This is a genomic window from Geodermatophilus sp. SYSU D01186 (assembly GCF_054050215.1).
Map to the genome: position 1 here is coordinate 1 of NZ_JBJGYW010000017.1, position 56,278 is coordinate 56,278.

Genomic DNA, 56,278 nt, shown 5'->3' on the forward strand with positions numbered 1-56,278 from the left:
GGTGCCGGCAGCAGCAGGCGGACAAGTCCGCTCAAAGGCACGAAGCCAGTCAGACCTGGAGTCACACCCACTGCCACCGGCCGTCAGCCCATCACCGATGGACCGACCCGGCCAGGCTCACAGTCAGCCCTCGGCGCGGGTGAGCAGCCGTGCCGCGGTCGGCCGCAGCTCCCGCTCCAGCTCCCACAGCCCCGCCGCCAGCCGCTGGCCGACCGCCTGCCGGGAGATGCCGAGCGCGGCGGCCGCCCGGGCCTGGGTGCGGCCGCCGGCCACCAGCTCGATCGCCTCCCACGCCTGGGGGCTGCGCCGCTGGACCACGACGGCCAGGGCGGTCAGCACCGCCTGGGCGTCGGCCGCCTCCGGCGGCACCGCACCGCGGACGGCCAGCCGGGTGCCGCGCTGACCGGCGGCGTCGGCCGCGCGACGCCCGGACAGCAGCGCGGGACCGCCGGGCCGCCCGCCGTCGAGGACCGGTCCGGCACCCACCCCGACGGTCCAGCCGGGCGCGCGCACCAGCCCCAGGACGACGTCGACCACCGCGGTCGGATCGGCCAGGACGCCCTGCAGCTCGCCGTCCCCCACCCGCGCGAACGGCCGCACCGCCGGCAGCTGACCCAGGCGGCCCAGCACCGCCTCCACCTGCCCGGACCCGTCACCGCCGGAGGGGACGGCGGTCACCACGAACGGCACCGGGCAAGCCTGTCAGCTTTCTCCGGGCCGGACCAGGACCTACATCCGCGCGGCGACCTCCGGCGGGAACCCGCCGGTCGCGACCGGGCCCCAGCGCTCGATCGTGACGCGGAGCAGCGACTTGCCCTGCCGGGTCATCGCGGCGCGGTACTCGTCCCAGTCGGGGTGCTCGCCGCTGATCGACCGGAAGTAGTCGACCAGCGGGTCCAGCGCCTCGGGCAGGTCCAGCACCTCGGCGCGGCCGTCGAGCTGCACCCAGGGCCCGTCCCAGTCGTCGGAGAGCACGCACAGGGAGACGGCGGGGTCGCGGCGGGCGTTGGCGACCTTGGCCCGCTGCGGATAGGTGGAGACGACGATGCGCCCCTCGCCGTCCAGCCCGCAGGTCACCGGGGAGAGCTGGACTCCCCCGCTGCTCCGGCGGGTCACCAGCAGCGCCTTGTGGCGGGGGCGCAGGAACTCCTCGAGCGCGGCCCGGTCGACCCGGTCGGCTGTGGCGGTCTTCGGCATGGGCCGACGCTACGACCCGTGCCCGGTGATCGTTTCCGCACGTCCCGGAACGGACATCCACCTCCCGTGACCTCGCGCATGAGACTCCCAGGGTCCGGCCGCTCCGCCGCGGCGGAGGAGCCGGCTCGCGTCGAGCGGCGCGAGCACGTCGCCGACCCCGACGCGGCCGCCGTCACCGGCGCCCCGGCCCCGTCCGCGCAGCGCGGTCCCCGCGTGCGCCGGGCGATGCGGTCCCTCGCCGTCGCCTCGGCTCAACTGCTGCTCATCACCGGCGCGGTCGTCGTCATCGGATGGGTGCTCGGCAAGCTGTGGGTGATCCTGCTGCCGATCGTCCTGGGCCTGCTCTTCGCCACGGTGCTGTGGCCGCCGACCCGTTTCCTGCGCAAGCACCGCTGGCCGCCCGCGCTGGCCGCGTCCGTCGCCCTGCTCGGCTTCCTCGCGGTGATCGGCGGCATCGTCGCGGCCATCGCGCCCCAGGTCGGGGACCAGGTGGGCGAGCTGGCCGACCAGACCGCCGCCGGGCTGCAGCAGGTGCAGACCTGGCTGCAGGGCCCGCCGTTCAACATCGGCGAGGACCAGATCGGGCAGGCCGTCGACAACGCCATCAACTCGCTGCAGGACAACGCGCAGAACGTCGCCGGGTACGCGCTCACCGGCGCCTCGGCCGTCGGGAACGGGCTGATCAACCTCGTCCTGGCGCTGGTGCTGGCGTTCTTCTTCATCAAGGACGGCCCGCGCTGGGTGCCGTGGCTGGCGGCGCAGACCGGGCCGAGGGCCGCGCCCCACGTGGCCGCGCTGTCGCAGAAGACCTGGAGCACCCTCTCGGAGTTCATCAAGCAGCAGGCCCTGGTCGGCTTCGTCGACGCCTTCTTCATCGGCCTCGGGCTGTGGATCCTCGACGTCCCGCTGGTGCTGCCGCTGGCCGTGCTGACCTTCTTCGGCGCCTTCATCCCGATCATCGGTGCGTTCGTCGCCGGCGCCTTCGCCGTGCTGATCGCCCTGGTCGACGAGGGCTTCACCGTCGCGCTCATCGTGTTCGGGATCGTGCTGCTGGTGCAGCAGATCGAGGGCAACGTGCTGCAGCCGATCATCCAGGGCCGCGGGTTCAACCTGCACGCGGCGGTGGTGATCCTCGCGGTCACCGCCGGCGGCAGCCTGGCCGGCATCACCGGCGCCTTCCTCGGCGTCCCCGTGGCCGCGCTCATCGCCGTCATCTACCGGTACGTCCGCGACCAGCTCGACGCGCGTTCTCCCGACGTCGCCGACGACGGCACCCGGCCGGAGATCCGGGGCGACGAGACCGGCGCGGAGATGACGCGGGAGCAGGTCGCGCCGCCGGCTCCAGGCGGCAGCAGCCGGCCCTCGCACCAGGGTCTCGGGGACGGCGACTCCCGCGGCTGAACCGGGAATGCCCGCCACGCGCCGTGACTTGATCATGAGCGAGACCCGAGTTCCAGGAGGCATGACCCGTGGCGCACCGACCGGAGGAGCTCGTCGAGCTGCTCCCCGAGGCCCAGCCGTTCCTCACCCGGGAGGCGGCGGTGACCGGGGCGGAGCAGCGGCGTGGCCTGGTCCTCGTCCACGACCTCGCCGGTGAGTTCGACGCCGCCCACGCCGGCGCGCTGGCCGGCTCCCACCTGCTGGCCAGCCTGCCCCACGAGGTGATCGCGCGGTTCGACGTCGACAGCCTCATCGACTACCGCGCCCACCGGCCGCGGATGACCTTCAACGGCGACCGCTACGAGTCCTTCAGCGCTCCCGAGCTGCTGCTCTACGCCGTGGAGGACGACGCCGGCGAGCCGTTCCTGCTGCTGCACGGCGCCGAGCCCGACTTCGCCTGGGAGCGGTTCATCGCCGCGGTGGCCGGGCTGGTGGAGCGGCTGGGCGTGACGTCGGTCGTGGCGCTGCAGGCCATCCCGATGCCGGTGCCGCACACCCGCCCGGTGACGGTCACCGCGCACGCGACGCGCCGTCCGCTCATCGCCGAGTACCCCGTGTACTGGGGCGAGATGCGCATCCCGGGCAGCGTCGCCGCGCTGCTGGAGCTGCGCATGGGCGAGGCCGGCGTCGACGCCTGTGGCGTCGCCGCGCACGTGCCCCACTACCTCGCGCAGACGACGTTCCCGGCGGCCTCGGTCACCCTGCTCGAGCACCTCTCCCGGCTCACCGGTCTGCACCTGCCGACCGAGACGCTGCGCGAGGCCGCCGAGGCGCACCGCACCGAGGTCGACGAGCAGATCGCCCGCAGCAGCGAGAACACCGCCGTGGTCGCGGCGCTGGAGCAGCAGTACGACCAGTTCACCTCCGCCCGGGAGGGCAGCGAGCTGCTCAGCGAGATCGGCGAGGTGCCCAGCGGCGAGGAGATCGGCGCGGAGCTGGAGCGGTTCCTGGCCGAGCAGGAGCGCCGCCGCGGGGAGTGATCGGCGGCGCCCCCCGAGCGTCCGGAGGCGGGGATGCCTCAGGCGAAGACGATGGTCTTCTCGCCGTCGACGATCACGCGGTCCTCCACGTGCCAGGTGACCGCCTGGGCGAGCACCTGCCGCTCGACGTAGCGGCCGATCCGCCGCATGTCCTCCACCGAGGCGCGGTGGTCGACGCGGGCGACCTCCTGCTCGATGATCGGCCCGGCGTCCAGCTCCGGCGTGACGTAGTGCGCGGTCGCCCCGATCAGCTTGACGCCGCGGTCGTGGGCCGCCTGGTACGGGTTCGCCCCGACGAAGGCCGGCAGGAAGCTGTGGTGGATGTTGATCAGCCGCTCCGGGAACCGGCTGCAGAAGTCGGCCGACACGATCTGCATGTAGCGGGCCAGCACCACCAGGTCGACGTCGCCGACCAGCTCCAGCGCGCGGGCCTCGGCGTCCGCCTTGGTGTCCGGCGTCACCGGGACGTGGTGGAACGGGATGCCCGCCGAGCGGGCGACCGGCTCCAGGTCGCGGTGGTTGGAGACGACGGCGGCGATCTCCGCCCGCAGGTCGCCGGAGCCCACCCGGTACAGCAGCTCCTGCAGCACGTGGTCGGTCTTGCTGACGAAGACCGCCAGCCGCGGCCTGGCCGCCGCCTCGGTCAGCCGCCAGGTGAGCTGCCACTCGCGGGCCAGCAGCGCCAGCGCCCCCTCGAGCTGGTGGCGGCGGGCGGCCAGGTCGGCGAGGAAGAACTCCAGCCGCAGCGTGAAGGTGCCCCCGACCGGGTCGGAGGAGTGCTGCTGCGACTCGGTGATGTTCGCGCCGGCGTCGGCCAGCAGGCGGGACAGCACGGCGACGATCCCCGGCCGGTCCGGGCAGCGGACGACCAGGCGTCCGACGTCGGTCAGCCGGTCGTCGCGGGGACCGAGGGAGGGCAGCTCAGCAACGGACACGGGGATCGAGGATGCCAGGCCCGCCGATGGCCTCCTCCATGGCACCGCCCCGAGCGCGCGAGGGGTCGGGAGGAGAGGTCCTCTCAGACGGACGGCAGGACGGCGCGCTCGGCCCCCGCGATGTCGAACAGGTCGCCGTACTCCTCGACCCGGGCCAGCACCTCCTCGGTGCGGAAGCGCAGCGATCCGGGGTCGGCGCCGTCCACGACCGCCTCGACCTCGTCCCAGCCGATCGGGGCCGACACCGTGGCGTCCGGGCGGGCGCGCAGCGAGTACGGGGCCACCGTCGTCTTGGCCGGGTTGTTCTGGCTCCAGTCGATGAGCACCTTGCCGGGGCGCAGGACCTTCTCCATGCGCCAGACGACCTCGTCCGGGGTCTCCGTCGCCAGCTCCTGGGCGAGGTGCCTGGCGTAGCGGCTGGGGTGCTCCCGGTCGGTCACCCGGATCGGCGCGTACACCTGCATGCCCTTGGAGCCCGACGTCTTGACCACCGGGTCCAGCCCGTCCTGGACCAGCCGCTCGCGCAGCCGCTCGGCGACCTCGCAGCACTCGAGGATCCCGGTGTCGGGCCCCGGGTCGAGGTCGAGCACGAGCAGGTCCGGCAGCGCAGGCTGCAGCCTGCTGCCCACCTGCCACTGGGGCACGTGCAGCTCGAGCGCGGCGAGGTTGGCCGCCCAGGCCAGGTCGGCGACGGTCTCGAGGATGACCATGTCGAGGGTCTCCCGGCCACGGGAGCTGCCCGGGCTCGGGACCGTCACGCGCCGCACCCAGTCGGGAGCGTGCCGGGCGCTGTTCTTCTCGAAGAACGCCTGCCCCTCCACCCCGTCGGGCCAGCGGGTGAAGGTGACCGGCCGGCCCGACAGGTGCGGCAGCAGCACCGGGGCGATCCGCACGTAGTAGTCGATCACCTGCGCCTTGGTGAAGGAGACCTCCGGGAAGAGCACCTTCTCCAGGTTGGAGACGGTCAGCTGTCGCCCCTCCACCCGCACCAGCTGACGGCTCACGGACACCTCCGTACCCGCTGCGCGCTCACCACTCCTCCACGACGTCCTCGGGGACGAGGTCGTCGCGCAGGCCCCGCCACGAGGGGTGCCGCAGCCGGCCGTCCGCCGTCCAGACGGCGAAGGCGACCTCACCGACGAGGTCCGGCTCGACCCACCGGGCGTCGCGGGTGACCTCCCGCGGCAGCGCGCCGACGAACGGACTGCCGGCGCGCGGGGTGAACAGCGCCTCGAGGTCGCGCAGCGCCTGGGCGGTGAACCCGGTGCCGACGTGGCCCACGTAGACGAACCGGCCCTCGTCGTCGTGGACGCCGACCAGCAGCGACCCCACTCCCCCGGCCCGCCGGCCCTGCCCCGGCCGCCAGCCGCCGACGACGACGGACTGGGTGCGGACGTTCTTGACCTTGAGCCACTCCGCACCGCGCTGGCCGGGCCGGTACGGGGAGTCCAGCCGCTTGGCGACCACGCCCTCCAGCCCGTTCTCCCGGCTGGCGGCCAGCACCGTCTCCCCACCGCCCCGGAACCACGGCGTGCCCGCCCAGCGGGCGCCGCCGACGCCGAGGGCGTCCAGGCGCTCGCGGCGGCGCACGTACGGCAGCCCGCAGAGGTCCGAGCCGTCGAGGGCGAGCAGGTCGAACACCAGGTAGGTGACCGGTGCGGCGGCGGCCATCCGGGCCACCTCGGGGCCGGTGCGGTGCATCCGGCCCTGCAGCGCCCCGAAGTCCGGCCGGCCCTGCGCGTCGAGTGCGACCACCTCGCCGTCGAGGACGGCGTCGTGCCCGGCCAGCGGCGCGGGCAGGCGGCCCAGCTCGGGGTAGCGCACGGAGATGTCGGTGCCGCTGCGCGCCCACAGGGTCAGCGCGCCGCCCCGCACGACGGCGACCGCCCGGACGCCGTCCCACTTGAACTCGTAGCCCCACTGCGCGTCCTGCTCCGGTGGCGGGAGCGCCGCCGCCGTGGCCAGCATCGGCGGCGGCACCGTGGCCGGCGCGGCCACCTCAGGCGGTGCGGCGGGCGCGCTTGGCCGGCTGGTCCGCCGGGGCCTTCTTCGCCGCCGGGGTCTTCTTGGCGGCCGTCGTCTTCTTCGCGGCGGGGGGCTTCTTCTCGGCCGTCGCCTTGCGCGCCGCCGTCTTCCGGGCCGGGCGCGGCTCGGCGTCGTCGTCCGCGGGGGCGGGGGCGCGCTTGGCCGCGGTCGCCTTCTTCGCCGGCGCGCGCCGCGGGGGCTCCGCGTCCTCGGCCGGGGCGCCGCCCCGGGCCTGCTCGACGCTGCGGCGCAGGGCGCTCATCAGGTCGACGACGGCCGCGCCGGAGTCGGCGGTCTCCGGCAGCGGCTGCACCTCGCCGCCGCTCTGCTTGGCCTCCAGCAGCGAGGCCATGGCCTCGCGGTAGTCGTCGGTGAAGGCGGTGGGGTCGAACTCCCCGGTCATCGAGGTGATCAGCGCCTCGGCCATCTGCAGCTCCTGCGGCCGGACGGCGATGTCCTCGTCGAGGAAGGCGAAGTCCGGACGCCGGATCTCGTCGGGCCAGCGCATCGTGTGCAGCACCATGACGCCCTCGCGCACCCGCAGCGCGGCCAGCGACTCCCGCGAGCGGATCGCGATCTTGGTGATGGCGACCTGCCCGGCGTTCTCCAGCGCGTCGCGCAGCAGCACGTAGGGGCGGGTCGCGGAGGCGTCGGGCTCCAGGAAGTAGGTCTTCTCGAAGTGGATCGGGTCGATCTCGTCCTGGTCGACGAACTCCAGCACCTCGATCTCGCGCCGCGTGGTCAGCGGGAGCTCCTCGAAGTCCTCGTCGGTGAGGACCACCAGCTGGCCGTCGGGCAGCTCGTAGCCCTTGGCGATCTCGGAGTACTCGACCTCCTCGCCGTCGATCGAGCAGACCCGCTTGTACTTGATCCGGCCCCCGTCGGTGGCGTGCACCTGGTTGAACCGGATGTCGTGGTCCTCGGTGGCGGTGTACAGCTTCACGCCGATGCTCACCAGGCCGAAGGACACCGCGCCGCGCCAGATCGACCGCATGCCGCTCTCCTCCGCAAGGCCCGTCCCAGACCGCGGGCGGGGAAGGCCGGAGCGGTCAAGATCGCAGGATAGGTCCGTTCCCCCGGCCGCGGCAGGTCGAACCCCCCGCGTCTCGCCCGTACGGGTGGGCTACTGCACCCCCTCGTCGTCCCCGGGCTCGAGGGCACCGTTCTGGATGGCGTCATAGGCGAACTGCAGGACGTCGGAGCCGGCGACGGCGGTCATCGTCAGCGCGGCCAGCCGGGTGGCGTTCGGGGCGGCCACGTAGGCGAACACGAACGCCGTGCCCACCCACTGGGCCAGGCAGAACGGGCAGGTGAGCAGCTCCCCGACGGCGTGCTTGACCCCGCCGTGCTCGCGCACCTCCTCGGCCACCTCCGCGTGCCCCGACGGCCCCTGGAACGCGGTGAACGGCGCGCGCAGGGGGCTGGTCACCGGGTCCTTGGCGATGCGGCGGGCCAGCCGGAAGGTGCCGACCGTCAGCAGCACGGCGTCCCCCAGCGGTATGCGACGGGGCAGCGGCCGCCCCGAGGCCCGGACGACGGCCGCGCCGGCGGCCACCACGGCGCTGTACACCCCCATCGCCCCGAGGTCCCCGCCCAGCGGGCGCGGCTCTCCCTGTGAGTACTCGCGCTTCTGGATGCGGGCCCAGCGGCGGACCGGGGCCCCGATCCGCTGCACCTCGTCTGCGATCGCCATGGGCGCCCGCTACCCCACGCCTGCCGGACCCATGCCGGAACGGGACCGGCCGCGGGAGGACGAGGGTCACGCATGGCCGGGCACGCGGCGGGTAGGCCGGACCCCAGACGGCGGCCGGCTCCCCGGCCGCATCCGGCGAGCGCGGGCCACCCCGCGCAGAGGAGGCACCGCATGACGCAGCCCGAGGGCCAGACCGCCCGCGACGTGTTCCCCGAGGACGAGGGCATCCCCGAGGTCTCCCAGGACGACTCCCCCACCCAGGAGCGCGCCGAGGACCCGCAGTTCGCGCCGGTCCCGGGCGACGAGCCCGGCGCCAGCGTCGACTTCGGCACCACGTCGTTCGAGCAGGCGGAGGGCGAGTCGCTCACCGGCCGGCTGGAGCGGGAGGTGCCCGACGTCCAGCCCGGCGTCCGCGCCGCCGAGGACCCCCAGCGGGCCTCCCTGCAGCTCGAGCAGGACACCTCGACCACGCCGGACTCCGACTCCGGCACCAACCGCACCGCCGACGACGTCGAGGCGACCGCGGACCTGCCGGTCGGCGGCGAGGGCCCGGAGGAGGCCGCCGTCCACGTCGTCGACTGACGACCGGCGCCGGCTGGGCCCGGCCCCGGGCTCAGCCGGCGGTCTCCAGCGCCATCCGCTCGGCGAAGGACTCCGCCGTGTCGAACGTCAGGCGGTGGACCCGGTCGAAGGTGTGCTCGCTCTTGCGGACGACGGTCCGGCCGTGCAGCCACACCGCGTCGTCGACCAGGTACCCCTCGCCGCGGCGGTAGAGGATGCAGGTGGCCGCGGCGTTGCTCGCGGCGATCAGGCCCGAGTCGTCCGGGTGGTCGTGGTACCCGAAGACCTCCTCGTAGGCCTCCATGTCCCACGGCAGCTCGCGGCGGATGAGGGTGAGCATCCGCGCGGCCCGCTCCTCGCCGAACGCGGCGGCGGCCAGCGTCCCGAACTCGGCCACCGACATCAGCAGCGAGGCACCCTGCCGGTCCGGGGCCGGCTCGTTGAAGACGTTGAGCAGGTAGCGGCCGGGGAAGATGTCGGCGTGCAGCGGGAAGGACCCGTCCTCGCTGCCCGACCCCATGCCGATCGGCGCCTTCATGCTCGTCGTGTGGTGCTCCGACGCCTCGGCGATGGCGCCCTTGAGCGCGGCGAGGAAGGCGTTGAGGTGGCCGCCGAGCGGCTGGGTCATCCGGGTCAGGTGCGCGAAGCCGCCGGCCGGCACCACCGGCACCCGCCACATCGACTCCCCCATGGCCCGGATCCCGGCGCGGACGTCGGCGGGCAGCGCCTCCAGGTGGATCGACTCGTCCGGCGGGGCCCCGTAGGACTCGTTGCGGTACCACTCGAGCGCGACCCGGTGCGGCGTCGGCGGCTCCGCGGCGGCGAAGGCCTCCAGCACCGGCAGCCACGCCGGGTGCCAGGTCAGCCGCGGCCGGCCGAGCCGGGTACCCACCCGGGTGAGCACCGGGGTGGCGACGTCCGGCACGGTCGGCGCCGCCGCGGACGCGACCGGGCGGGCGAGGGCAGGCGCGGACGTGGTGCTGCTCATGGACGCTCCGGGGAGGGACGGGCACCCCACGCCGGGGCGACGCGGGCGGGTCCGGACGCTAACCGGGCGGCGTGCCGGCAGCAGGCGCCACGCCAGTCGGGCCACGCACTTCTCACCTGCGGCTGCGTGCCGGGGGCGCGTTTGGCGCGTCCCGGGGCGGTTGTCTACCTTGGTACGGCGGTTGAGCAGGCAGCCGCGGCCACGCCGGCGTCGCACCGGCGGGGGACACGTTCGACGACGAGCGCGTCCGGGGGCCATGACACCGGGGGGCCGCACAGCGGTAGATTGACCTGGCGGTCGTGCCGTCGGGCACTGCCGTTGAGAGGAGCTCAGCCCGTGACCACATCCGACCTGCCTGCCGAGGGGCAGCCCGACGTGTCCACCGAAGGCACCGAGGCGCCCTTCGACGACGTGATCACGCTCTCCACCTCCACCGGGGACGACGGCGCGGTCACGGTGACGGTCGTCGGCGAAGTGGACACGTTCACCGCCCCGGTCCTCCGCTCGTCGCTGGACACCCAGCTCGAGCAGCAGCCGTCGAGCCTGGTCATCGACCTGTCCGGCGTGCAGTTCCTCGGGTCCGCCGGGCTCGCCGTCCTCGTCGAGACCCAGAAGTCGGCCCGCTCCCGCGAGGTCGACCTGCGCCTGGTCGCCACCACCCGCGCGGTCACCCGGCCGCTGGAGGTCACCGGCCTGATCGACCTGTTCACCATCGTGGACAGCAGCGCTCGCTGACGACGGGCCCCTGCAGGGGCCACACGACGAAGGCCCCGCCACCGGCGGGGCCTTCGTCGTCCCCGGCTCAGCCGGTGAGCATCTGGCAGACGGCCTGCTCGAGCACCTTCTGCGCCGTCCGGTCGTCGGGGGCCGAGGCCGCCTCCCCCAGCGCGGGCGCGATGGTCTCACCGCTCTCGAAGCGGTCGACGACCCGCGGGTCCACGTAGCTGGCCTTGCACACCGCCGGGGTGTTGCCGAGCGTCTCCGACACCCGCTCGTAGGCCTGCTTGACCACCCGCTTGCGGGCGGTCTTCGTCGCCGGCGCCGGGCTCTCGGCCAGGGTCGCGGCCATCAGCACGGTCGCGTTCCAGGTGCGGAAGTCCTTGGCGGTGATCTCCGCGTCGCTGACCTCCTTGAGGTAGGCGTTGACCTCGGTGCTGGTCACGTCGTGCCACACCCGACCGGACCCGGTGGGGTCGTCCACCCAGTAGCCGAGCAGCTCGTCCCCGGTGTCGTCGGGCCGCTTGAGCAGCTCTCGGACGACGTCGGCGGTCGGCCGGTCGGTGAGCTCCAGCTCCCGCTCGATGCCGCCCTTGGCCGTGTAGGAGAAGAACACCCGTTCGCCCCGCACACGCACGTGCTCCCGGCGCAGCGTGGCCAGCCCGTAGGTGCCGTTGTCCTCGGCGTACTGCTCGCTGCCGACCCTGAAGGCCCCGAGGTCCAGCAGCCGGACGGCGGCGGCGAGCACCCGCTCCCGGGTGAGCCCGCTGCCGGTGACCGCCCCCACCACCGCCTCGCGGACGTCGGGCAACTGGTGGGCGATCTCGAGCACCCGCTCGTGCTTCTCGGCGTCGCGCCGGGCCCGCCACTGGTCGTGGTAGCGGTACTGGCGGCGGCCCGCGGCGTCCACCCCGGTGGCCTGGATGTGCCCGTTGGGCCAGGGGCAGATCCACACGTCCTGCCAGGCCGGCGGGATGGCGAGGGCGCGCACGCGGTCCAGGCGCTCGCCCCTGATCAGGGAGCCGTCGGTGTCGTAGTAGGCGAAACCGCGGCCGGCGCGCCGGCGTCGCCACCCGGGGCCGTGCACGTCGCTGCGGCGGAGTCTCACGCCGGGAGGATGCGCACCGGCGGCGTTCCCCAAACCGGAGCGCCGCCGCCGTCACCCGTCAGCGCAGCTCGACCAACCCGGCCAGGCCGCTGATCTCCAGGATGTGCCGGGTCACGCCGCCGTCGGGGGCGTGCACCACCAGCCGCCAACCCTCGTCCCCGGCGATCCGGGCCATGGCGAGCACGACGCGCACCGCGGCACTGCTGAACAGGGTGACCGCGGTGAGGTCGAGCTCGACGCGGCCGGTGCCGCCGTGGCTGGCCTCCAGGAGGCGGATGCGCATCTGCTCGGCGCCGACGAGGTCCACCGCGCCCGAGGCCCGCACCACCGGCCGGTCGGCCGTGCGGTCCACGACGACCTCGGCGGTGCTGGTGCTGGCGTGCCGCTCCTCGATCTCGTCCGGGCTCCGGCGCAGCCGCATGCTGAGCGTGACGGTGGTGCCGTGCTCGCCCTGCAGCACCACGCCGTCGACCAGCTGCCGCATGATCAGCAGCCCCCGGCCGCGGTCGCCGGGGTCGCGGTCCGGCGGCCGCCAGCGGCCCTCGTCGCGGACGGTGACGGTCAGCAGGCCGTCGACGTCCACCGCGGCGGTCACGTACACCCGGCCCGGCTCGGTGCCGCGGTAGGCGTGCTCGACGGCGTTGGCGCAGGCCTCCCCCACCGCGACCATGACGCCGACCCGGTCCTGCTCGCCCATGCCCAGCGCCGTCAGCCAGCCGCCCAGCCGCCGGCGGACCGCGGGCAGGGACGACGGGACGGCGGGCAGGTCGAGGCCGACGGGCTCCGTCGTCTCCGCGCGCCGGTGGGCGACGAGGACGGCGATGTCGTCGGGCCGCTCCCCCGATCTCAGCAACCGCTCGACGACGTCGGCGGCCAGCCCGGCCGCCCCCTCCTCGTCGAGGCCGCCGGACCCGGTCAGCGCGTCGCGGGCGACCTGGGCCAGCCGGTCCAGGCCCTGGGCCGGCGGCGGCCCGGAGGCGGCCACGGCGCCGTCGGAGTAGAGGACGAGCGTGGCCCCCGGCGGCAGCTCGGCGGTCTCCACCACGGTGGGCGCGCCGGGGAGGCTGCCGAGCGGCGGGCGGGCGGTCAGGGGCAGGAACGCGGTCGTCCCGTCGGCCCGCACGACCAGCGGCGCGGGGTGCCCGGCCGCGGCGTAGGCGATCCGGCCGGTCGCCGCCTCCAGGACCGCGTAGAAGACCGAGGCGCCCTCGACGTCGTCCATCTGGGCGGCAAACGCGTCGAGGGCGGCGACCACCGCCGCCGGCGACGGGTCCCGCAGCGCCACCGACCGCATGGCCCCGCGCAGGCGGCTCATCGCCCCGGCAGCCGGGACGCCGTGGCCGACGGCGTCACCGATGACCAGCGCCACCCGGCCGCGCCCGAGCGGGACGGCGTCGTACCAGTCCCCGCCGGCGGCGCGCACCGAGCTGGCCCGGTGGTAGCTCCCCGACAGCCGCAGATCGGGCAGGAGCGGCAGCGCGGGCGGCAACAGCGAGTGCTGCGCCAGCTCCACCACGTCGGCCTCCGAGGCCGGGCGCTCGACCGGCGGCACGGGGGCCGGGGTCGGCTCCAGGACCAGCAGCACGCCGGGCTCACCGGCGACCGTCAGCGGCTGGAGCACGACGCTCGTCGCCTGCCCGTCCGACCCTCGGGCGCCGTGGAGCGTCTCCGGGCGGCCGGTCCGCGCCACGGCGTCGGCCAGGTCGGCGACGGGCTGTCCGGCGACGGACGGGAGGTCGGCCCGGGTCGCCCCCAGCTGCCGCGCCCGGGCGTTGGCCCAGACCGGTTCCAGGGCCGGCCCGGCGAGGCAGTAGATCGCCGCCGGCGCCTCCTCCATCGCCGCGACCAGCACGGCTCCGCCCGCGTCCTCGACGGGACGGGACCCCGGTGGCGGGCTGTGCTGGCTGGCGTTCATCTGCGGCCAGGAAACAACAGGGCCAGGGGGGCGGCAACCGCGATCCCCCAGGTCGGTCCACGGGTTTGACGGCCCCCGGTGGCCGGGTATGGCCCTCCTTCGGGCGCCGTGGCCCTCCGCGACGCGCCGGTGTCGGCGGCCGGTCAGGCAGGATGGGTGCAGAGCCGCACGCGCGGGGTCTCCCGGCGGCGAGTGCGGAACGCAGAGGATGAGGAGCGGACGACGGATGGTGGACTCGAGGGGTGCCCTCGCGCACGACGGGCGGCGCGCCGAGCGACTGGAACTGCGGGTGCCCACCACCCCGACCCAGCTGCCCGCGGTTCGGGCGATGGCCGGTGACCTGGCGATGCGGATGGACTACGACCTCGACGCGGTCGAGGACCTCCGCCTGGCGGTGGACGAGGCGTGCGCGACGCTGGCCTCGGTGGTGTCGGGAGACCGGCGCCTGACCGTCGTGTTCGAGACGACGCGGGCCGGCCTGCACATCGACGCCTGGGTGCCCACGACCGAGGGCACCGACGTCCCCCGCGACGGCTTCGGCTGGGCGGTGCTGCACACCCTGGTCGACAACGTGGAGGCCGGGCCGGCCACGCAGGCGACCGTGCCGGCCGGAGACGGCTCCGGCGCGGCGGTCGCGGTCATCTCGATGGACAAGTTCCTGCCGGGCCAGCGCCCGGACCAGAAGCTCGGTGGCGCGGGCCAGAACGTCTCGGTCTCCCGGTGAGCCGGGGGGCAACCGCGAGGTCCCAGCCGGTCGAGGAGGACACCCTGCGCGACGACGACCGCCCGACCGCACCCGGCGAGGGAGAGGCCGCGTCCGCGGAGCAGCCGGTCGTGGTGCCCGACCCCCGCACCGAGACGGTGCCGGCAGACAGCGTGACGGACCCGGAGGCGGACGCCGAGCCGGAGGCAGACGCCGCGCCGGAGGCCGCGGCCGAGCCCGACGCCGCCCCGGTGTCGGACAACCGCCGCCGCGCCGAGCGCACCGCCCCCCTGTTCGCGGAGCTGGCGACGCTGGAGAAGGGCGACCCCCGGCGGGAGCGGCTGCGGGAGATCCTCGTCGAGGAGCACCTGCCGCTCGTCCGGCACTTCGCCCGCCGGTTCAGCAACCGCGGGGAGCCGTTCGACGACCTGCTGCAGGTCGGCACGCTCGGCCTCATCGCGGCGATCGACCGGTTCGACCCGACCCGCGGCGTGGAGTTCCTCTCCTTCGCGGTGCCGACGATCACCGGGGAGATCAAGCGCCACTTCCGCGACCAGGGCTGGTCGGTGCGGGTGCCGCGCCGGCTGCAGGAGCTGCACCTGTCGCTCAACGCGGCGGTCGGTGAGCTGGCCCAGAAGAACGGCCGCGCCCCGACCCCGTCGGAGCTGGCCGAGCACCTGGGCATCCCGCGCGCGGAGGTCCTGGAGGGGCTCGCCGTCGCCAACGCCTACCGCAGCAGCTCCCTGGACGAGCGGCTCTCCGGCGAGGACGACTCCCCCACCCTGGCGGCCACCCTCGGCGAGGAGGACGCCGCCCTCGAGGGCGTGGAGTACCGCGAGTCGCTGCAGCCACTGCTGGCCACGATCCCGGCCCGCGAGCGCCGCATCCTGATCCTGCGGTTCTTCGGCAACATGACCCAGTCCCAGATCGCCGCGGACATCGGCATCTCGCAGATGCACGTCTCGCGGCTGCTCAGCCAGACCCTGGCCAAGCTCCGCGAGGGCCTGCTCAAGGACTGAGTCACTGTCGACCTACCGGTCGGCACCGCTCGCGAGCTCGCAGCGGGCCCTGCAGGGCCGCGGGCTGCGGCACGGGCACGCGGTGCCCGTGCCGCAGCGCCATCAGGCCCGGGGCTCGCCGGCCTCGGGGTGCTCGAACTGCGCGCGCACCGTGGGGTCCGCAGCCGGGCCGCTGTCACGCACGTCCTCGGTCACCTGGGACAGCGGCGGCGGGGTCGGCACCGCCGGTTCGGTGTCGGTGATGCTCGACAGCTCGATCCTGGCCTCGGGCTGGTCGGCCGCCGGCGGGAGCTGCGACTCGAACCAGCTGCTGGTGTCCAGCCCGCCGTCCCGTGGTCCGGACCCGGCGCCGTTGGCCGACGCGCCGACGTCCATCCACGACGACCCGCCCTGGGCGCCGCCCAGGTTGGCCAGCCCCTCCAGCGCCTTGCTGAACTCGCTGGGGACGATCCACATCTTGTTGGCGTCGCCCTGCGCGATCTGCGGCAGCGTCTGCAGGTACTGGTAGGCCAGCAGCCCCTGGTCGGGCTTGCCGTCGTGGATGGCCTGGAAGACCGTCTCGATGGACTTCGCCTGGCCCTGGGCCTGAAGGAACAGCGCGGCCCGTTCACCCTCGGCGCGCAGGATCCGGCTCTGCCGCTCGGCCTCCGCCTCGAGGATCGCCGCCTGCTTCTTGCCCTCCGCCGAGAGGATGGCGGCGGCCTTCTGGCCCTCGGCCGTGGTGATCGCCGACTGCCGGGCGCCCTCGGCCTGCAGGATGATGGCCCGCTTGTCGCGGTCGGCGCGCATCTGCTTCTCCATCGAGTCCTGGATGGAGGGCGGCGGGTCGATCGCCTTGATCTCCACGCGGGCCACGCGCAGCCCCCACGGCCCGGTGGTGCCGTCGAGCACCGAGCGCAGCTGGCTGTTGATGCCGTCGCGGCCGGTGAGCGCGCCCTCGAGGTTGAGCCCGCCGACGACGTTGCGCAGCGTCGTGGTGGTCAGCTGCTCCATGCCGGTGATGTAGTTCGCGATGCCGTACACGGCCAGCCGCGGGTCGGTCACCTGGAAGTAGACGACGGTGTCGATGCCCACCTGCAGGTTGTCGGCGGTGATCACCGGCTGCGGCGGGAACGAGACGACCTGCTCGCGGAGGTCGATGGTGGCGCGGACGCGGTCGATGAACGGCACGAGGATCGACAGGCCCGGCGACAGCGTGCGGCTGTAGCGGCCGAGCCGCTCGACGACCTTGGCCTGCGCCTGCGGCACGATCGTCACGCTCTTGGCGATGACGACGATGACCAGCAGCGCGATGACCAGGACGGCGATGAGGGCGGGCGTCACGGGGAGCTCCCTTCGTCAGGGGTGGGACAGGTCTGAGGGATGCGGGTCACTCCAGTTCGAGGGCGTCCCCCACGACGGCGGTGGCCCCGTCCACCTGCAGGATCCGGACCGTGGTGCCGACGGCGTAGCGCTCGCCGCCGAACTGGCTGCGCGCGGTCCACTCGTCGGCGCCCAGGCGGATGCGCCCGCCGTGCCCGTCGACGGCCTCGGTGACCTTCGCCGTCCGGCCGATGAGGGTGGCGACGCCGTCGAGCTGCTCGGGCGTGCGGTCGACCAGGTGCCGCTTCGCGAGCGGGCGCACGAGGACCAGCAGCAGCGCCGAGACGACGATGAACCCGACCAGTTGCAGCGCGACCGGCCCGCCGAGCAGCGCGACGGTCATGCCGCCCAGCGCACCCCCGGCGAACATGAGCAGGACCAGGTCGAGACTGGCCATCTCACCCGCGGCGAACAGGCCCGATGCGATGAGCCACAACAGCCAGGCGTCCACACCGTCACTCTGGCAGACCGGAACCGGAGAGTGATCGATCTCAACACCATCGTCACCTTCCCGGGCCCTCGACATAACCTCGCTGGGTGCACGACTTCCCCGCCGGCCGGTTCGCGGTCTGGGCGACCGCCTGGCTCACCGGCCGTTCCTCCTACGACGAGGCGCTGGACGCGCTCCTCGGCGAGACCGCGCACCGGGTGACCGGGATGCCCGGCACCGAGGAGGCGGTCCCCCTCGGCTGGGCGCTGACCGCGCTGCGCGGCCTCGGCGAGCGCCGGCTGCGGCTGGTCCTCCCCGTGCCCGGCGACGTCCGCGGGCTCCCGCGCGCCCCGGGCCTGTCCGAGCTGGCGCTGGAGGCGGGCCAGGCCGCCGTCGGGGAGCGCGTCGCGCTGGTCCCCGAGGCCCTCGGGGACGAGGTGGTCCAGTGGACGGCGTTCGGGCTCGACGGCGTCCCGCCGGTGCCGCCGCCGGTGGAGGGGTCGCTGCGCGCGGTGTCCGGTGCGCTGGACCTCGCGGTGGGCGACGCGGCCCGCACCCTGGTCGACCTCGACCTCGCCCGCTGGCACCCGGAGGTGCCGGCGCTGCTGGCCGGCCTGGCCCGGCCGGCCCACGTGCCGGGGATGCCGCCGGGCACCGACCCCGTGGCCCTGTCGGTGCTGGCCCGCGCGCAGCGGCTGTCCCGGGTGCTCGACCTGGCGCTCACCGACGCCCCCGGCGGGGCGGTCACCCACACCCAGGCCGCCGCGCGGGACGACGCCCTGCGCCCGCTCGCCGACGCCGTCCGCGAGGCGGTCACCGCTGCCTTCAACGCCATTCCCCGGTAGGGCGAGCACACCGCCGTCGTGAGCCGCTTGGCGGTGGACCGGTCGCGGGGGCCGGAGGCTCCCCGACCGGGACACGGGTGGAGCTCAGCTCACGCGGGGGACGGCTCCTGGCCGCGGTGGAGGCCGGTAGGCCGACGTTGGACATGGCAACAGCGCGCCGGGCAGTCGGTGCCCAGGCGCGGCGGGCCGCCGGCGCGGCGCTCCTCCACCAGCTCGCGCACCGTGGCGACGAACGCCGGGTGCGTGCCGGCCGTGCCCGCGCGGGCGAAGGCCAGCCCCAGCTCCGCGGCGGTCTCCCGCGCCTCGTTGTCGAGGTCCCAGACGACCTCGAGGTGGTCGCTGACGAAGCCGACCGGGAAGAGCACGACCGCGGTCTCCCCTGCCTCGGCCAGCGCGCGGAGGTGGTCGTTGACGTCGGGCTCCAGCCACGGCACCGACGGCGGGCCACTGCGGCTCTGCCACACCAGGTCGAACGACCGGCCCGGCGCGACGGCGTCCACCACCTGCCGGGCGGCGGCCGTGAGCTCGGCCTCGTAGGCGTGGCCGTCGGGCCCGGCGACGGCGGCCATCGCGTCCGGGATGCTGTGCGCGGTCGCCACCAGCCGGGCGCCGTCCTGGACGTCCTCGGGCAACGACGCCAGCGCGGCGGCCAGGGCGTCGGCGTTGGCCCGCACGAAGCCGGGCGCGTCGAAGTAGTGCGGCAGCTTCTCCGCCGTCGGCGCCCCGGGGCCGAACGCCGCGCGGGCCCGGGCGACGTCCTCGTGGTACTGCCGGCACCCCGACGCCGAGGCGTAGGCGGACGTGGCGAAGACGTAGACGTGCTCGACGCCGTCCTCGGCCATCTGCCGCCAGGTGTCCTCGACGTAGGGCGCCCAGTTCCGGTTGCCCCAGTAGACCGGCAGGTCGGCCCCGGCGGCGGCCAGCTCGGCCTCGACGGCGGCGATCAGCGCCTTGTTCTGGTCGTTGATGGGGCTGACGCCGCCGAAGTGGTGGTAGTGCTCGGCGACCGCCTCGAGCCGCTCGCGCGGGATGCCGCGGCCGCGGGTGACGTTCTCGAGGAACGGCATCACGTCCGCGGGCCCCTCGGGGCCGCCGAAGGAGAGCACCAGCAGCGCCTCCCGCCGTCCCGCCGGGGCCGGACGGTCCGACGGGGCGGCACCGCCGTTGTTGCGGACGGCGAGCGAGGGGTCCTCGTCGGGGCGCTGGCCGGGGTGGATGTCGACGTCGGCGCGGGGCACGGGGATCTTCCTGTCTCGGGCGCGGATCGGGTGCGGCTCACACGCCGACGGCGTGGAAGCCCCCGTCCACGTGCACGATCTCGCCGGTGGTGGCGGGGAACCAGTCCGACAGCAGGGCGACGACGGCCTTGCCGGCGGGCTCGGTGTCGGTGACCGACCAGCCCAGCGGCGCGCGCGCCTCCCAGGCCTCCTCGAACTGGGCGCTGCCGGGGATCGACTTCATGGCCATGCTGCGCAGCGGGCCGGCCGCGACCAGGTTGACCCGGACCCCCTCCGGGCCCAGCTCGCGGGCCAGGTACCGGGACGTGGACTCCAGCGCCGCCTTGGCCGCGCCCATCCAGCCGTAGACCGGCCAGGCGACGGTGGCGTCGAAGGTGAGCCCCACGACGGAGGCCCGCTCCGCGAACAGCGGGCGGCAGGCCTGGGTGAGGGAGGCCATCGACCAGGTCGACACCTGGAACGCCGTCGCCGCGTGCTCCCACGCGACCTCGGGGAAGCCCTCGCCCATCGCCTCCTGCGGGGCGAAGCCGATCGAGTGGACGACGCCGTCGAGGCTGTCCCCCACGTGCTCGCGCAGCCGGCCGGCGAGGCTGTCGAGGTGCTCGGTGTTCGTGACGTCGAGCTCGACGACCGGCGCCTCCTGCGGCAGCCGCTTGGCGATCCGCTGGCACAGCGACAGGGCGCGGCCGAAGTTGGACAGGACGACGGTGGCGCCCTGCTCCTGCGCCAGGCGGGCCGTCGCGAAGGCGATCGACGCCTCGGTGAGGACCCCGGTGACCAGGATCTTCTTGCCCTCGAGGATGCCCATCAGTGCCCCATTCCCAGTCCGCCGTCGACCGGGACGACCGCCCCGGTGATGTAGCCACCCGCGTCGCCGGCCAGGAAGCGCACGACGCCGGCGATCTCCTCCGCCGAGGCGTACCGGCCCAGCGGCACCTGCCCCAGGATCTCCTGCTGGCGCTTCTCGGGCAGCTGCGCGGTCATGTCGGTCTCGACGAAGCCCGGCGCCACCACGTTGGCGGTGATGCCGCGGCTGCCCAGCTCCCGGGCGATCGAGCGGGCCAGCCCGACCAGGCCGGCCTTGCTCGCCGCGTAGTTGGTCTGCCCGGCCGAGCCGAGCAGGCCCACGACCGAGGAGATGAAGACCATCCGCCCCGCGCGTGCCCGGACCATCTTGGCCGCGGCCCGCTTGGACACCCGGTAGGCGGCGGTGAGGTTGGCGTCGAGGACGTCGGTGAAGTCCGCCTCCTTCATCCGCATGAGCAGCCCGTCGCGGGTGATGCCGGCGTTGCTGACCAGCACCTCCACCGGCCCCTGGTGCTCCTCGACCTCGGTGAACGCGCGGTCGACGTCCTCGGTGCTGGTGACGTCGCACCGCACGCCGAACAGCCCGTCGGGGACGCCGCTGCCGCGGTGGGTGACCGCCACCGAGTCGCCCTGCTCGGCGAAGGAACGGGCGATGGCCAGCCCGATCCCCCGGTTCCCACCGGTCACGAGCACCGATCTGCCCACTGCGTCACTCCCCTGCACCGACGGCACCGTCGGGCACCGAACCTAGTCGGTGGGCGCAGGTCACACCTCCGCGAGGAGGGGACGGCGCCGGCGACACGTCATCCGGGCCGCGACCCGGCACCACCTCCCGCGATGCCGGCGGTGCATGAGCCGATGCAGAAAGGGGCTTGGACGTGCATCAGCGGGGCTGCCTAGCGTCGGCGCGTCGGTGATGTGGCCCCCGCCACGACGAGCCCTGGAAGTCGAGGTGCCGGTGACGGTCTCCAGCCCCGAGCGCGACGTCGCGCTCAGCAGCGCGATCGGCAAGTTCTTCCGCCGCGTCGTCCCCCTGTTCATCGTGATGCTGGTCTGCAACCAGCTCAACCGGTCCAACATCGGGTACGCCGAGGTGCACCTGGAGGCCGACGTCGGCATCGGCGCCGCGGCGTACGGGTTCGGCGCCGGGGTCTTCTTCATCGCGTACGCGATCTTCGAGCTGCCCAGCAACGTGCTCATGGAGCGGTACGGCGCCCGCGTCTGGCTGACCCGCATCATGGTCACCTGGGGCCTGGTCTCCGCGGCGATGGCCTTCGTCAACGGCCCCACGATGTTCTACGTCCTGCGCTTCCTGCTCGGCGCCGCCGAGGCCGGCTTCTTCCCGGCGGTCATCTTCTACCTGACCCGCTGGCTGCCCGACAGCCACCGCGGCCGCGCGACCGCCCTGTTCATCGCCGGCTCCTCGATCGCCGCGGCGGTGTCCGGGCCGCTGTCCGGACCGCTGCTGTCGCTCGACGGCCTGCTGGGCCACCACGGGTGGCAGTGGCTGTTCCTCCTGGAGGGCCTCCTCTCCGTGGTGGTCGGCCTGGTCGCGTTCGCCATGCTCGACTCGCGCATCGCCGACGCCCGCTGGCTCACCCCCGCGGAGAAGGGCGCCCTCGCCGGGCGCATCGAGGCCGAGGACGCCGAGAAGGCCGCCGGTCACCGCACCAACGGCCGCTCCCGCTGGCGGATGCTGGTCGACCGCAAGGTCCTCCTGTTCTGCTGGGTGTACTTCGCCATCCAGCTGTCGATCTACGCCAACACCTTCTGGCTGCCGTCGATCGTCCGGCGCATCGACGGCACGGACGACGTCACCGTCGGCCTGCTGTCCTCGCTGCCCTGGATCTGCGCGGTGGTCGCCATGTACGTGACCGGCCGGGCCGGCGACCGCAGCGGCAACCGCAAGCCGCTCCTGGTCGGGGCGCTGCTCACCGCGGCGGTCGGCACCTATCTGGCCGCCGTCGTCACCCCGGTGCTGGCCCTGCTCTTCCTGTGCATCGCCGCCATGGGGTTCAAGAGCGCCAGCCCGCTGTTCTGGTCGTTCCCGCAGGGCTCGCTCAACCCGGTGGTCCTCGCCCCCGCCGTGGCGCTGGTCAACTCCCTGGGCAACCTCGGCGGCTTCGTCGCCCCGTTCGGCTTCGGCCTCGTCGAGGAGGCCACCGGCGAGGTGACCCTGGGCCTCTACGCCCTCGCCGCCGCCTCGCTGCTGGCCGCCGTCACGGTGCTCGCCACCTTCCGCGGCCGCCGCGCCGCGGCGGAGACCGAGCAGGTGCCGGCCGACGACCGGGAGCCGGTCGAGGCCCGCACCGCGTAGGACACGGCGCACGAGGAGCCGGCTCCCCTCGGGGGCCGGCTCCTCGTCGTCCGGGCCGGGCTCACCCCAGCAGCAGCGCGACCCCCACGAGGACCGGCACCGACAGCACGGTGGTCAGCAGGATGACGTCGCGGGCGACGACGGTGGACCGGCCGGAGGCCGCCGCGTAGACGAAGACGTTCTGCGCCGTCGGCAGCGCCGAGGTGACCGTGACGGCGAGCAACTCGCCCCCGTCGAGCCCGGCGACCCACCGGCCCAGCGCGTAGGCCAGCAGCGGCTGCCCCAGCGTCTTGAGCGCCACCGCGAGCCACACCCGGCCCGCCTCGCCGCCCGATCCCGGACGCGGCGCCCCGTGCAGGCTCATCCCGTACGCCAGCAGTGCGGCCGGCACGGCGACGGCGGCGGTGAGCTCCACCGGGCGCAGCACCACCGCAGGCAGGTCCAGCCCGGTGGCGGCGACGAGGAGACCGAGGGCGCAGCCGACCACCACCGGCGTCCGGACCGGCGCGGTCAGCACCCGCCGGCGCGAGGTGCCGGCCGGGTGCCGGCCGGCGAGGACGGCGAGGCCGACCGGCGCCATGACGAGCACCTGGAACAGCAGCACCGGGGCGACGTAGGAGGCGTCGCCGAGGACGTACACCGCGACGGGGACGCCGAGGTTGCCCGCGTTGACGTAGGAGGAGGCCAGCGCGCCCGTCGTGAGGTCCGCCGCCGACACGCGCCGCCGCCACCGCGCGAGGACGACGAACAGGAGGGCGCAGCCGACCGCGCTGCCGGCCGTGGCGACCAGGTGTGCGGACACCAGGACGGAGGGGTCGGCCTCGGCCAGGGTCAGGAACAGCAGCGCAGGCGTCGCGACGTAGAACGCCAGGCGGGACAGCACCTCCGAGGCGCCGGCGCCGAGGGTGCCGGCCCGGCCGACCAGCCACCCGACGGCGATGACGGCGGCCAGTGCGGCGAAGCCGCCGAGGACGGCGTTCACCGGCTCACGGCAGCGCGGCCCGCACCGCCCGGACGAACTGCTCGACCGCGGCAGCGGGCGCCTGCGGCAGGAAGAGGCTCGGCTCGGTCAGCTCCAGCTCGAGCACCACCGGCCGGCCGGCGGCGTCGGTCACGAGGTCGATCCGCGCGTACAGCGGCCCGGCCGCTCCGGGCACCAGCGCGGGGACGGCGTCGAACACCGCCTGGGCCACCTCCCGCTGGGCCGCGGTCGGCTCCACCGGTCGCAGGTCCCCGCGGCTGTCCCGGTCCTGGCGGACCCCCTCGCCGGGCGCCAGCAGCGCGCCCTTGCGGACGGCGTGGGAGAACCGGCCGCCCAGGAACAGCATCGCGGTCTCTCCCGCCTGGTCGACGCTGGGCAGGTAGGGCTGCAGCATCGCCGTCCGCCCGGCCGTGCGGAGCGCGGCGGCGTGCGCGAGGGCGGCGTCCGGATCGGCCCAGCGGGCGGTGTCCCGCGAGCCGGCGGAGATCGACGGCTTCACCACCCACTCCGCGGCGTCGGGCAGGTCGGCGGCCCCGGCCGGGTCCCACACGGTCGGCACGACGGGCAGACCCGCGGCGACGAGGTCGCGCAGGTGCGTCTTGTCGGTGTTCCACCGCAGCACCGCGGGGTCGTTGCGCAGCCGGGGCACCGACGACGCCCAGGCCAGGAACTCCTCCCGCCGCCAGGCGTAGTCCCAGCAGGAGCGGACGACGGCCAGGTCGACGGAGGACCAGTCGACCGCCGGGTCGTCCCACCGCACCAGGTCGACGGCGACCCCGGCCGCCCGCAGGGCCGGGGTCGCGATCGGCAGGTCGGGGTCGACCCGCAGGCCGCGCTCGGAGCTGACCAGCGCGACCCGCGGGTGCCTCACCGGGGCAGCTCCAGGACGCCGTCGACCCGCCGCGGGATGCCGCGGTAGCCGTCGGTGAGCTCCTCGGGCAGCAGCTCCTGGGGGGCGCCCTGCCAGGTGACCGGGCGCAAGAACCGGCGGATGGCGGTGGTGCCCACCGAGGTGTGCTGGGAGTTGGTCGAGGGCCACGGGCCGCCGTGGTGCTGGGCCCAGGACACCGCGACCCCGGTCGGGTAGGCGTCGTAGACCAGCCGGCCGGCGCGGGTGCGCAGCTGCTGGGAGACCGCCAGCGGCAGGTCGGTCTCACCCTCGCCGCGCAGCACGGTGGCGGTGAGCGAGGAGGGCATGGCCTCCAGCGCGCCGAACAGCTCGGCCTCGCCGTCGTAGCGGGCCACCACCGCCACCGGCCCGAAGCACTCCTCGGTCACCTGGTGCGGCAGGTCGGCCGCCGTGGTGCCCAGCAGCCGGGGCACGGCGGTGAAGCCGGGACCCGCCGGCTCCTCGCCGCGGGCGACCTCCGCCACGCCGGGCGCGCCGGCCAGGCCGTCGGAGATCCGCCCGTAGGAGGCGGCGATGCCCTCGTTGAGCAGCACCGGGGCGGCGGCTGCCCGGACCGCCTGCGCCATCGCGTCGACCAGCGCGTCGCCGTCCGGGCCGGCCGGCACGAACGCCAGCCCCGGCTTGGTGCAGAACTGGCCGCCGCCCAGGGTGAACGAGCCGACCAGCTCACCGCCGATCGCACCGCCGCGCTCGGCGGCCGCCGCCGGGGTGACCACGACGGGGTTGAGGCTGGACAGCTCGCCGTAGAACGGGATCGGGTCGGGTCGGGCGTCGATGATCCGCTGCAGCGCCTGACCGCCACCGAGCGAGCCGGTGAAGCCGACGGCGCGGATGGCCGGGTGCGCCACCAGGTCCGCGCCGGCCTGCTGGCCGTAGACGATGCCCAGCGTGCCGTCGGGGGCGCCGGCCTTGGCGGCGGCCTCGGTCAGGACGTCGAACACCAGCCGCGAGGTCGCCGGGTGCGAGCTGTGCGCCTTGACCACGACCGGGCAGCCGGCGGCCAGCGCGGAGGCGGTGTCGCCGCCGGGCACGGAGAACGCCAGCGGGAAGTTGCTCGCGCCGAACACCGCGACCGGGCCGATCGGCACCAGCATCCGGCGCAGGTCCGGCCGCGGGCCCATCGGGGTGTCACCGGCCGGGTCGATGGCGGCCTCGAGGTAGCTGCCCTCGTCCAGCACCTCGGCGAAGATCCGCAGCTGGTAGCAGGTGCGGGTCAGCTCGCCGTTCAGCCGGCCCGGGCCCAGGGCGCTCTCGCGGTCGGCGACGGTGACGACGTCGTCCCGCCGGCTCTCCAGGGCGTCGGCCAGGGCGCGCAGCAGCGCCGCGCGGCCGGCCCGGCCCAGCTCCTCCAGCGCGGGCGCCGCGGCCAGCGCCGCGGTGCAGAGGCGGTCGACCTCCGCGGGAGTGGTCTCCGGCGCGACGACCTCCACGGTCTCGCCGGTGCGGGGGTCGACGCTCACGACGTCGCTCATGCGGTTCTCCTCCAGGTGGTGCGGGGTTCAGCGGGCCGTGGTGACGTGCACTCGGTCCACGGTCCAGGCGCGGGCCTGGTCGCTGAGGGTGACGCCGAGGCCGGGCCGGTCGGAGATGTACATGCGGCCGTGCCGGGTCTCGAGACGCTCGTTGAACAGCGGGTACAGCCAGTCGAAGTGCTCCACCCACGGCTCCCGCGGGTAGGCCGCGGCCAGGTGGACGTGGATCTCCATCGCGAAGTGCGGCGCCAGCTGCAGGTTCGCGACGTCGGCCAGGGTGGCGAGCTGCAGGAACTGGGTGATGCCGCCGATCCGCGGGGCGTCGGGCTGGATGACGTCCACCGAGCCGTGCCGGATCAGCTCGGCGTGCTCGGCGACGCTGGTGAGCATCTCACCCGTGGCGATCGCGGTGTCCAGCGTGCGGGCCAGCTGGGCGTGCCCCTCGGCGTCGTGGGCGTCCAGCGGCTCCTCGATCCAGACCAGGTCGAACTCCTCCAGCCGGCGGCAGACCCGCATCGCGGTCGGCCGGTCCCACTGCTGGTTGGCGTCGACCATGAACGGGACGCCGTCGCCGAGGTGCTCGCGGACCGCGCGCACCCGGCGCAGGTCCTCGGCGGAGTCGGGCAGGCCGACCTTGATCTTGATGCCGCCGACGCCGGACTCCAGCGTCCGGGTGGCGTTGTCCACCACCTGCTCGATCGACTCGTGCAGGAAGCCGCCGGAGGTGTTGTAGCAGCGCACCGAGTCGCGGTGCGCGCCCAGCAGTTTGGCCAGCGGCAGGCCGGCCCGCTTGGCCTTGAGGTCCCACAGCGCGACGTCGATCGCCGCGATCGCCTGCGTCGAGGCGCCGCTGCGACCCACCGACGCCCCGGCCCAGACCAGCTTGGTCCACAGCCGGGCGATGTCGCTGGGGTCCTCACCGATCAGGTCGGGGGCGATCTCGCGGGCGTGCGCGAACTGCGCCGGGCCACCGGCCCGCTTGGAGTAGCTGAAGCCGACGCCCTCGTGCCCGGCCTCGGTGCGGATCTCGGCGAACAGGAACGCGACCTCGGTCATCGGCCGCTGCCGGCCGGTGAAGACCTTGGCGTCGCTGATCGGGTTGGGCAGCGGCAGGGTGACCGACGAGAGGGTCACCGACTCGATCCGGTCGAGCACCGCCGGGGCGGAGGAGAGGAACGGGGCGGGCACGGTCGTCGTCATCGCGGTCTCCACGGGGTCAGCGGACCAGGCACGGGCGCTTGGGGTCGAACTGCCAGCCCGGCACGAGGTACTGCATGGCGACCGCGTCGTCCCGGGCACCGAGGCCGTGCTCGAGGTAGAGCTCGTGGGCCGCGGCGAGCGCGTCCCGGTCCAGCTCGACGCCGAGCCCGGGTGCCGTCGGCACCCCGATGGCGCCGTCCCGGATCAGCAGCGGCTTGCGGGTCAGCGCCTGCCCGTCCTGCCAGATCCAGTGCGTGTCCAGGGCGGTGATCTGCCCCGGGGCGGCCGCGCCCACCTGCGTGAACATGGCCAGCGAGATGTCGAAGTGGTTGTTCGAGTGCGAGCCCCAGGTCAGGCCGAACTCGTGGCACAGCTGGGCGACGCGCACCGAGCCGCGCATCGTCCAGAAGTGCGGGTCGGCCAGCGGGATGTCGACGGCGTTGGACCGGACGGCGTGGGCCATCTGCCGCCAGTCGGTCGCGACCATGTTCGTCGCCGTCGGCAGGCCGGTGGCCCGGCGGAACTCCGACATCACCTCGCGGCCGGAGAAGCCGCCCTCGGCGCCGACCGGGTCCTCGGCGTAGGCCAGGACGCCGTGCAGGTCGCGGCACAGCTCGACGGCGTCGGCCAGGAGCCAGCCGCCGTTGGGGTCGAGGGTGATGCGCGCGTCGGGGAACCGCTGCGCCAGCGCCCGGACGGCGGCGACCTCCTCCTCGCCGGCCAGCACGCCGCCCTTGAGCTTGAAGTCGCTGAACCCGTACCGGGCCTGCGCCGCCTCGGCCAGCGCGACGACCGCCTCGGGGGTCAGCGCCGGCTCCCGCCGCAGCCGCTCCCAGTCGTCGGCCGGGTCGGTCTCGGCGAGGTAGGGCAGGTCGGTGGCCCGCCGGTCGCCGACGTAGAACAGGTAGCCCAGCATCGGGACGGAGTCGCGCTGCTGCCCCTCGCCGAGCAGCTCCGCCACCGGGACGCCGAGGTGCTGGCCGAGCAGGTCCAGCAGCGCCGACTCCAGCGCGGTGACCGCGTGGATCGTCGTCCGCAGGTCGAAGGTCTGCAGACCGCGGCCGCCGGCGTCCCGGTCGGCGAAGGTCGCCGAGACCGCGCGCAGCAGCCGGCCGAGGGCGGCGACGGGCTGGCCGACGAGCAGCTCGGCGGCGTCCTCGATCGTGCGGCGGATGGCCTCGCCACCGGGGACCTCCCCCACCCCGGTCCGGCCCTCGCTGTCGCTGACGATCGCGATGTTGCGGGTGAAGAAGGGGCCGTGCGCGCCGCTGAGGTTCAGCAGCATGCTGTCGTGCCCGGCGACGGGGACCACCTCGACGCGGGCGACGGTGGGCGTGCGGCTCATGCCGTCCTCCAGGGGTGCGGGGCGGGTCAGGAGACCTTGCCGACCAGCGCGGTCAGCTCGTCGAGCTCCGTCGCGGTCAGGTCGGTCAGCGGCGGACGCACGCGGCCGCCGTCGCGGCCGACGGCGGTCAGGCCGGCCTTGACGATGGAGACGGCGTACCCCTTCTGCCGGTCGCGGATGTCGGCGTAGGGGATGACGAAGTCGTTGAGCATCCCGTAGACCGCCGTGCGGTCCTGGGCGCGGACGGCGGCGTAGAACTCCAGCGCGAACGCGGGCAGGAAGTTGTAGAGCGCCGAGGAGTAGGTGCTCACGCCGAGCTGCAGCAGCGGCAGTGCGAACGTCTCGGCGGTCGGCAGGCCGCCGACGTAGATCAACCGGTCGCCGACCTTCGCGTAGGTGCGGGTCATCTGCTCGATGTCGCCGATGCCGTCCTTGAGCCCGATGAGGTTCGGGTTGCGGTCGGCGACCTCGGCGACGGTGACGTCGCGCAGGACGGCGTTGGCCCGGCTGTACACGATGACGCCGAGGTCGGTGGCCCGGCAGACGGCGCTGATGTGCTCGACCAGCCCGGCCTGGCTGGCCTCGGTGAGGTAGGGCGGGAAGAGCAGGATGCCGTCGGCCCCGGCGTCCTGCGCCGCGCGCGCCTGGGCCACCGACTCGGCCGTGCCGCCGGTGGCGGGGGCGAGCACGGGCACCCGGCCGGCGACCTCGTCCACGGCCACGCGGACGACCCGGTCGATCTCGGCGCTGGTGAGCGAGAAGCCCTCCCCGGTCCCGCCGGCGGCGAACAGGCCGGCGACGTCGAAGCCGGACTGCCACGCGAGGTGCTCGCGGTAGCGCGGCTCGTCGAACTGCAGGTCGGCGTCGAAGTGGGTCACCGGGAAGGAGAGCAGGCCGGACTTCAACCGGGTGGCGAGCTCGGCGGGCGGCAGCAGGGTCACGGGGTCGTCCTCGGGTCCGACGGGTCCGGAGTCATCCGCAGGAGGCGGGTCCGGAGGTGGTCGGCGTCACCGTAGGAAGAGTTGATGATGCCTGTCCAAGAGTTGTTGCGCATCGACCGATGCCACCAGAGCATCGTCAGGAGGCGGGGAACGCCCGCCCGAGGACGTCGAGGACCCGCCACAGGGCCGGGTTGCGGGACTGGCGCATCCAGATCAGGTGCAGCTCGACCGGCTCGGGGACCGGCGTCGCCAGGGGCACGAACGCGACCCCGTCGATGGGCAGCCGGCTGGCGGACTCGGGCACGAAGGCGACGCCCCGGCGGGCCGCCACCAGCCACAGCATCGTGAGCACCTGGCTCACGGTGTGGACGACGTTCTCGTGCGCCACCGGCACGAGCCCCACCACGAGGTCGTAGAAGTACCGCGCCTTCGTCGGGGAGTGCATGACCACCGCCTCGCCGCGGAGATCGTCGGCGGTGACCGGCCGGCCCAGCCCGATCAGCCGGTGACCGGCCGGGACGGCGACGAGCATCGCCTCGCGGAGCAGGAGGCGGGAACCGAAGGTCTCCGCGTCGAACGGCGGCCGGGCCAGGCCCAGGTCGACCTCCTCGTTGAGCAGGCCGCCGACCTGCTCGCGGGTGACCATCTCGGCGAGCTCGACGTCGACGTCCGGCAGTTCCCGGGCGACCTCGTTGAGCAGCCGGCCGAGGGTGCCGTAGGTGGAGGCGGCGGTGAAGCCGATCCGGACCAGGCCGCTGGAGCCCGACGACACCCGGCGGGCCACCTCGGGTGCGGCGTCGGCCAGGGCGAGCAGCCGGCGGGCCTCGGCGAGGAACACCTCACCGGCGGCGGTCAGCGCGACCCGGCGGTTGTCCCGCTCCAGCAGTTGGGCCCCGACGCTGCGCTCCAGCTTCTGGATCTGCCGGCTCAGCGGCGGCTGGGTCATGCTCAGCCGTTCGGCCGCCCGGCCGAAGTGCAACTCGTCCGCGACGGCGACGAAGCCCCTCAGCTGCTCCAGCGTGTAGCCCATGCTCTCAGGGTATCAATCGATGCACGAGTGAACTTGGACAGGCATGGAACGGCCTACCTACGCTCGCCGCGACCGTTTCCGGGTGACGACGCTCACAGCAGCCGTCGACCCGGGGATCCTCCCCTCGCACAGGAGCGCGACATGACCAGCACCTCCCGGAACCGCCGCGGCCTGACCGCCGGGCTCGGTCTCGTGACCGCCCTCTCGCTGGCCGCCTGCGGCGGCAACCTGGGGGGCGGGAGCAGCGAGGACGCCGCCGCGGCGTTCCCCGACGGCCCGATCACGCTGCTGGTCGGGCAGGACGCCGGCGGCAGCACCGACCTCATCGCCCGGGCCCTCGCCGACAAGGCGTCCGACGAGCTCGGCGTGCCGGTCACCGTCGAGAACCGGCCCGGTGCCAACGGCGCGGTGGCCGCCCAGGAGCTCGCCGGCGCGGAGGCCGACGGCCAGACGCTGATGACCTTCGTCGGCAGCCTCGCCTACATCACCCCGCTGGCGGTCAGCGAGGACGAGGCGGTGGACATCAACGACTACGAGGTCGTCACGGGCATCTCCCAGGACGACTACGTGCTGGTCACCAGCCCCCAGACCGGCTTCACCACCGTCGACGACATCAAGACCGCCGGCCGGCCGATCACCTTCGGGACCACCGGCGTGGGCACCGGCAGCCAGCTGTCGCAGGAGCTGCTCTTCGCCCAGGCCGGCATCGACGCCACCGCCGTCCCGTTCGACGGCGGCTCCCCCACCCTGACCGCGGTGCTCGGCGGCCAGGTCGACGTCGGCTCGGTGCAGCTGGGTGAGGCCGCCGCGCAGATCGAGGCCGGCGAGCTGGTGCCGATCGTGACCTTCGCCGAGGAGCGTCCGCAGTACCTGCCGGACACCCCGACCGCCGTGGAGGCCGGCTACGACGTGCCGGTGCAGCAGTCCCGCGCCATCGCCGCGCCGGAGGGCACGCCCGAGGAGGTCCTGACGCAGCTGGAGGAGGCCTTCCAGGCCGCCTTCGCCAGCGCGGACTACCAAGCCTTCAACGAGGAGCGGCTGCTCACGCCGAACGAGGTCGGCGGCGAGGAGCTCCAGCAGCAGTGGACCGAGAACCTCGAGAACTACCGGTCCCTGGTCGAGCAGTACTCGATCGACCTCGGCGGCGGGCAGTGACCTCGCCCCAGGGCGGTACCTCGGCGGCCCCCGGCGGTCCGGCGGCCGCCGGGGAGCCGCCCTCCCCCGGGCACCACGGCGTGGCCGAGACGGTGCACGAGCTCGAGGACGCCCTCCACGAGATCGAGGACGAGGACCGGCCGCCACCGGCCGGCCCGGTCGCCAACGTGGTCATCGCCCTGGTGGTGGTGGCGCTCGGGGCCGCGACGATCGCCGGCGCGTTCCGCTTGGACGTCGGCAGCGCGGCCACCCCGGCCGCCGGCATGTGGCCGCTGCTGATCGGCATCGTCCTCGTCGTCCTCGGGCTGGCGCTGCTCCCCCTCGCCGGCCGCACGCACGACGCCGAGCGCTTCACCCGCGCCAGCTGGCTCGTCGTGGCCGGACTGGTCTCGATGCTCGTGTTCGTGGCGCTCATCAGCGTCATCGGCTTCGAGATCCCGGCAGTGCTCCTGGTGTTCGTCTGGCTGCGCTTCCTCGGGCACGAGAGCTGGCGCCTGTCCGTCATCACGAGTCTGGCCGTCGTCGCCGGGTTCTACCTGGTCTTCGTCGCGGCCCTCTCGGTCCCGATCCCGCACCTGTTCTAGGAGGCAGCGGTGGACCTCTCCCCCGTGCTCGAGGGCTTCTCCGTCGTCCTCGAGCCGACCAACCTGCTCTACTGCCTGATCGGCGTCGTCATCGGCATGCTGATCGGCGTGCTGCCCGGCCTCGGCCCGGCGGCGACGATCGCGATCCTGCTGCCGCTGACCTTCGGCATCGAGCCGGTCACCGCGATCATCATGCTGGCGGGCATCTTCTACGGCGCCCAGTACGGCGGGACGATCACCTCGGTGCTGCTGCGGCTGCCCGGCGAGGCCTCCTCCGTGGTCACCGTCTTCGACGGCCACGCGCTGGCGCGGCAGGGCAGGGCCGGCACCGCGCTCGGCATCGCCGCGATCGGCTCGTTCGTCGGCGGGACGGTCTCCATCGTCGCGCTGTCGATCGTCGCGCCGGTGGTCGCCGGGTTCGCCCTCGACTTCGGCCCACCGGAGTACACCGCGCTCGCGCTGCTGGGCATCCTGCTCGTGTCGACCGTCAGCGGGGGCGACCGGCTCAAGGCGGTCATCGCCGCCTCGGCCGGGCTGCTCCTGGCCACCGTCGGCCGCGACGGCTTCACCGGCGCCGAGCGGTTCACCTTCGGCAGCCTCGACCTCGCCGACGGGCTGGACTTCGTGCCGATCGCGATGGGCCTGTTCGGACTCGGCGAGATCCTCTACAACCTCGAGGAGCGGCACCGCGCCGTCCAGGCCCCGGCGAAGGTCGCCAACGTGTGGCCGTCGCGCAAGGACCTGCGGCGGTCCTCCGGCGCGATCGGCCGCGGCTCGGTCCTCGGCTTCCTGCTCGGCATCCTCCCCGGCGGCGGCGCGACGCTGTCCTCGCTGGCCGCCTACGCGCTGGAGAAGCGCCGCTCCAAGACCCCGGAGCGCTTCGGCCAGGGCGCCGTCGAGGGGGTGGCGGCCCCGGAGACGGCGAACAACGCCGCCGCGACGTCGTCGTTCATCCCGCTGCTGACGCTGGGCATCCCGGCCAACGCGACCATGGCGGTCATCTTCGGCGCGCTGCTCATCCAGGGCGTGACGCCCGGCCCGCAACTGGTGAGCGAGGACCCGCAGCTCTTCTGGGGCGTGGTCAACTCCATGTACATCGGCAACATCCTGTTGCTGATCATGAGCATCCCGCTGGTCGGCGTGTTCGTCCGGATCCTGCGGGTGCGGGCCACCGTGCTGGCCCCGATCACCGTGCTCATCACGCTCGTCGGCGTCTACACGGTGCGCAACAACGTCTTCGACATCGTGCTGGTCATCGCCTTCGGCGCGATCGGCTACCTGATGAAGAAGCTGGGCTTCGACCCCGGCCCGCTGGTGCTCGCCTTCGTCCTCGGCTCGCTGCTGGAGGAGTCGCTGCGGCGGTCGCTGCTGATCTTCGAGGGGAACCCGACCGGCTTCCTCACCCGGCCGATCTCCGGGACGCTGTTCGCCGTCTTCCTGCTGGTCCTGCTCCTCCCCGTGATCCGGACCGTCCTCACGCGCCGCCGGGCCCCCGCCCGGCGTGCGGCCCACCAGTCCGACGAGAAGGAGCTCGTGTGACCGTCCTGACCGGATTCGTCCCCACCCCGGAGGGCGACGCCGCCTTCACCGCGGGGCTCGAGGAGGCCCGCCGTCGCGGCGAGGACCTCCTGGTCCTCAACACCCCGCGCAGCGGTGCCCCCGTCAGCACCGACGTCGCACCCCCGGAGCTGGTCGCGCAGCTGTCCGCCCGGGCCGCCGACGCCGGGGTCCCGCTCGAGGTGCGGCAGGCGCCGCACGCCGGCGACCTGGCCGACGAGGTGCTCCGGGTGGCCGACGAGTCCGACGCCTCGGTCATCGTCATCGGCCTGCGCCGCCGATCCCCCGTCGGGAAGCTGCTCATGGGCAGCGCCGCCCAGCGGATCCTGCTCGACGCCACCCGCCCGGTGCTGGCCGTCAAGGCGTAGCCCAGCACCTGCCGAGGACCGGACCCCGAGCGGGGTCCGGCCCTCGGTCGTGCTCCCGGCCCCGCCGGGTGGGCCAAGATGGCGGGGTGTCCTCGCCCAGCCGCCCGTCCACGCTCTACCTGGTCAAGCAGCTGGAGCAGGCGGTGCGCGCCCGGCTGGACGAGGTGCTGCGCCCGGCCGCCATCACGCCTCTGCAGTACACGGCGCTGACCGTGCTCGAGCGGCACGCGGACCTGAGCACCGCGGAGCTGGCCCGCAACTCGTTCGTCACCGACCAGAGCGCGGCGGACATGGTCGCCGTCCTCGAGGAGCGGGGCCTGCTGTCACGGGTGGCCGACCCGCGCGACCGGCGCCGGCGGGTCCTGCGGCTCACCGCGCGGGGCCAGGAGCTGCTCGACCGGTACCGGGACGAGGTGGGCCGGCTCGAGTCGAGGATGGTCGCCCCACTGAGCTCGGGACAGGCCGAGGACCTGCGCCGCTACGTCCTGCTGTGCCGGACCGCCCTGGACAGCCAGCCACCGCGCTGAGCCGACCGACCGACGGCGGGACGGGCCGGGTGCGCGCGGCAGCCGGCCCGTCCCGCGCCCGGCGACCTAGTCGTCCGCGTCCCGCCCCGGCTCCCCGAGCCCGCCGACCAGGCGCGCCGGGTCGAACGGGGTGTACCTCGCGGTCGTGCCCAGCCCGAGCGCGTCGGCAGCGGCGTTCAGCTGCTCCGGCGAGGCGGCGTCCCCCCAGCGGCCGGTGTCCAGCCGCTGCTCCAGGGCCTGCAGGGCCGCGACCTGCTCCGCCGGCTGGAACTCGCAGTGACCCGCGCCCTCGACGTAGGCCTGGCGCAGCAGCCGGGCGTCACCGGCCCGGTGCACCTGCTCGGCGTACCAGTCCTCGTGCTCGACCGGCACCAGCTCGTCGGCGACGGTGTGGATGGCCAGCTCCGGGACCTCCAGCTCGCCGGTCACCATCGACGAGCGGGTGAGGTCGTCGACGGCGGCCGGATCGGCCACGACGTCGGCCTGGCTGGTCAGCGTGTCGAGGTCGGCATCCAGGTCCAGCCCGGCCTCCCGGTACAGCGCGCGCACCTGGGCGGCGCGAGGGCTGCTGTCCAGCAGCTCGCGGTAGTCGACCCCCGCGTTGTAGGCGCTGTTGCCGCCGGCCACCAGCTCGATCTGCTGCCGCCCGGTGACGTACCGCTCGAGGCCGCCGCCCACCAGGGCCTCGTACTGCTGCACCTGCTCGGCCGCGGGGTCGCGCGGGTCCGCCGGGGCGTCGCCGGAGTACCAGGTCGCCATGTTGAGGAACGCCGCGGCCAGGGCGATCCGGGCCCGGCCCTCGGGGCTCTCCTGGGCCGCGGTCACCGCCGCGGTCAGGTCGGCCGCCGCCTGCGCGGCCTGCTCCGGGCTCGCGTACCGGACCAGCGGGATGTCCTGGCCGGGGGCCAGCAGCGTGGAGAGTGCGTGCACCCCGTCGAGCTGGTAGTCGTTCAGGTTGAGCGCACCGGCGACCAGCCCGCAGGTGGTCAGGACGCCGTCGATCTCGCCCCTCGGGTCCTCGGCCTGCCGGGCGCTCACCAGGCCGCCCATGGACCGGCCGAAGGCGATCGTCCGCTCCGGCTCGACGCCGAGCGTGGTCTCGAAGGCCTCCAGTGCGGCGTACTGGTCGTCCACGGCGGACTCCAGCGCCCACATCGACGGCCCGGAGTAGGACGAGCCCACGAGGGCGTAGCCCTGGCCCAGCAGCTCCTGCCGGGTCGCGTCGTCCGGGGCGTCGCGCGCCACCAGCGGCCCGAAGCCGTGCGCGAACAGGACGACGGTCCCGTTCCACCGCTCCGGCACGTGCCCCACCCACGTGGCGCCGCTGCCCAGCCGGCCCTCGTACTGTCCCGGCGGCGCGACGGGGTCGGCCGCCGGTGCGGCGCTCGCCGACGGGAGCAGACCTCCGCCGGCCACCAGCGCGGCGGCTCCGGCCACCGCCGCCAGTCGGGTTCCCCACCTGTCCACGTGTCCCCCTGCTCCTGCCGGGACGGCGCCCGGCACACCTCGACTGTGACGCAGACCACCCTGTCACGGCCCCGGTCGGAATGCACAGGTTCCTTGTCCTTCTGGCGGTCTGGATGCGTCTCAGCCGACGACGCACCGGCGTGGGCTATTGACAGTCGATAGGTTCCGGCCGAAGGTCGATCCATGCCGAAGGAACACCGGGCCGTGGGCCCGCTCCGGGTCCTGCTCGCGCTGGTGTTCGCCGCGCTGGTCGTGGCGCAGTTCGCCGCCCTGCCCGGGCTGCTGCCCGACATCGCCGACCCGTCGCTGGAGCAGTCGTTCATGCGGTGGACGATGCTGGCGGTCTCGGTGCTGGGGCTGGTGTGCGTCCAGGTCGTCATCGTGTGCACCTGGAAGCTCCTGACCCTGGTGCGGCACGACCGCATCTTCAGCGAGAGCGCCCTGCCGTGGGTGAACGCGATCGTCGGGGCGATCGCCGCCGGGTGGGCGATGCTCCTGGGCGCCTTCGTCTGCTCGTACTACTTCATCGTCGACGAGGTCAGCGACGACCCGGTGCTGCCCGCCCTGCTGCTCGTGCTGCTGCTGGTCGGCGCCGTGGTGGGGCTGCTCATGGTCGTGATGCGCCAGCTGCTGCGGCAGGCCACGACGCTGCGGACCGACATGGAAGCGGTCATCTGATGCCCATCGTCGTCCGCATCGACGTGGAGCTGGCCAGACGCAAGATGAGCGTCGGCGAGTTCGCCGAGCGCGTCGGCCTCACACCGGCGAACGTGGCCGTCCTGAAGAACGGCCGCGCCAAGGCCGTCCGCTTCAGCACCCTCGAGGCGATGTGCCGGGTGCTCGACTGCCAGCCCGGTGACCTGCTCGAGTGGGTCCCGGAGGACTCCGACGCCCCCCACGAGGCCTCCCGGTGATCGAGGTCCGGGGGCTGACGAAGCGCTACGGCGACGTCCTGGCCGTCGACGACCTGAGCTTCGACGTCCAGCCGGGGATGGTCACCGGCTTCCTGGGGCCGAACGGGGCCGGGAAGTCCACGACCATGCGGATGGTGCTCGGCCTGGACCGGCCCACCTCCGGGCGGGCTCTCGTCAACGGGCGACCCCTCGCCACCCTCCCCGAGCCGTTGCGCGAGGTGGGCGCGCTCCTCGACCCCGGCTCCGTGCACCCCGGCCGCACCGGGCGCAACCACCTGCGCGTGGCCGCCCGCACCAACGGCGTCCCGCAGCGCCGGGTGGACGAGGTGATCGAGCAGGTCGGGCTCGGCCGGGCGGCCCGCCGCCGGATCACGGGCTACTCGCTCGGGATGCGCCAGCGCCTCGGGATCGCCGCGGCGCTGCTCGCCGGGCCGCGCGTCCTGCTGTTCGACGAGCCGGTCAACGGGCTGGACCTCGACGGCGTCCGGTGGATCCGCGGGCTGCTGCGCCGGCTCGCCGACGAGGGGCGGACCGTGCTGGTCTCCAGCCACCTGCTCAGCGAGATGGAGCAGACCGCCGACCGGCTGATCGTCATCGGCCGCGGCCGGCTGATCGCCGACGCGACGACGGAGGAGATCCTGCGCGGGCTGGGGAACCGCTCGGTACGGGTGCGCACCCCGCAGGCCGAGGCCCTGCTCACCCGGCTCCGGCAGCACGGCCTCGCCGTCCGCCGCGTCGACGCGCACGAGCTGCAGGTCGACGGCACCGCCGAGGACGTCGGCGAGCTCGCCAACGCCGCCGACATCCCGCTGCACCACCTCTCCGAGGTCGCCCAGTCCCTCGAGGACGCCTACCTCGCGCTGACCGGCGAGAGCGTCGAGTACGCCGGCGACCGGGCCGTGCCGGTACCGACGACGGAGGGAGCACCGTGACCGCGGCGCCCACCACCCCCGCAGCCTCCGCCGTCTCTCCCGGCCGGGTGCTCGCCCGCACCTGCGCCGCCGAGTGGACCCGGCTCTGGACGGTCAGGGCGAGCTGGTGGTCCCTGGCCGCGGCCGCCGTCACCATGCTCGGGATCGCGACCGTCGCCGGCTTCGACGTGGCCGGGGACCCGGTCGCCCCCGGCAGTGCCGTGGCCTGGGAGGTGGTGAGCGTGACCGTCATGCCGGCGCAGTTCGGCCTGCTCGTCCTGGCCCTCACCGCCGTCACGTCGGACTACGCCACCGGCGGCATCGTCCCCGCCCTGCAGTGGACCCCGCGCCGCGGCGTCCTGATGCTGGCCCGCACCGGCGTGACGGTGGCCGTCGCCACGGCTGCCGGGGTGCTGCTGGCGCTGGCCGCCGGGCTCGCGGCGTTCGCCGCCGGCCGCCCGGCCGTCGGTCTGCCGGTCGACGAGGGCCTCGACACGCTCGGCACCGTCGCCCTCGTCGTCGCGGCAGGCGCCGCCCTCGCGGTCGGCCTCGGCTTTCTGCTGCGCAGCACGGCCGGCACCCTGGTCACGGTCTTCCTCGGAATGCTGGTGCTCCCGCTCGTGCTGCCGCAGTTCGGCTTCGCGTGGACCTCCGCGCTCGCCGAGGCCCTGCCCGGGTCCGGTGCGGCGTTCCTGCTGCTCGGAGGGGTGCCGGGGATGACCGAGGCGTCGTCGGTGACGACGTTGCTGGTGTGGGCCGCCGGCGCCCTCCTGCTCGGCTGGCTCCGGCTGGCGCGCGACGACGCCGACCGGTGAGCGGCCTCGTCCCGGGTCAGCGCCGGGTGCCGACGGCGACCAGGTACTCCATGTCGAACCGCGCTTGATCCGGCGTCCCGCGGTTCCACTCGTCGCAGAAACGGTCGAGCGCCTCGTCGAGCTCGGCCGCGCGTCCCTCGCGCTCGGCGTTGGCGCGGGCGGCGATCGTCGGCCCGTAGTAGTCCTTGAAGTGCCGGGCGAAGTCGTGGGGGTCACGGAAGGCGGTGACCTCCAGGACGTCGCGGGTCAGCGTGCGCCACTCGACCCGGTCACCGAGCAGCTCCCGCAGGTGGTCCTCGCTGCCCCACAGCGGCGGCGGCTGCGCCCCGGGCGGAGGCGGCGGGGCGAACGGCTTCATCGTCCGGAACAGCGCACCGATCATGCCCTCCGGCGTCCAGCACAGCAGTCCGATGCTCCCGCCGGGCCGGCACACGCGCACGAGCTGGTCGGCGGCGTCCTGGTGGTGCGGCGCGAACATGACCCCGATCGAGGACATGACGACGTCGAAGGAGGCGTCGTCGAAGGGCAGGTCCTCCGCGTCGGCCTCCGTCCACTCCAGGTCCAGCCCCTGGGCCTTGGCGCGGTGCCGGCCGGCCTCCAGCAGCTCGGGGGTCAGGTCGCTCGCGGTCACGCGCGCACCGCGCTCGGCGGCGGGGAGCGAGGCGTTGCCCGTGCCGGCCGCGACGTCGAGCACCCGCTGCCCCTCGCGGATGTCGCAGGCCTCCACCAGCCGGGGGCCGAGCGGCAGCAGCCACGTCTCGACCATGCGGGGGTAGTCGCCGGAGGCCCACATCTTCCGGTGGCGCGCCTTGAGTTCGGTGTCGCTGGGGGTCACGGACATGCCAGTTCCTCTCGCGGAGTCGGCCGGACCCCTGCAGAGCATGGCCGCGCCCTCCCCGCGCGGACAGGGACGAACTGCTCCCCCGGCCAGGGACGCGGGCGACGCGCGGCCTCGACCGGGGGGCTCAGGAACCCCGGGCCGGGTCCACCCACACCCCCCGCTCGACCATCAGTGCGATCTGGCGGGCGATGACCTGCTCGCGGAACTCCGCGTGGGTGAACGGCGCCCGGTCGGCGTAGAGGTTGGGCGGGTAGACCGAGTCGCGGTACACGAGCTGGTAGAGCTCGGTCCGGAGGTCCTTCACCCAGTTGTCCCACTGGGCGTGGGTCCGGAAGTGCCGCAGCGCCCCGATGTCGATGGTGCCCGCGACGTAGGACGACCCGGAGCCGTACAGGTGCTGCCCGACGATCCGGCCCCGGTAGTCGATGACCATCGACCGGCCGCCGAAGGTGTCGATCGGGTCCTGCGACTCCGGCTGCAGGTAGTACGTCGCCAGGTTCGGGGCGACGACGTAGAAGTTGTTGTCCAGTGCCCGCGCCCGGCTCTGGATCTCGAAGAACTCGTTGCCCGTGTGCGGATGGGGGTAGGAGGCGCGGTAGACCACCTCGGCGCCGTTCATCGCCAGGCCTCGCGCGTTCTCCGGGTACGAGCCCTCGTTGGCCATCAGCACGCCCAGCCGGCCGATCTCGGTGTCGGCCACGGGGAAGAACGCGTCGAGGGTGAGCCCGTACAGCTCCACCCAGCGGTCCCACACGTCGTGCGGGGTCATCGAGTGCTCCACCGGGTAGAGCGTCGTCAGCTTGTGGTGCGTCAGGATCAGCTCCCCCCGCGGGTCGAGGGCGAACCCGACGTTGAAGAACCGGCCGGGGAAGGCCTCGTGCCGGGCCTTCGCCTGGGCCATCACGAAGGTGTCGTAGGTCCGGGCCAGGTCCCCGAGGAACTCCGTCTCCGGACCCGGGATGTCGATCGCGCAGTCGCGGGCGAAGGTCTCGTGGTCCAGGTCGAGCACCTCGTCGTTGAACGCCTGCAGGCCCCCCTCCGGGATGGCGACGAGCCGCACCGGCAGCTCCAGGCTCGACAGCCACGAGGCCGCCTTGAACAGGTGGGCGATGTGCTCCAGGTTGCGGCCGATGTCCGCGCGCGTGCGGATGCCACGCACCGCGGGGACCAGGCCGACGGCGGTGTACGGCTCGATCATCGGCCGAGTGTGGCACCGGACAGGGCCCTGACCGGTGCCGCCGATCGCCGCCGTCCGGACTCCCGTCGGGCACCGGCTGCCCCTAGCGTCGGCACCGACCCACCGGAGGACGACGGAGGCGATCCCATGACCGGCACGACCACCCTCACCCGCGAGCGGGCCGACCTGATCGAGTCGCTGCGGCGGCACCGGTCCTTCCTCCGGTTCACCGTCCGCGACCTGACCGACGAGCAGGCGCAACGGCGGCCGACCGTCAGCGCGCTCAACCTCGCCGGGCTGATCAAGCACGTGGCGGCCACGGAGGCGGGCTGGGCCCGGTTCGCCGAGGGTGGCGCCGAGGCGATGCACCGCAACTGGGGCCCCGACGTCCAGACCCGGCACTGGCACCTGGCTCCCGGGGAGACGCTGGCCGGCGTGCTCGCCGAGTACGAGGAGGTCGCGCGGCACACCGACGAGCTCGTGGCCGGCTTCCCCGACCTGGACGCCGAGCACGCGCTGCCCGAGGCGCCGTGGTTCGAGGCGGGCGCCCGCTGGTCGGCGCGGCGGGTGTTCCTGCACATCATCGCGGAGACCGCCCAGCACGCCGGCCACGCCGACATCCTGCGGGAGGCCATCGACGGCCAGAAGACGATGGGCTGATCCGGCAGCACACCCGAGCCGGTCCGGCTGGCCGTCGTCGCCGACCTGCGGGAACGTCGTCACAGGCACCGCGGGGAGGGGGGACTCATGAGGGTCGGCGACATCGACGTCCACCCGATCGCCGACGGCACCTTCCGCGCCAGTCCCGGTTACTTCGGGGAGCACGTCACCGCGCACGGCCACGAGGACCTCTTCGACCGGCACGGCCAGGCGTGGCTGCCGATCGGGTGCTTCCTCGTCCGGACCGGCTCGCACGTGGTCCTGGTCGACACGGGCCTGGGCCCCGACCTGCACGACGACGGCCCGCGGAGACTGCTCGTCGGCGGGCAGCTCATCACCGGGCTGTGCGCCGCCGGGGTGGGTCCGGAGGACGTCGACGTCGTCATCTGCACCCACCTGCACCTCGACCACTGCGGGTGGCTCTTCGACCTGGCCGGCCGGCCGGTCTTCCCGCGGGCCCAGCTCTGGTTCGGCGCGGCCAACTGGCAGCACTTCGTGCTCGACCCGCAGAGCCGGATGCTCGACCACATCCGGCACGGGATGCGATCCACGGACAGCGCCCGCATCCACCTCGTCGGCGACGACACCACCGTCGTCCCCGGCGTCGACCTCACGCCGACCCCCGGGCACACCCCGGGCCACCTGTCGGTCATCGTGTCCTCCGGGGTGCACCGGGCGCTGCTCCTCGGCGACGCGATCACCTGCCCCCAGCAGCTGGACGAACCGTCGTGGCACGCTCTGGGCGACCTCGACCCCCGGCTCGCCGCCGAGGTCCGGGCCCGCCTGTTCCGGGAACTCGAGGACGAGCACACCTACGGGGCCGGCGCCCACTTCCCCGAGCTCCGGTTCGGCCGGGTCCTGGCCGGTGAGATGCGCCGGTGGATCGGCTGAGCCCCCGACGGGGCTGACGCACCGGACCCGACGGCCACCCACCCCGTCCCCGGCGGCGCACGGTCAACTAGTGACGAGCGGGACCGGTTCGTCTCGTCCTCCGGTGTCCTCGCGGCGGCCGGGCCCTTCCCCTTACGGTCGGTGTCAGCACAGACGCACACCGTCGCCAGCGGCCAGCTGGCCTCGTGTCCCGTTGACCACCCCCCCGAGAGGTACGACGTGTCCCTTCCCCAGCGCTCCCCCGCTCCGACCGTCCTCCGTCCGGCCGCCTACGGCCCGCCGCTGCGGACCCGGCCCGCCGTGCCCGTCCCCGTGGCCGTGCGGCCGGGACCGGCACAGCCGACGGCTGTCCGCCCGCCGGCGGCTGGACGCCCTGCACCGCGCGCCGCGATCAGCTTCCTGACCGTGGCCGAGGTGGCGGCGATCATGCGCGTGTCCAAGATGACCGTGTACCGCCTCGTGCACGGCGGAGAGCTGGCGGCCGTGCGCGTCGGCCGGTCCTTCCGGGTCCCCGAGCCGGCGGTGCGCGAGTACCTGACCGGCGCCCGCACCGACGTCGCGTGACGACGGGACCCACCCGCGGGCGAGCGTGGACCGAGGGCACGCTGACCTCTCGGCGGGCCCTCCGACGCCCTCCGGGACGGACGTCCCAGTCACCGTCCCGGCGACGCGAGGCGGGCGTCACGCCCTAGCCTCCCCTGCATGCGTGCCGTGCAGATCACCCGCTTCGGCGGGCCCGAGGTCCTCGACGTCGTCGACCTGCCCGACCCCGTCCCCGGCGACGGCCAGCAGCTGTTCGACGTCTCCTCCGCCGGCGTGAACTTCGCCGACACCCACCAGATCGAGGACAGCTACCTCGCGCCGCAACAGCTGCCGCTGGTCCCCGGCGCGGAGTTCGTCGGGACGCCGGCCGGCGGCGGGCCGCGGGTGGTCGGGCTGCTCGACGGTGGCGGGTACGCGGAGAAGGTGGCCGCCCATCCCCGGCTCACCTGGGAGGTGCCCGACGGCGTCACCGACGAGCAGGCGCTGGCCGTCGTCCTCCAGGGAGCGACCGCCTGGCACCTGCTGCGCACCAGCGCGCACCTGGCCACCGGGGAGACCGTCGTGGTGGTCGCCGGCGCCGGCGGGGTCGGCTCGCTGGCGATCCAGCTGGCCCGCCGGTGGGGCGCCGGCCGGGTCATCGCCACCGCCTCCAGCGCGGAGAAGCGGGCCCTGACCGAGCGGCTCGGCGCCGACGCGAGCGTCGACCCCGCCCTCGCCGACGACGACCCGAAGGCCTTCACCGCCGCGCTGCGCGAGGCCAACGGCGGCAAGCCGGTGGACGTCGTCCTGGAGATGACCGGTGGCAACGTCTTCGCCGGCTCCCTGTCGGCGCTGGCCCCCTTCGGCCGGCTGGTCACGTACGGCATGGCCGCGCGCCAGGAGACCCGCGCGGTGCCGCCGGGGGCGCTGCTGCAGAGGAGCCGCGCCGTCATCGGGTTCTGGCTGGCCCACTGCATGGCCCGGCCGCACATGATGGACGCCGCGCTGAGCGAGCTGCTGCCGCTGGTCGCCGACGGGTCGATCCAGCCCATCGCCGGGGGCCGCTACCCGCTGACCGCCGTCCGGGAGGCCCACCAGGACCTGCTCGCCCGCCGCACCACCGGCAAGCTCACGCTCGATCCCGCGCGCTGACGCGGAGTCGCTGGAGTGCGGGGACCGCTCTCCAGCGACTGCTCTCACACGATGCGGTTGGTCCAGAGCAGGCTGAGGACGAGGCCCACCAGGGCCGCGAGCACGCCGCCGCGGACGAACCAGTAGCTGACGTCGCGGGGCTCGGTGGTGTAGCCGATCTGGCTGCCGAGGTCCTCGTAGACCTGCTCGAGCTCCGCGGCGCTGGCCGCCTCGCTGTAGCTGCCCCCGGTCTCGTCGGCGACCCGCTCCAGCGTCTCGCGGTCCACCGGCACGGGGACCCGCTCGCCGTCGAGGTCGAGGGTGCCGTAGTCGGTGCCGAACGCGATGGTGGAGACCGGGATGCCCGCGTCGACGGCGGCGTCGATGGCCTGGGTGTCGTCGCGGCCCACGGTGTTGTAGCCGTCGGAGAGCAGCACGATCCGCGCCGGCGGCAGCTCCTCCTCCGACGAGTCCAGCGCCGCCTGGTAGTTCTGGATCGCCGTCAGCGAGGTGAACACCGCCTCGCCGATCGCGGTCGACTCGGCCAGGTCGAGGTTGTCGATCGCGGCACGCACCTGCCCGCGGTCGGTGGTCGGCGTGACCACGGTGGTCGCCGTCCCGGCGAAGGACACCAGCCCGAGGTTGATCCGCGGCGGCAGGACGTCGACGAACTCCTTGGCCGCCTCCTGCATCGCCTGGAACCGGCTCGGCTCGATGTCGGTGGCCTGCATCGACAGCGACACGTCGACGGCCATGACCACCGTGGCCCGCTCCCGCGGCACCCGGACCTCGGTGGAGGGGACGGCGAGCGACACCAGCAGCGCGACCATCCCGAGCGCGACCAGGGCGAAGGCCAGGTGCCGCCGCCACCCGGGCCGCTTGGGCACCAGCGTGTCGAGCAGCGCGACGTTGGTGAACCGGGCCGCGTAGGCCTTGCGGCGCAGTTGCAGCACCACGTACAGCGCGACGAGGGCCACGACGGCGAGCACGGCGAGCAGCCACAGCGGGGCCTGGAAGGTCATCGGACGGCTCCTCCGCTGCCGGCACGCCGGCGCTCGGCGACGAACCGGACGACGTCCATCAGCCAGTCGCGGTCCGTGCGCAGCTGCAGGTGCCCGGCGCCGGCCCGGCGCAGCGCCGCGGCGATCTCCCGGCGCTGGGCGGCGGCGCCGGCGGCGAACCGGGCGCGGAACTCCGCGTTGCCGGTCGGCACCTCCAGCGTCTGCCCGCTCTCCGGGTCGACGACGGTGAGCAGCCCGACGTCGGGCAGCTCCAGCTCCCGGGGGTCGACCACCTCGATGGCCAGCAGCTCGTGCCGCGCGGACAGGCCGCGGAGCGGACGCTCCCAGTCGGCGGGGCCCCGCGCGTCAGAACCCAGGAAGTCCGACACGACGACGACGAGGCCCCGCCGCCGCTGCGGCCGGCGCAGCGACTCGAGCGCGGCGGCGAGGTCGCCGCGGCGCCCGCCCGACGCCCGCGGGGTGGCGACGACGGCGCGCAGCAGCCGGTCGGCGGCCAGCCGGCCCGAACCCGCCGGGTAGCGGTCGAGCCGCTCGCCGGTGGTGACCACGGCGCCGAGGCGGTTGCCGCCCCGGACGGTCAGGTGGCTCACCGCGGCCAGGCCGGCGATCGCCAGGTCGCGCTTCTGGCACAGGGCGGTGCCGAAGTCGAGGCTGGCCGAGAGGTCCACGACCGCCCACGTCTCCAGCTCGCGGTCGGCGATCGTCTCGCGGACGTGCGGCACCAGGGTGCGCGCCGTGACCGGCCAGTCCATCCGCCGGACGTCGTCGCCGGGGTGGTAGGTGCGGGAGTCGCCGGCTTCGCTGCCCGAACCAGGGACCAGCCCCAGGTGGTCGCCCTGCAGCAGCCCGTCGAGGCGTCGCCGGATGGTCAGCTCCAGCCGCTGCAGCAGGACGTCGGCCGGGCCCTCGGCGAAGTGCGGCGGTGCGCCGTCACCGGCCCCCGGGTCGATGCCGCTGCCGGGCGTCGGTGCGCGCCCCGGCGGCCCCGGGTCCGCGGTGTCCGCCGTGCGGCGACGGAGGATCACGCCGGCGCGGACCCGCGTGCGTAGCCGTTGGGGGCGGAGCCGGCCTCACCCTGCGGCGCGCTGCCCGGCTGCCCCTGGGGAGCCGGGTGACCCTGCGGGCCGTTCGGGCCCTGCGCACCGGCCGGACCGGGGCCGAACTGCGGCACCGGCTGGCCCTGCGGCGGGCCGAACTGCGGAGCGGGCTGGCCCGGAGCGAACGGTGGCTGGCCCTGCGGCGGACCGAACTGCGGCACGGCCGGCCCACCCGGGACGCCCGGGCCGAAGCCGCCGGCCCGCTGCCTCGGGGTGACCTGCGGCAGAGGCACCGTCTGCAGGATCCGCTTGACCACGTGGTCGGCGGGCACGCCGTCGGCCAGGGCGTCGTAGGAGAGCACCAGGCGGTGGCGGAGCACGTCGGCGGTGACGTCGAGGACGTCCTGCGGGAGCACGTAGTCCCGGCCGCGGACCAGCGCCAGCGCCCGGCTGGCGGCGATCAGCCCCAGGGAGGCGCGCGGGCTGGCGCCGTAGGAGACCCACGAGGCGACGTCCTCCATGCCGTGCTCGCGCGGCGCGCGGGTGGCCACCACCAGGCGGACGACGTAGTCGACCAGCGCGTGGTGGACGAACACCTGCGAGGCGGTGCGCTGCATCCGCAGCAGGTCGGCCGGCCCGAGGACGGTCTCGGCCACCGGCGGGGTCGACCCCATCCGGTAGACGATCTCCCGCTCCTCCTCGGGGCTCGGGTAGTCCACGAGCACCTTCATGAGGAAGCGGTCGCGCTGTGCCTCGGGCAGCGGGTAGACGCCCTCGGACTCGATCGGGTTCTGCGTGGCCAGCACGAGGAAGGGGTCGGGCAGCGGGTGGGTGACCCCGCCGATGGAGACCTGCCGCTCGGCCATGACCTCCAGCAGCGCCGACTGCACCTTGGCCGGCGCGCGGTTGATCTCGTCGGTGAGGACGAAGTTGGCGAACACCGGGCCGAGTTCGGTGGCGAAGGTGTCCTGGCCGGCCTTGTAGATGCGGGTGCCGATGATGTCGGCCGGCACCAGGTCGGGGGTGAACTGCAGGCGGGCGAACCTGCCGCCGACGACGGTGGCGAGCGTCTCCACCGCGAGGGTCTTGGCCACCCCGGGCACGCCTTCGAGCAGCACGTGGCCGCGGGCGAGCAGGGCGACGAGCATCCGCTCGACCAGCCGGTCCTGGCCGACGATGACCCGCTTGATCTCGAACAGCACCCGCTCCAGGCGGGCCGCGTCGGCCGACGGCGGGACCGGCTGGCCGGCGGCGGTCGCGCCGGCAGGCTGCTCGAGGGGGGTGCTGGCGGCGCTGGTCACGCGGTCTCCTCGCTGGGGATCGTCCCGTCGGAGAGCCAGTGTCCTACACGGACCTGGACGGCTCCTGGACGTCCGCCATCCGCTCTCGCCGGGCGAGCCGCCGGCCCCGTGGATCCGCCACGCCGACCGTCCGCGTGGCGTGTGCACACCCCTGCCCGCGGGCACTCCAGGCTGCTAGCCTCGATCCTGCGTCGGGCAGCTCCCCCCGTGGCTGCCCGACGCCCTTCTGCCCAGCGGTCTCAGCCGGTCGGGCGCACGGCTCCGTAGTAGTTCGAGCCGAACCACATCGACGAGATCCGGACGACGTCGCCGCTCTGCGGGGCCTGGATCACCTGACCGCCACCGATGTAGAGCGCCACGTGGTAGATCGAGGTGTAGGCCGAGCCGGTGGCCCAGAACACCAGGTCCCCGGCCTGCAGGTCCGAGGCCGCCACGGTCCGGTCGCGGAACCGCCACCACTGGTCCCGGCTGGTGCTGCCGATGGGGATGCCGGCCTGGGCGTAGGCGTACTCGGTCAGGCCCGAGCAGTCGAAGCCGAAGACCGCGGTGTCCGGCGTGATGCCGTAGGACGGGCCCCGGCTGTTGCCGCCGCCCCAGCTGTAGGGCAGCCCGCGCTGGGACTTCGCCGCGGCGATCGCGATCTGCACGGCCGACCCGGTGGGCGTCCCGGCCGTGGTGTCCGCGGTGGGCTTGGCCGAGGTCCCCGACGACGAGCCGCCGGACGACGAGCCGCCGGACGACGAGCCGCCCGAACTCGCGGACGACGAGCCGGCCGAGTTCCCGGACGACGACGGCGTGGTGGCCGGCGGGCGGGAGCGCGCCGCCTCGGCTGCCGCGGCGGCCGCGGCAGCGGCGTCCCGGGCACCCTCGGCGCCGTAGAGGGCCTCCTGCGCCGCGGCGAGCTCGGCCTCCAGGGTGACCCGCTGCTCGGCCAGGGCCGCGGTCTGGGCGCGGGCGGAGACCTCCTGCTGCTGGGCGGCGGCCAGGGCCTCCCCCGCCGAGGTCTGCAGCTCGGTGGCCTCCAGCACCGCCTGCGTGGCCGCGTCCTCGGCGGCGGTGGCCTGCTCCTCGAGGACGGTCAGCTCGGCGACGACGTCCACGCGGTGGGAGCCGGCGGCGTCCAGGAGGGCCGCCCGCTCCACCAGCTGGCCCGGGCCCTCGGCGCTGAGGAGCGCCGCCGCCCCGGGCGCGGTGCTGCCCTGCATGTAGCTCGACCGCGCGAAGGCGACCACCTGGGCGCGGCCGCGCGCCAGGTCGGCCTCCGCCTCGGCGGCGGCCTCGGCCGCGGCGTCGGCCGCGCTCTGCGCCTCCTCCTGCGCGGCGCGGCGCTCCTCGTACTCCTGCAGCGCGATCTGGGCGGCCTGGTGCGCCGCGTCGGCGGCGGCCTCGGCCTCGGCCAGCTGCGCGCTGAGCGCGCCGGCCCGCGCCGCGGCGGCGTCGCGCTCGCTGCGCGCGGCCGCGACCGCGTCGTCCCCCGGGGTGGCCAGCGCCGTCCCCGGTGCCAGGCCGACGACCACGAGCGCGGCGGCCGCCGTCCCGACACCGCGGAGCCAGCGGGGGCCCCTGACCCTCGCCCGGCCCTGCTCCGTTCGCGCTGCGCTGTCCACGAACCGACCCCTCTTCGACCCTGCGCCGACGCGCCCCGGAGGGCGCTTCCTGGTGCGGGGATCGACCCGGCCGGGGAGGGGGTTGAGGGGGTCCTCCCCCGGCCGGGTGATGTCGGGTCAGTTCACCTGACGGTCCGATGTGGACCAGAACGCCTCGCGCAGCTTGAACTTCTGGATCTTCCCGGTGGCGGTGCGGGCCAGCTCGTCGGCGAACTCCACCCGCTTGGGCGCCTTGTAGGTGGCGATCCGCTGCCGGCAGTGGGCGATGATCTCCTCCGCCGTCGCCGACTGGCCCTCGGCCAGGACGACGATCGCGGTCACCATCTCCCCCCACTTGTCGTCGGGGACGCCGATGACCGCGACCTCGGCGACCGCCGGGTGGCTGAAGACGGCGTCCTCCACCTCGATGGAGGAGACGTTCTCGCCACCGGTGATGATCACGTCCTTCTTGCGGTCGGAGATGGTGAGGTAGCCGCCCTCGTCGATCGTGCCGCCGTCCCCGGTGTGGAACCAGCCGCCCTCCAGCGCCTCGGCGGTGGCGTCGGGGTTCTCCCAGTAGCCGGCCAGGACCGTGTTGCCCTGGGCCAGCACCTCGCCGGACTCACTGGTCGTCAGCCGGGTGCCCAGCGCCGGCACCCCGGCCCGCGACAGCCGCTTGGCCCGCTCCTCCGGCGGCAGCCCGTCGTACTCCTCACGCGGGCGGTTGATGGTGAGCAGCGGCGCGGTCTCGGTGAGGCCGTAGATCTGGTTGAACTCCCAGCCGAGCTCGGCCTCGACGCGCGCGATGGTCCGCGAGGGCGGCGGGGCGCCGGCCACGATGATGCGCACCCGGTCGCGTCCCGGGATCTCCCCCTGCCACTCCGCGGCGGCGTCGAGTACGGCGTTCCACACCGCGGGCGCCCCGGCCATGACCGTGACACCGTGCTGCTCGACCCGGCGCAGGATCTCCGCGCCGTCCACCTTGCGCAGCACGACCTGGCGGGCGCCGAGGCCCGTCGTGGAGTACGGCAGCCCCCAGCCGTTGCAGTGGAACATCGGCAGCGTGTGCATGTAGACGTCGCGGTCGCTGATCTGCATGTGCATCGCGAAGGTGACGGCGTTGACCCACTCGTTGCGGTGGGTCATCTGCACGCCCTTGGGCCGGGCCGTCGTCCCGCTCGTGTAGTTGATGGTCGCGGTGGCGTCCTCGTCCGGTTCCGACCACGGCCGCGGCTCGGTGTCGAAGCGCAGCAGCTGCTCGTACTCCTCGCCGGTCGTGAACTTGTGCTCGGCCTCCACGCTCTTGAGCGCCGGCTCCAGCTCCGGGTCGACCAGCAGCACGCGCGCGCCGCAGTGGCCGACGATGTAGCTCACCTCCTCCGGCTGCAGCCGGAAGTTGACCGGGACGGCGACCCGCCCCGACGACGGGACCGCCAGCAGGCACTCCAGCAGCCGGCCGGCGTTGTGGCTGACGATCGCCACCCGCTCCCCCTCGCCCACCCCGAGCGCGTCGAGCCCGGCCTGCAGGGCCCGCCCGCGCCGGGCCACCTCGCGGTAGGTGAGCTCACCGGTGGACGGCGCCGGCTGGTTGGGCTCGTCGACGATGCCGACCCGGTCGCCGTAGACGAGCTCGGCGCGGTCCAGGAAGTCTCGGGTGGTCAAGGGCACGTGCATGTCGGGCTCCCCGGTGCTGTGGCCGTCCCCGGGAGCCGGGGGTCAGCCGCTCGACGTGGTCCCCGTCACGCTAGCCGGACCGGGCCGGTCAGGCAGCGCCCCCGCTCCCGGTCCGCGGTCAGGCGGGGTCGCGGAACCAGCCCGACGGCCCCGGCTCCCGGCCCGCCGCCAGCCGGGGGGCGTACTGGTCGAAGAACACCCGCGCGGTCAGCTCGCGGCGGCTGCGGACGCCGACCTTGGCGAAGACCGCCTTGAGGTGGTCCTGCACGGTGTAGGCCGACAGGTGCAGCGCCGCCGCGATGCCGCTGGTGTCCACCCCTTGCAGCACGAGCTGGACGACGTCCCGCTCGCGTGGCGTGAGGCCGAAGGCGGCCACGACCAGGGGCACGATCTCCGGCGGCCGCGCCTCCTCGATGGTCACGACGACGTCGGACGCCGTGCCGTCGCGGGACACCAGCCGCGAGGCGTGCGCGACCACCCAGTGCCCCGACCGCGTGCGCAGCCGCACCCGCGGCACCATGGGCTGTCCGTCGGCGGCGCCCCGCCGGGCGGCGCCCACCAGGCTGAGCAGGGCCAGCGGCAGCGGCTCCTCCCCCAGCGGCCCGCCGCCCAGCTCGGCGACCTGCGCCGCGGCGCCGACGCTGGCCGAGGCGAGCTCGCCGTCGGCCCCCAGCACGAGCACCGCCGGCCCGTCGACGGGGGCGGCGCCGTCGACCGCAGCGGCCGCCAGCAGCCCGCTGCGCAGGCCGGTGGCCAGGGTCGAGCCGATGCTGCTGAGGAACTCCTGCTCCGGCGGGTTGAAGGCGGCAGCCGGGCCGTCGCGGAACAGCGCGAGGAAGCCCCAGGTGGTGCCGTCGACGGTGAGCGCGGCGCGCATCTCGTCGTCGAGGTCCCAGTGGCGCCGGATGAACCGGGAGAAGCGGGGCGAGAGGTCCGGCCGGCCCTCGGTCGCCGTCCGCAGCCCCAGCACCCGGCCGGGCCGCTGGTTCACCTGCAGGAACGCCGACGGGTCGGGCACCTCGTACTCGAAGTGCGCCCACTCGTCGTCGTGGTGGTCGTCGAACACCGCCTTCACGGTGCCGGTGACCAGGCCGGTCGCGGGGTCGGCGGTCGCGAAGCACGCCGCCGCGAACGGCACCGCCCGGGACAGCACCTCGAGCGCCGACTGCGCGAAGGTGGGCGCGTCGAGCCCGCTGGCGGCCAGGCCGCCCACCTGCGCCCGCACCCGTTCGGTGATCATGCTGCTGGTCACGGCGGACAGTGTGGGGGCGGGCAGCCACCTGCGGGTATCCCAGCGATCTGGGGGTGGAACTCCCCAGCGGGCTGGGATGGGCACGCGGTCCGCCCGCCGCCAGGTTCGTCGGCATGACGACCACTCCCGCCGCTCCGGTCGAGCGGATCAACCCCACCCCCTGGAGCGCGGCCTTCGGCTTCGACCAGGCCCAGCTGCGACCCGCGCCGTCCCGCCTGCTGACCGTCGCCGGACAGGGCTCCGTCGACGAGACCGGCGCCCTCCTGCACGAGGACGACGCGGCCGCCCAGCTCGCGCTCGCCGTCGCCAACCTGGAGGCGGTGCTCGCGGCCGGCGGCATGGACCTCGCCGACGTGCTGCGGCTGACGGTCTACGCCGCCGACGTCGACGCCGTCCTCGCCGCCTACGACGTCCTCGTCGAGCGGCTGGCCCGCGCCGGGGCGACCCCGCCGACCACGCTCGTCGGCGTCGCCCGCCTGGCCCTGCCGGGCATGCTCGTCGAGCTCGAGGCGAGCGCCGGCCGATGACCCTCTCCTCCCGCCTCCGCCGCCGTCCCGCCTCGACCTCCCTGGAGTCCCCCATGACCACCGTCCGCACCCTCGACCTGTCCGGCCTCGCCGCCCGCGTCACCGGGCCCGTCCTCCGTCCCGGTGACGCCGGCTTCGACGCCGAGGTCGCCGGCTTCAACCTCGCCCATCCCCCGCGCCCGGCGGTGGTCGTCGGCGCCACCGGCCCCGAGGACGTCGCCGCGGCCGTCCGGTGGGCCGCCGACGCCGGTCTCGGGGTGACCGTCCAGGCGACCGGTCACGGGCTGGTCGACGACCTGGCCGGCACGCTGCTCGTCACCACCTCGCGGATGACGGACGTGACCGTCGACCCGGCCGCCCGCACCGCACGGGCCGCCGCCGGCGTCCGCTGGCGGCAGGTCATCGACGCCGCCGCGCCGCACGGCCTCGCCCCGCTGTCCGGGTCGTCGTCGGGCGTCGGCGTCGTCGGCTACACCCTCGGCGGCGGGCTCGGCCCCCTGGGCCGCCGGTACGGCTTCGCCGCCGACGCCGTCCGCCGGGTGCAGCTGGTCACGGCCGACGGCGCGATCACGACCGTCGACGCCGCGAGCGACCCCGACCTGTTCTGGGCGCTGCGCGGCGGCAAGGGCGCCTTCGGCGTCGTCACCGAGCTGGAGTTCGACCTGGTGCCCGTCGCCGGCCTGCACGGTGGCGGCCTCTTCTTCCCCGGCTCCGCGGCCGCCGACGTGCTCCACGCCTGGCGGGAGTGGACCGCCGCCCTCCCCGAGGAGACGAGCACGTCGGTCGCCGTCCTGCGGATGCCGCCGGACCCGGCGCTGCCCGAGCCGCTGCGCGGGCAGACCGTCGTGCACCTGCGGTTCGCCCACCTGGGCCCGGCGGCGGAGGGTGCCGCCCTGCTCGCACCGATGCGGGCGGTGGCGCCCGTGCTGGTGGACACCGTCGGCGACCTGCCCCTCGCTGCCGTCGACGCGATCCACATGGACCCGACCGAGCCGATGCCCACCCACGACCGCGGCACGCTGCTGCGGGAGCTGCCCGCCGAGGCGGTCGACGCCCTGCTGGCCGTGGCCGGTCCGGACGTCGACGTGCCGCTGGTGATGGTCGAGCTGCGGCTGCTGGGCGGAGCGCTGGCTCGGCCGGCCGCCGTCCCGAACGCGGTCGCCGGGCGGGATGCCGCCGTCTCCTGCTGGGCGCTGGGCCTCATGGCCGGCCCGCTCACCGAGGTGGTGCCCGCGGTCGCCGCCTCGCTCGTCGAGCGGCTGGCCCCGTGGTCGACGGGCCGGTCGCTGCTCAACTTCCGCGGCACGCCCGGCCCCGGCGGGGTGTGGGACGACGCCGATCTCGGCCGGCTGCGGACCGTCCGCGACCGGGTCGACCCGCGCGGGCTGTTCGCCGCCGGTTCCGCGCTCTGAGCACGCGCCGCGACCGCGGTCCGGCCCCGACGGGGGCCGGGCCGCGGTCAGCGCGCGACCAGCCGCGGCAGCGCGGTGCCGATCGGCTCGCGGACGACGAGGTCGGCGAGGTCGTCGTAGGGCGTCGGCTGGGCGTTGACGACGACGATCCGGGCGCCGGCGTCCGCGGCGAGGTCGGTCAGGCCCGCGGCGGGGTGCACGGTCAGCGAGGTGCCGACGGCCAGGAAGACGTCGCAGTCGGTGGCGGCCGCGACGGCGGCCTCGACGACGGCGGGGTCGAGCGCCTGGCCGAAGCTGACCGTCGCCGACTTGAGGATGCCGCCGCAGCGCAGGCACGCCGGGTCGGGCTCGCCGGCGTCGACCCGGGCCAGGGCCTGCTCCATCGTCGTCCGGTCGTGGCAGGACAGGCACTCGACCTCGTGCACGGTGCCGTGCAGCTCGTGGACCAGCTCCGGCGAGGACCCGGCGGCCTGGTGGAGGCCGTCGATGTTCTGGGTGAGCAGGCCGCGCAGCCGGCCCTGCCGCTCCAGGTCGACCAGGGCGCGGTGGCCGGCGTTGGGGTGGACGTCACCGACCTGCAGGTCGCGGCGCATCAGCCAGGCCCGGCGCCGGATGTCGGGGTCGGCGACGTAGTACGACAGCGTGACGAGCTTCTCGGCGTCCGGGTCCCGGGTCCAGACGCCGTTCGGACCGCGGTAGTCGGGGATGCCGCTGTCGGTGGAGATGCCCGCGCCGGTGAGCACGGTGACCCGCTCGGCGGCGGTCAGCCAGGCGGGCAGCGGCTCGGGCACGGCGCCGGTCGTCACGCCGTCCACCGTAGGAGCGGGCACCGCCGGCCTACCCCCCGGAGCAGGCAAGGGTCGCCTCACCTGCGCGCGGCCGGCGGGCGGCTGGGATGATCGGGGGTGGCAAGCAGCGCGACAGACCAGCGAGGGGTAGGCGCAGAGACGTGGCAGCCAGCAAGGACAGCTTCGGGGCACGGGCGACGCTGAGCGTCGACGGCACCGACTACGACATCTACCGGCTCGACGCGGTGGAGGGCTCCGAGAAGCTGCCCTTCAGCCTGAAGGTCCTCCTCGAGAACCTGCTGCGCACCGAGGACGGCGCGGACATCACCGCCGACCACATCCGTGCGCTGGCGAGCTGGGACCCGAACGCCGAGCCGGACCAGGAGATCCAGTTCACCCCGGCGCGCGTGGTGATGCAGGACTTCACCGGCGTGCCCTGCATCGTCGACCTCGCCACGATGCGCGAGGCCATGGCCGAGATCGGCGGCGACCCGAGCAAGATCAACCCGCTCGCCCCGGCCGAGCTGGTCATCGACCACTCGGTGATCGCCGACGTCTTCGGCACCCCGGACTCCTTCGAGCGCAACGTCGAGATCGAGTACCAGCGCAACGGCGAGCGCTACCAGTTCCTGCGCTGGGGCCAGGGCGCCTTCAACGACTTCAAGGTCGTCCCCCCGGGCATGGGCATCGTCCACCAGGTCAACATCGAGCACCTGGCCCGCGTGGTGTTCCCGCGCCAGGAGGGCGACCGCGTCGTCGCCTACCCCGACACCTGCGTGGGCACCGACTCGCACACCACGATGGTCAACGGCCTGGGCGTGCTGGGCTGGGGCGTCGGCGGCATCGAGGCCGAGGCCGCGATGCTCGGCCAGCCGGTCTCGATGCTCATCCCGCGGGTCGTCGGCTTCAAGCTGACCGGTCAGCTGCCCGACGGCTCCACCGCGACCGACCTGGTCCTCACCATCACCGAGATGCTGCGGCAGCACGGCGTCGTCGGGAAGTTCGTCGAGTTCTACGGCGAGGGCGTCTCGGCGGTGCCGCTGGCCAACCGCGCCACGATCGGCAACATGAGCCCGGAGTTCGGCTCCACCGCGGCGATGTTCCCCATCGACCAGGAGACCATCGACTACCTGAAGCTGACCGGCCGCTCGGCCGAGCAGGTGGCGCTCGTCGAGGCCTACGCCAAGGAGCAGGGCCTCTGGCACGACGCCTCACGCGAGCCGTCGTTCTCCGAGTACCTCGAGCTCGACCTCGCGACCGTCGTCCCCTCCATCGCCGGCCCCAAGCGGCCGCAGGACCGCGTGTCGCTGTCCGACGCCAAGGCCTCCTTCCGGCAGGCGCTGCCCACGTACGCGCCGATCGACGAGATGCAGAAGGACGACGACGACGCCCCGCGTGACGCCGGCTCCGCCGTCGACGAAGCCGTCGAGGAGACCTTCCCCGCGTCCGACCCGGCGAGCCCCTTCGCGCACGGCAACGGCGAGGAGGGCAAGCCGCACCACGCCGTCGTCCCCACCCCGACCGGTGAGCGCGCCTCCAAGCCGACCAAGGTCGTGCTGGAGGACGGCACCGAGACCTTCGTCGACCACGGCCACGTGGTGATCGCGGCGATCACCTCGTGCACCAACACGTCGAACCCTCAGGTCATGATCGGCGCCGGGCTGCTGGCCAAGAAGGCCGTCGAGGCGGGCCTGGAGAGCAAGCCCTGGGTGAAGACGACGCTGGCGCCCGGCTCGAAGGTGGTCACGGACTACTACGAGAAGGCCAACCTCACCCCGTACCTGGAGAAGCTGGGCTTCTTCCTGGTCGGGTACGGCTGCACCACCTGCATCGGCAACTCCGGCCCGCTCCCGGAGCCGGTGTCGGCCGCGGTCAACGAGGCCGACCTCGCCGTCGTCTCGGTGCTGTCGGGCAACCGCAACTTCGAGGGCCGGATCAACCCCGACGTCAAGATGAACTACCTGGCCAGCCCGCCGCTGGTGATCGCCTACGCGCTGGC

General features: G+C 74.5%; 56 protein-coding genes (1 of these 56 cut by a window edge). 24 read left to right on the forward strand and 32 right to left on the reverse strand.

The genetic code is table 11. The annotated features are described in order from the left end of the window. Positions 1-123: 123 nt before the first annotated feature. Entirely contained in the window at positions 124-690 is a 567-nt protein-coding gene (locus ACI784_RS13810) for a hypothetical protein (protein WP_457013851.1), read from the reverse strand. 39 nt (positions 691-729) lie between these two features. Further along, positions 730-1,197 carry a PPOX class F420-dependent oxidoreductase gene (locus ACI784_RS13815; protein WP_457013852.1) on the reverse strand — a complete coding sequence of 156 codons (468 nt, stop codon included), beginning with the start codon at positions 1,195-1,197 and terminating at the stop codon, positions 730-732. Between the two features lie 78 nt (positions 1,198-1,275). Here ACI784_RS13815 and ACI784_RS13820 point away from each other — a divergent pair, with 78 nt between their 5' ends. Both ACI784_RS13820 and ACI784_RS13825 read left to right on the forward strand, forming a co-directional pair. Further along, positions 1,276-2,598 (forward strand): AI-2E family transporter, encoded by a 1,323-nt coding sequence (locus ACI784_RS13820; protein WP_457013853.1) that lies wholly within the window; start codon positions 1,276-1,278, stop codon positions 2,596-2,598. A 68-nt stretch (positions 2,599-2,666) separates the two neighbouring features. After that, entirely contained in the window at positions 2,667-3,617 is a 951-nt protein-coding gene (locus ACI784_RS13825; protein ID WP_457013854.1) for a proteasome assembly chaperone family protein, read from the forward strand. A 38-nt stretch (positions 3,618-3,655) separates the two neighbouring features. Here ACI784_RS13825 and purU read toward each other — a convergent pair whose 3' ends face one another. The 5 genes from purU to ACI784_RS13850 form a co-directional block, all read right to left on the reverse strand. Further along, entirely contained in the window at positions 3,656-4,552 is an 897-nt protein-coding gene (gene purU / locus ACI784_RS13830; protein WP_456923669.1) for a formyltetrahydrofolate deformylase, read from the reverse strand. An 83-nt stretch (positions 4,553-4,635) separates the two neighbouring features. Next, complete coding sequence (gene ligD, locus ACI784_RS13835; protein ID WP_456923671.1) at positions 4,636-5,556, reverse strand: non-homologous end-joining DNA ligase; 921 nt, start codon at positions 5,554-5,556, stop codon at positions 4,636-4,638. Positions 5,557-5,581: 25 nt separating this feature from the next. Then, positions 5,582-6,520, reverse strand: coding sequence for a non-homologous end-joining DNA ligase (gene ligD / locus ACI784_RS13840; protein WP_457013855.1), 939 nt, complete (start codon positions 6,518-6,520; stop codon positions 5,582-5,584). 31 nt (positions 6,521-6,551) lie between these two features. Further along, positions 6,552-7,571, reverse strand: a complete 1,020-nt coding sequence (ku, locus tag ACI784_RS13845) for a non-homologous end joining protein Ku (RefSeq protein WP_456923674.1) — start codon at positions 7,569-7,571, stop codon at positions 6,552-6,554. 129 nt (positions 7,572-7,700) lie between these two features. Continuing rightward, entirely contained in the window at positions 7,701-8,270 is a 570-nt protein-coding gene (locus tag ACI784_RS13850) for a DUF1360 domain-containing protein (protein WP_456923676.1), read from the reverse strand. Positions 8,271-8,441: 171 nt separating this feature from the next. Between ACI784_RS13850 and ACI784_RS13855 the strand changes: the two genes are divergently transcribed. Continuing rightward, the gene (locus tag ACI784_RS13855) at positions 8,442-8,852 is read left to right on the forward strand and encodes a hypothetical protein (RefSeq protein ID WP_456923677.1); all 411 of its coding nucleotides are present in this window, start codon (positions 8,442-8,444) and stop codon (positions 8,850-8,852) included. A gap of 31 nt (positions 8,853-8,883) precedes the next feature. On the opposite strand, the gene ACI784_RS13860 is transcribed toward ACI784_RS13855, so the two are convergent. Next, positions 8,884-9,819 (reverse strand): hypothetical protein, encoded by a 936-nt coding sequence (locus ACI784_RS13860; protein WP_457013856.1) that lies wholly within the window; start codon positions 9,817-9,819, stop codon positions 8,884-8,886. A 336-nt stretch (positions 9,820-10,155) separates the two neighbouring features. On the opposite strand from ACI784_RS13860, the gene ACI784_RS13865 reads away from it, so the two are divergent. Continuing rightward, positions 10,156-10,554, forward strand: a complete 399-nt coding sequence (locus tag ACI784_RS13865) for an STAS domain-containing protein (RefSeq protein WP_456923679.1) — start codon at positions 10,156-10,158, stop codon at positions 10,552-10,554. A 67-nt stretch (positions 10,555-10,621) separates the two neighbouring features. Here the strand turns inward: ACI784_RS13865 and ACI784_RS13870 are convergent, their stop codons facing one another. Continuing rightward, positions 10,622-11,644: a DNA topoisomerase IB gene (locus ACI784_RS13870; protein ID WP_457013857.1), complete on the reverse strand. Its 1,023-nt coding sequence runs from the start codon at positions 11,642-11,644 to the stop codon at positions 10,622-10,624. Between the two features lie 58 nt (positions 11,645-11,702). After that, entirely contained in the window at positions 11,703-13,559 is a 1,857-nt protein-coding gene (locus ACI784_RS13875) for a SpoIIE family protein phosphatase (RefSeq protein WP_457013858.1), read from the reverse strand. A gap of 226 nt (positions 13,560-13,785) precedes the next feature. Between ACI784_RS13875 and ACI784_RS13880 the strand changes: the two genes are divergently transcribed. Further along, positions 13,786-14,283, forward strand: a complete 498-nt coding sequence (locus tag ACI784_RS13880; RefSeq protein ID WP_456923682.1) for an ATP-binding protein — start codon at positions 13,786-13,788, stop codon at positions 14,281-14,283. Continuing rightward, the gene (locus tag ACI784_RS13885) at positions 14,280-15,281 is read left to right on the forward strand and encodes an RNA polymerase sigma factor SigF (RefSeq protein ID WP_456923683.1); all 1,002 of its coding nucleotides are present in this window, start codon (positions 14,280-14,282) and stop codon (positions 15,279-15,281) included. Before ACI784_RS13880 ends, ACI784_RS13885 begins: the two co-directional genes overlap by 4 nt. Before the next feature lie 102 nt (positions 15,282-15,383). On the opposite strand, the gene ACI784_RS13890 is transcribed toward ACI784_RS13885, so the two are convergent. Next, positions 15,384-16,604, reverse strand: coding sequence for an SPFH domain-containing protein (locus tag ACI784_RS13890; RefSeq protein ID WP_456923684.1), 1,221 nt, complete (start codon positions 16,602-16,604; stop codon positions 15,384-15,386). Positions 16,605-16,650: 46 nt separating this feature from the next. Further along, positions 16,651-17,094 (reverse strand): NfeD family protein, encoded by a 444-nt coding sequence (locus tag ACI784_RS13895; RefSeq protein ID WP_457013859.1) that lies wholly within the window; start codon positions 17,092-17,094, stop codon positions 16,651-16,653. An 86-nt stretch (positions 17,095-17,180) separates the two neighbouring features. Between ACI784_RS13895 and ACI784_RS13900 the strand changes: the two genes are divergently transcribed. Next, positions 17,181-17,918 (forward strand): hypothetical protein, encoded by a 738-nt coding sequence (locus ACI784_RS13900; RefSeq protein ID WP_457013860.1) that lies wholly within the window; start codon positions 17,181-17,183, stop codon positions 17,916-17,918. An 89-nt stretch (positions 17,919-18,007) separates the two neighbouring features. Here the strand turns inward: ACI784_RS13900 and ACI784_RS13905 are convergent, their stop codons facing one another. Genes ACI784_RS13905 through fabG form a run of 3 tightly spaced genes read right to left on the reverse strand, consistent with a single transcriptional unit; the run spans position 18,008 to position 20,668 of the window. After that, positions 18,008-19,156 (reverse strand): ferrochelatase, encoded by a 1,149-nt coding sequence (locus ACI784_RS13905; protein WP_457013861.1) that lies wholly within the window; start codon positions 19,154-19,156, stop codon positions 18,008-18,010. A gap of 37 nt (positions 19,157-19,193) precedes the next feature. Further along, complete coding sequence (fabI, locus tag ACI784_RS13910) at positions 19,194-19,964, reverse strand: enoyl-ACP reductase FabI (RefSeq protein WP_456923688.1); 771 nt, start codon at positions 19,962-19,964, stop codon at positions 19,194-19,196. Then, positions 19,964-20,668, reverse strand: coding sequence for a 3-oxoacyl-ACP reductase FabG (gene fabG / locus ACI784_RS13915; RefSeq protein WP_457013862.1), 705 nt, complete (start codon positions 20,666-20,668; stop codon positions 19,964-19,966). Before fabG ends, fabI begins: the two co-directional genes overlap by 1 nt. A 253-nt stretch (positions 20,669-20,921) precedes the next feature. Between fabG and ACI784_RS13920 the strand changes: the two genes are divergently transcribed. After that, positions 20,922-22,280 carry an MFS transporter gene (locus tag ACI784_RS13920; protein WP_456923690.1) on the forward strand — a complete coding sequence of 453 codons (1,359 nt, stop codon included), beginning with the start codon at positions 20,922-20,924 and terminating at the stop codon, positions 22,278-22,280. Positions 22,281-22,341: 61 nt separating this feature from the next. Here ACI784_RS13920 and ACI784_RS13925 read toward each other — a convergent pair whose 3' ends face one another. The 7 genes from ACI784_RS13925 to ACI784_RS13955 form a co-directional block, all read right to left on the reverse strand. Then, entirely contained in the window at positions 22,342-23,262 is a 921-nt protein-coding gene (locus ACI784_RS13925) for an AEC family transporter (protein WP_456923691.1), read from the reverse strand. 4 nt (positions 23,263-23,266) lie between these two features. Continuing rightward, the gene (locus ACI784_RS13930; protein WP_456923692.1) at positions 23,267-24,133 is read right to left on the reverse strand and encodes an ATP-grasp domain-containing protein; all 867 of its coding nucleotides are present in this window, start codon (positions 24,131-24,133) and stop codon (positions 23,267-23,269) included. After that, a complete protein-coding gene (locus ACI784_RS13935; protein WP_457013863.1) occupies positions 24,130-25,644 on the reverse strand; it encodes an aldehyde dehydrogenase (NADP(+)) in 1,515 nt (504 codons plus the stop codon). The genes ACI784_RS13930 and ACI784_RS13935 overlap by 4 nt, the downstream gene beginning before the upstream one ends. A gap of 27 nt (positions 25,645-25,671) precedes the next feature. Beyond that, positions 25,672-26,844 (reverse strand): L-talarate/galactarate dehydratase, encoded by a 1,173-nt coding sequence (locus ACI784_RS13940; RefSeq protein ID WP_457013864.1) that lies wholly within the window; start codon positions 26,842-26,844, stop codon positions 25,672-25,674. A gap of 16 nt (positions 26,845-26,860) precedes the next feature. Then, positions 26,861-28,189 carry an enolase C-terminal domain-like protein gene (locus tag ACI784_RS13945; protein ID WP_457013865.1) on the reverse strand — a complete coding sequence of 443 codons (1,329 nt, stop codon included), beginning with the start codon at positions 28,187-28,189 and terminating at the stop codon, positions 26,861-26,863. Between the two features lie 26 nt (positions 28,190-28,215). Then, positions 28,216-29,130: a 5-dehydro-4-deoxyglucarate dehydratase gene (gene kdgD, locus ACI784_RS13950; protein ID WP_456923696.1), complete on the reverse strand. Its 915-nt coding sequence runs from the start codon at positions 29,128-29,130 to the stop codon at positions 28,216-28,218. A gap of 136 nt (positions 29,131-29,266) precedes the next feature. After that, positions 29,267-30,160, reverse strand: a complete 894-nt coding sequence (locus ACI784_RS13955) for a LysR substrate-binding domain-containing protein (RefSeq protein ID WP_457013866.1) — start codon at positions 30,158-30,160, stop codon at positions 29,267-29,269. A gap of 141 nt (positions 30,161-30,301) precedes the next feature. Here ACI784_RS13955 and ACI784_RS13960 point away from each other — a divergent pair, with 141 nt between their 5' ends. From ACI784_RS13960 to ACI784_RS13980, 5 genes are all read left to right on the forward strand, one after another. Beyond that, a complete protein-coding gene (locus ACI784_RS13960) occupies positions 30,302-31,315 on the forward strand; it encodes a tripartite tricarboxylate transporter substrate binding protein (protein WP_457013867.1) in 1,014 nt (337 codons plus the stop codon). Then, the gene (locus ACI784_RS13965; protein WP_457013868.1) at positions 31,312-31,899 is read left to right on the forward strand and encodes a tripartite tricarboxylate transporter TctB family protein; all 588 of its coding nucleotides are present in this window, start codon (positions 31,312-31,314) and stop codon (positions 31,897-31,899) included. The genes ACI784_RS13960 and ACI784_RS13965 overlap by 4 nt, the downstream gene beginning before the upstream one ends. A 9-nt stretch (positions 31,900-31,908) precedes the next feature. Continuing rightward, positions 31,909-33,438 carry a tripartite tricarboxylate transporter permease gene (locus ACI784_RS13970; RefSeq protein ID WP_457013869.1) on the forward strand — a complete coding sequence of 510 codons (1,530 nt, stop codon included), beginning with the start codon at positions 31,909-31,911 and terminating at the stop codon, positions 33,436-33,438. Further along, positions 33,435-33,824 carry a universal stress protein gene (locus tag ACI784_RS13975; RefSeq protein WP_457013870.1) on the forward strand — a complete coding sequence of 130 codons (390 nt, stop codon included), beginning with the start codon at positions 33,435-33,437 and terminating at the stop codon, positions 33,822-33,824. The genes ACI784_RS13970 and ACI784_RS13975 overlap by 4 nt, the downstream gene beginning before the upstream one ends. Positions 33,825-33,910: 86 nt before the next feature. Beyond that, a complete protein-coding gene (locus tag ACI784_RS13980; protein WP_456923702.1) occupies positions 33,911-34,351 on the forward strand; it encodes a MarR family winged helix-turn-helix transcriptional regulator in 441 nt (146 codons plus the stop codon). 66 nt (positions 34,352-34,417) lie between these two features. Here ACI784_RS13980 and ACI784_RS13985 read toward each other — a convergent pair whose 3' ends face one another. Then, on the reverse strand, positions 34,418-35,818 hold the full coding sequence (locus ACI784_RS13985; protein ID WP_456923703.1) for an alpha/beta hydrolase family protein: 1,401 nt from the start codon (positions 35,816-35,818) through the stop codon (positions 34,418-34,420). Between the two features lie 183 nt (positions 35,819-36,001). On the opposite strand from ACI784_RS13985, the gene ACI784_RS13990 reads away from it, so the two are divergent. The 4 genes from ACI784_RS13990 to ACI784_RS14005 are packed head-to-tail and all read left to right on the forward strand — an operon-like array spanning position 36,002 to position 38,458. Further along, positions 36,002-36,496 (forward strand): DUF2975 domain-containing protein, encoded by a 495-nt coding sequence (locus tag ACI784_RS13990; RefSeq protein ID WP_457013871.1) that lies wholly within the window; start codon positions 36,002-36,004, stop codon positions 36,494-36,496. After that, entirely contained in the window at positions 36,496-36,732 is a 237-nt protein-coding gene (locus tag ACI784_RS13995; RefSeq protein ID WP_456923705.1) for a helix-turn-helix domain-containing protein, read from the forward strand. Before ACI784_RS13990 ends, ACI784_RS13995 begins: the two co-directional genes overlap by 1 nt. Continuing rightward, entirely contained in the window at positions 36,729-37,664 is a 936-nt protein-coding gene (locus ACI784_RS14000) for an ABC transporter ATP-binding protein (RefSeq protein WP_457013872.1), read from the forward strand. The genes ACI784_RS13995 and ACI784_RS14000 overlap by 4 nt, the downstream gene beginning before the upstream one ends. Continuing rightward, positions 37,661-38,458 carry a hypothetical protein gene (locus tag ACI784_RS14005; protein ID WP_457013873.1) on the forward strand — a complete coding sequence of 266 codons (798 nt, stop codon included), beginning with the start codon at positions 37,661-37,663 and terminating at the stop codon, positions 38,456-38,458. Before ACI784_RS14000 ends, ACI784_RS14005 begins: the two co-directional genes overlap by 4 nt. Positions 38,459-38,474: 16 nt before the next feature. Here the strand turns inward: ACI784_RS14005 and ACI784_RS14010 are convergent, their stop codons facing one another. Both ACI784_RS14010 and ACI784_RS14015 read right to left on the reverse strand, forming a co-directional pair. Further along, positions 38,475-39,299 (reverse strand): class I SAM-dependent methyltransferase, encoded by an 825-nt coding sequence (locus ACI784_RS14010; protein ID WP_457013874.1) that lies wholly within the window; start codon positions 39,297-39,299, stop codon positions 38,475-38,477. Positions 39,300-39,423: 124 nt separating this feature from the next. Continuing rightward, positions 39,424-40,497, reverse strand: coding sequence for a nitrilase-related carbon-nitrogen hydrolase (locus ACI784_RS14015; protein ID WP_457013875.1), 1,074 nt, complete (start codon positions 40,495-40,497; stop codon positions 39,424-39,426). 126 nt (positions 40,498-40,623) lie between these two features. Here ACI784_RS14015 and ACI784_RS14020 point away from each other — a divergent pair, with 126 nt between their 5' ends. The 4 genes from ACI784_RS14020 to ACI784_RS14035 all read left to right on the forward strand — a co-directional run bounded on the left by ACI784_RS14020 (position 40,624) and on the right by ACI784_RS14035 (position 43,701). Then, positions 40,624-41,136, forward strand: coding sequence for a DinB family protein (locus tag ACI784_RS14020; RefSeq protein WP_457013876.1), 513 nt, complete (start codon positions 40,624-40,626; stop codon positions 41,134-41,136). An 87-nt stretch (positions 41,137-41,223) separates the two neighbouring features. Continuing rightward, positions 41,224-42,027, forward strand: a complete 804-nt coding sequence (locus ACI784_RS14025) for an MBL fold metallo-hydrolase (RefSeq protein WP_457013877.1) — start codon at positions 41,224-41,226, stop codon at positions 42,025-42,027. Positions 42,028-42,432: 405 nt separating this feature from the next. Next, the gene (locus tag ACI784_RS14030) at positions 42,433-42,591 is read left to right on the forward strand and encodes a helix-turn-helix domain-containing protein (RefSeq protein WP_456923713.1); all 159 of its coding nucleotides are present in this window, start codon (positions 42,433-42,435) and stop codon (positions 42,589-42,591) included. A 138-nt stretch (positions 42,592-42,729) separates the two neighbouring features. Beyond that, positions 42,730-43,701: a quinone oxidoreductase family protein gene (locus ACI784_RS14035; RefSeq protein WP_456923714.1), complete on the forward strand. Its 972-nt coding sequence runs from the start codon at positions 42,730-42,732 to the stop codon at positions 43,699-43,701. Positions 43,702-43,745: 44 nt separating this feature from the next. On the opposite strand, the gene ACI784_RS14040 is transcribed toward ACI784_RS14035, so the two are convergent. From ACI784_RS14040 to ACI784_RS14065, 6 genes are all read right to left on the reverse strand, one after another. Next, complete coding sequence (locus ACI784_RS14040) at positions 43,746-44,702, reverse strand: VWA domain-containing protein (RefSeq protein ID WP_457013878.1); 957 nt, start codon at positions 44,700-44,702, stop codon at positions 43,746-43,748. Beyond that, positions 44,699-45,727, reverse strand: coding sequence for a DUF58 domain-containing protein (locus tag ACI784_RS14045; protein ID WP_456923716.1), 1,029 nt, complete (start codon positions 45,725-45,727; stop codon positions 44,699-44,701). Before ACI784_RS14045 ends, ACI784_RS14040 begins: the two co-directional genes overlap by 4 nt. Then, on the reverse strand, positions 45,724-47,040 hold the full coding sequence (locus ACI784_RS14050; RefSeq protein WP_456923717.1) for an AAA family ATPase: 1,317 nt from the start codon (positions 47,038-47,040) through the stop codon (positions 45,724-45,726). Before ACI784_RS14050 ends, ACI784_RS14045 begins: the two co-directional genes overlap by 4 nt. A 239-nt stretch (positions 47,041-47,279) precedes the next feature. After that, complete coding sequence (locus ACI784_RS14055) at positions 47,280-48,647, reverse strand: C40 family peptidase (RefSeq protein WP_457013879.1); 1,368 nt, start codon at positions 48,645-48,647, stop codon at positions 47,280-47,282. A 117-nt stretch (positions 48,648-48,764) separates the two neighbouring features. Next, complete coding sequence (locus ACI784_RS14060; RefSeq protein ID WP_456923720.1) at positions 48,765-50,300, reverse strand: long-chain-fatty-acid--CoA ligase; 1,536 nt, start codon at positions 50,298-50,300, stop codon at positions 48,765-48,767. A 118-nt stretch (positions 50,301-50,418) separates the two neighbouring features. Beyond that, positions 50,419-51,552, reverse strand: coding sequence for a response regulator transcription factor (locus ACI784_RS14065; protein WP_457013880.1), 1,134 nt, complete (start codon positions 51,550-51,552; stop codon positions 50,419-50,421). Between the two features lie 113 nt (positions 51,553-51,665). Here ACI784_RS14065 and ACI784_RS14070 point away from each other — a divergent pair, with 113 nt between their 5' ends. Beyond that, positions 51,666-52,079, forward strand: coding sequence for a RidA family protein (locus ACI784_RS14070; protein ID WP_457013881.1), 414 nt, complete (start codon positions 51,666-51,668; stop codon positions 52,077-52,079). A 53-nt stretch (positions 52,080-52,132) separates the two neighbouring features. Beyond that, complete coding sequence (locus tag ACI784_RS14075; protein WP_457013882.1) at positions 52,133-53,491, forward strand: FAD-binding oxidoreductase; 1,359 nt, start codon at positions 52,133-52,135, stop codon at positions 53,489-53,491. Positions 53,492-53,538: 47 nt separating this feature from the next. Here the strand turns inward: ACI784_RS14075 and ACI784_RS14080 are convergent, their stop codons facing one another. Further along, the gene (locus tag ACI784_RS14080) at positions 53,539-54,297 is read right to left on the reverse strand and encodes an SIR2 family NAD-dependent protein deacylase (protein ID WP_456923724.1); all 759 of its coding nucleotides are present in this window, start codon (positions 54,295-54,297) and stop codon (positions 53,539-53,541) included. Positions 54,298-54,440: 143 nt separating this feature from the next. Here ACI784_RS14080 and ACI784_RS14085 point away from each other — a divergent pair, with 143 nt between their 5' ends. Further along, positions 54,441-56,278: the 5' portion of an aconitate hydratase gene (locus ACI784_RS14085; RefSeq protein WP_457013883.1), read on the forward strand. It continues 1,015 nt past the right edge of the window; only the first 1,838 of its 2,853 coding nucleotides appear in the window; it begins with the start codon at positions 54,441-54,443; the stop codon falls past the right edge of the window.

Excerpts from the sequence above, each read along its gene's own strand:
- ACI784_RS13815 (WP_457013852.1), bottom strand. The coding sequence starts at position 1,197 with ATGCCGAAGACCGCCACAGCCGACCGGGTCGACCGGGCCGCGCTCGAG.
- ACI784_RS13820 (WP_457013853.1), top strand. The coding sequence starts at position 1,276 with ATGAGACTCCCAGGGTCCGGCCGCTCCGCCGCGGCGGAGGAGCCGGCT.
- ligD (WP_457013855.1), bottom strand. The coding sequence starts at position 6,520 with ATGCTGGCCACGGCGGCGGCGCTCCCGCCACCGGAGCAGGACGCGCAG.
- ku (WP_456923674.1), bottom strand. The coding sequence starts at position 7,571 with ATGCGGTCGATCTGGCGCGGCGCGGTGTCCTTCGGCCTGGTGAGCATC.
- ACI784_RS13850 (WP_456923676.1), bottom strand. The coding sequence starts at position 8,270 with ATGGCGATCGCAGACGAGGTGCAGCGGATCGGGGCCCCGGTCCGCCGC.
- ACI784_RS13855 (WP_456923677.1), top strand. The coding sequence starts at position 8,442 with ATGACGCAGCCCGAGGGCCAGACCGCCCGCGACGTGTTCCCCGAGGAC.
- ACI784_RS13860 (WP_457013856.1), bottom strand. The coding sequence starts at position 9,819 with ATGAGCAGCACCACGTCCGCGCCTGCCCTCGCCCGCCCGGTCGCGTCC.
- ACI784_RS13875 (WP_457013858.1), bottom strand. The coding sequence starts at position 13,559 with ATGAACGCCAGCCAGCACAGCCCGCCACCGGGGTCCCGTCCCGTCGAG.
- ACI784_RS13880 (WP_456923682.1), top strand. The coding sequence starts at position 13,786 with ATGGTGGACTCGAGGGGTGCCCTCGCGCACGACGGGCGGCGCGCCGAG.
- fabI (WP_456923688.1), bottom strand. The coding sequence starts at position 19,964 with ATGGGCATCCTCGAGGGCAAGAAGATCCTGGTCACCGGGGTCCTCACC.
- ACI784_RS13935 (WP_457013863.1), bottom strand. The coding sequence starts at position 25,644 with ATGAGCGACGTCGTGAGCGTCGACCCCCGCACCGGCGAGACCGTGGAG.
- ACI784_RS13940 (WP_457013864.1), bottom strand. The coding sequence starts at position 26,844 with ATGACGACGACCGTGCCCGCCCCGTTCCTCTCCTCCGCCCCGGCGGTG.
- ACI784_RS13945 (WP_457013865.1), bottom strand. The coding sequence starts at position 28,189 with ATGAGCCGCACGCCCACCGTCGCCCGCGTCGAGGTGGTCCCCGTCGCC.
- ACI784_RS13955 (WP_457013866.1), bottom strand. The coding sequence starts at position 30,160 with ATGGGCTACACGCTGGAGCAGCTGAGGGGCTTCGTCGCCGTCGCGGAC.
- ACI784_RS13960 (WP_457013867.1), top strand. The coding sequence starts at position 30,302 with ATGACCAGCACCTCCCGGAACCGCCGCGGCCTGACCGCCGGGCTCGGT.
- ACI784_RS13990 (WP_457013871.1), top strand. The coding sequence starts at position 36,002 with ATGCCGAAGGAACACCGGGCCGTGGGCCCGCTCCGGGTCCTGCTCGCG.
- ACI784_RS13995 (WP_456923705.1), top strand. The coding sequence starts at position 36,496 with ATGCCCATCGTCGTCCGCATCGACGTGGAGCTGGCCAGACGCAAGATG.
- ACI784_RS14010 (WP_457013874.1), bottom strand. The coding sequence starts at position 39,299 with ATGTCCGTGACCCCCAGCGACACCGAACTCAAGGCGCGCCACCGGAAG.
- ACI784_RS14015 (WP_457013875.1), bottom strand. The coding sequence starts at position 40,497 with ATGATCGAGCCGTACACCGCCGTCGGCCTGGTCCCCGCGGTGCGTGGC.
- ACI784_RS14020 (WP_457013876.1), top strand. The coding sequence starts at position 40,624 with ATGACCGGCACGACCACCCTCACCCGCGAGCGGGCCGACCTGATCGAG.
- ACI784_RS14025 (WP_457013877.1), top strand. The coding sequence starts at position 41,224 with ATGAGGGTCGGCGACATCGACGTCCACCCGATCGCCGACGGCACCTTC.
- ACI784_RS14035 (WP_456923714.1), top strand. The coding sequence starts at position 42,730 with ATGCGTGCCGTGCAGATCACCCGCTTCGGCGGGCCCGAGGTCCTCGAC.
- ACI784_RS14040 (WP_457013878.1), bottom strand. The coding sequence starts at position 44,702 with ATGACCTTCCAGGCCCCGCTGTGGCTGCTCGCCGTGCTCGCCGTCGTG.
- ACI784_RS14060 (WP_456923720.1), bottom strand. The coding sequence starts at position 50,300 with ATGCACGTGCCCTTGACCACCCGAGACTTCCTGGACCGCGCCGAGCTC.
- ACI784_RS14070 (WP_457013881.1), top strand. The coding sequence starts at position 51,666 with ATGACGACCACTCCCGCCGCTCCGGTCGAGCGGATCAACCCCACCCCC.
- ACI784_RS14075 (WP_457013882.1), top strand. The coding sequence starts at position 52,133 with ATGACCACCGTCCGCACCCTCGACCTGTCCGGCCTCGCCGCCCGCGTC.